The 56264-nt window shown below is 69.9% G+C and carries 54 protein-coding genes (2 of these 54 only partly in view); 25 read left to right on the top strand and 29 right to left on the bottom strand.

Annotated elements, in window-relative coordinates; all coding sequences use genetic code 11:
- Positions 1–357: the 5' end (the start) of a potassium/proton antiporter gene (locus QWY76_RS03545; protein WP_290309727.1), read on the bottom strand. It extends 1350 nt beyond the left edge of the window; only the first 357 of its 1707 coding nucleotides appear in the window; the start codon lies at positions 355–357; its stop codon lies beyond the left edge, outside the window.
- A gap of 160 nt (positions 358–517) precedes the next feature.
- On the opposite strand from QWY76_RS03545, the gene QWY76_RS03540 reads away from it, so the two are divergent.
- Positions 518–1708, top strand: a complete 1191-nt coding sequence (locus QWY76_RS03540) for an ABC transporter substrate-binding protein (RefSeq protein WP_290309726.1) — start codon at positions 518–520, stop codon at positions 1706–1708.
- Between the two features lie 3 nt (positions 1709–1711).
- Here the strand turns inward: QWY76_RS03540 and QWY76_RS03535 are convergent, their stop codons facing one another.
- The 3 genes from QWY76_RS03535 to QWY76_RS03525 form a co-directional block, all read right to left on the bottom strand.
- The gene (locus QWY76_RS03535; protein WP_290309725.1) at positions 1712–2491 is read right to left on the bottom strand and encodes an alpha/beta fold hydrolase; all 780 of its coding nucleotides are present in this window, start codon (positions 2489–2491) and stop codon (positions 1712–1714) included.
- A gap of 17 nt (positions 2492–2508) precedes the next feature.
- Complete coding sequence (locus QWY76_RS03530) at positions 2509–3192, bottom strand: 7-cyano-7-deazaguanine/7-aminomethyl-7-deazaguanine transporter (RefSeq protein WP_290309724.1); 684 nt, start codon at positions 3190–3192, stop codon at positions 2509–2511.
- A 158-nt stretch (positions 3193–3350) separates the two neighbouring features.
- Positions 3351–5267, bottom strand: a complete 1917-nt coding sequence (locus QWY76_RS03525) for a propionyl-CoA synthetase (protein ID WP_290309899.1) — start codon at positions 5265–5267, stop codon at positions 3351–3353.
- A gap of 340 nt (positions 5268–5607) precedes the next feature.
- Here QWY76_RS03525 and QWY76_RS03520 point away from each other — a divergent pair, with 340 nt between their 5' ends.
- Positions 5608–5931, top strand: a complete 324-nt coding sequence (locus tag QWY76_RS03520; protein ID WP_290309723.1) for an ArsR/SmtB family transcription factor — start codon at positions 5608–5610, stop codon at positions 5929–5931.
- A gap of 19 nt (positions 5932–5950) precedes the next feature.
- On the opposite strand, the gene sohB is transcribed toward QWY76_RS03520, so the two are convergent.
- Positions 5951–6985 carry a protease SohB gene (sohB, locus tag QWY76_RS03515; protein ID WP_290309722.1) on the bottom strand — a complete coding sequence of 345 codons (1035 nt, stop codon included), beginning with the start codon at positions 6983–6985 and terminating at the stop codon, positions 5951–5953.
- A gap of 133 nt (positions 6986–7118) precedes the next feature.
- Between sohB and QWY76_RS03510 the strand changes: the two genes are divergently transcribed.
- The gene (locus QWY76_RS03510) at positions 7119–7430 is read left to right on the top strand and encodes an SCP2 sterol-binding domain-containing protein (protein ID WP_290309721.1); all 312 of its coding nucleotides are present in this window, start codon (positions 7119–7121) and stop codon (positions 7428–7430) included.
- 8 nt (positions 7431–7438) lie between these two features.
- On the opposite strand, the gene nudC is transcribed toward QWY76_RS03510, so the two are convergent.
- The 4 genes from nudC to QWY76_RS03490 are packed head-to-tail and all read right to left on the bottom strand — an operon-like array spanning position 7439 to position 10263.
- Complete coding sequence (gene nudC, locus QWY76_RS03505; RefSeq protein ID WP_290309720.1) at positions 7439–8215, bottom strand: NAD(+) diphosphatase; 777 nt, start codon at positions 8213–8215, stop codon at positions 7439–7441.
- Entirely contained in the window at positions 8215–8979 is a 765-nt protein-coding gene (dnaQ, locus tag QWY76_RS03500) for a DNA polymerase III subunit epsilon (protein ID WP_290309719.1), read from the bottom strand. Before dnaQ ends, nudC begins: the two co-directional genes overlap by 1 nt.
- A gap of 44 nt (positions 8980–9023) precedes the next feature.
- Complete coding sequence (gene rnhA, locus QWY76_RS03495; protein ID WP_290309718.1) at positions 9024–9494, bottom strand: ribonuclease HI; 471 nt, start codon at positions 9492–9494, stop codon at positions 9024–9026.
- Positions 9487–10263, bottom strand: a complete 777-nt coding sequence (locus tag QWY76_RS03490) for a class I SAM-dependent methyltransferase (protein ID WP_290309717.1) — start codon at positions 10261–10263, stop codon at positions 9487–9489. Before QWY76_RS03490 ends, rnhA begins: the two co-directional genes overlap by 8 nt.
- A 99-nt stretch (positions 10264–10362) precedes the next feature.
- On the opposite strand from QWY76_RS03490, the gene gloB reads away from it, so the two are divergent.
- The 7 genes from gloB (at position 10363) to QWY76_RS03455 (ending at position 20196) form a co-directional block, all read left to right on the top strand.
- Complete coding sequence (gene gloB / locus QWY76_RS03485; protein ID WP_290309716.1) at positions 10363–11130, top strand: hydroxyacylglutathione hydrolase; 768 nt, start codon at positions 10363–10365, stop codon at positions 11128–11130.
- A 70-nt stretch (positions 11131–11200) separates the two neighbouring features.
- Entirely contained in the window at positions 11201–12391 is a 1191-nt protein-coding gene (locus tag QWY76_RS03480) for a transglycosylase SLT domain-containing protein (protein ID WP_290309715.1), read from the top strand.
- A gap of 41 nt (positions 12392–12432) precedes the next feature.
- Positions 12433–14250 carry an extracellular solute-binding protein gene (locus QWY76_RS03475; protein WP_290309714.1) on the top strand — a complete coding sequence of 606 codons (1818 nt, stop codon included), beginning with the start codon at positions 12433–12435 and terminating at the stop codon, positions 14248–14250.
- Between the two features lie 99 nt (positions 14251–14349).
- Positions 14350–15420, top strand: a complete 1071-nt coding sequence (locus tag QWY76_RS03470) for a microcin C ABC transporter permease YejB (protein WP_290309713.1) — start codon at positions 14350–14352, stop codon at positions 15418–15420.
- A 1-nt stretch (position 15421) separates the two neighbouring features.
- A complete protein-coding gene (locus QWY76_RS03465) occupies positions 15422–16498 on the top strand; it encodes an ABC transporter permease (RefSeq protein ID WP_290309712.1) in 1077 nt (358 codons plus the stop codon).
- Positions 16491–18083, top strand: coding sequence for an ABC transporter ATP-binding protein (locus tag QWY76_RS03460; RefSeq protein WP_290309711.1), 1593 nt, complete (start codon positions 16491–16493; stop codon positions 18081–18083). The genes QWY76_RS03465 and QWY76_RS03460 overlap by 8 nt, the downstream gene beginning before the upstream one ends.
- A gap of 364 nt (positions 18084–18447) precedes the next feature.
- On the top strand, positions 18448–20196 hold the full coding sequence (locus tag QWY76_RS03455) for a GGDEF domain-containing protein (RefSeq protein WP_290309710.1): 1749 nt from the start codon (positions 18448–18450) through the stop codon (positions 20194–20196).
- Positions 20197–20203: 7 nt separating this feature from the next.
- On the opposite strand, the gene QWY76_RS03450 is transcribed toward QWY76_RS03455, so the two are convergent.
- The 3 genes from QWY76_RS03450 to QWY76_RS03440 all read right to left on the bottom strand — a co-directional run bounded on the left by QWY76_RS03450 (position 20204) and on the right by QWY76_RS03440 (position 22675).
- Positions 20204–20905 carry a pseudouridine synthase gene (locus tag QWY76_RS03450; protein WP_290309709.1) on the bottom strand — a complete coding sequence of 234 codons (702 nt, stop codon included), beginning with the start codon at positions 20903–20905 and terminating at the stop codon, positions 20204–20206.
- Entirely contained in the window at positions 20905–21720 is an 816-nt protein-coding gene (locus tag QWY76_RS03445; protein ID WP_290309708.1) for an amidohydrolase, read from the bottom strand. Before QWY76_RS03445 ends, QWY76_RS03450 begins: the two co-directional genes overlap by 1 nt.
- A 118-nt stretch (positions 21721–21838) precedes the next feature.
- Entirely contained in the window at positions 21839–22675 is an 837-nt protein-coding gene (locus QWY76_RS03440; protein ID WP_290309707.1) for an alpha/beta hydrolase, read from the bottom strand.
- 278 nt (positions 22676–22953) lie between these two features.
- Between QWY76_RS03440 and rarD the strand changes: the two genes are divergently transcribed.
- From rarD to QWY76_RS03415, 5 genes are all read left to right on the top strand, one after another.
- Positions 22954–23862 carry an EamA family transporter RarD gene (gene rarD, locus QWY76_RS03435; protein WP_290309706.1) on the top strand — a complete coding sequence of 303 codons (909 nt, stop codon included), beginning with the start codon at positions 22954–22956 and terminating at the stop codon, positions 23860–23862.
- 96 nt (positions 23863–23958) lie between these two features.
- Positions 23959–25107: an NAD(P)/FAD-dependent oxidoreductase gene (locus QWY76_RS03430; protein ID WP_290309705.1), complete on the top strand. Its 1149-nt coding sequence runs from the start codon at positions 23959–23961 to the stop codon at positions 25105–25107.
- Positions 25108–25271: 164 nt separating this feature from the next.
- The gene (locus QWY76_RS03425) at positions 25272–26984 is read left to right on the top strand and encodes a SulP family inorganic anion transporter (RefSeq protein ID WP_290309704.1); all 1713 of its coding nucleotides are present in this window, start codon (positions 25272–25274) and stop codon (positions 26982–26984) included.
- A gap of 213 nt (positions 26985–27197) precedes the next feature.
- Positions 27198–27884: a DNA-binding transcriptional regulator CsiR gene (csiR, locus tag QWY76_RS03420; protein WP_290309703.1), complete on the top strand. Its 687-nt coding sequence runs from the start codon at positions 27198–27200 to the stop codon at positions 27882–27884.
- 85 nt (positions 27885–27969) lie between these two features.
- Complete coding sequence (locus tag QWY76_RS03415; protein ID WP_290309702.1) at positions 27970–28188, top strand: hypothetical protein; 219 nt, start codon at positions 27970–27972, stop codon at positions 28186–28188.
- Between the two features lie 44 nt (positions 28189–28232).
- Here the strand turns inward: QWY76_RS03415 and QWY76_RS03410 are convergent, their stop codons facing one another.
- From QWY76_RS03410 to QWY76_RS03395, 4 genes are all read right to left on the bottom strand, one after another.
- On the bottom strand, positions 28233–29066 hold the full coding sequence (locus tag QWY76_RS03410; protein ID WP_290309701.1) for a universal stress protein: 834 nt from the start codon (positions 29064–29066) through the stop codon (positions 28233–28235).
- Between the two features lie 120 nt (positions 29067–29186).
- Complete coding sequence (locus tag QWY76_RS03405; protein ID WP_290309700.1) at positions 29187–30122, bottom strand: 5-oxoprolinase subunit C family protein; 936 nt, start codon at positions 30120–30122, stop codon at positions 29187–29189.
- Positions 30119–30838, bottom strand: coding sequence for a 5-oxoprolinase subunit PxpB (gene pxpB, locus QWY76_RS03400; RefSeq protein ID WP_290309699.1), 720 nt, complete (start codon positions 30836–30838; stop codon positions 30119–30121). Before pxpB ends, QWY76_RS03405 begins: the two co-directional genes overlap by 4 nt.
- Positions 30835–31590, bottom strand: coding sequence for a 5-oxoprolinase subunit PxpA (locus QWY76_RS03395; protein WP_290309698.1), 756 nt, complete (start codon positions 31588–31590; stop codon positions 30835–30837). Before QWY76_RS03395 ends, pxpB begins: the two co-directional genes overlap by 4 nt.
- 209 nt (positions 31591–31799) lie before the next feature.
- On the opposite strand from QWY76_RS03395, the gene QWY76_RS03390 reads away from it, so the two are divergent.
- From QWY76_RS03390 to QWY76_RS03370, 5 genes are all read left to right on the top strand, one after another.
- Positions 31800–32804 (top strand): TRAP transporter substrate-binding protein, encoded by a 1005-nt coding sequence (locus QWY76_RS03390; RefSeq protein ID WP_290309697.1) that lies wholly within the window; start codon positions 31800–31802, stop codon positions 32802–32804.
- Between the two features lie 94 nt (positions 32805–32898).
- On the top strand, positions 32899–33450 hold the full coding sequence (locus QWY76_RS03385) for a TRAP transporter small permease (protein ID WP_290309696.1): 552 nt from the start codon (positions 32899–32901) through the stop codon (positions 33448–33450).
- Between the two features lie 13 nt (positions 33451–33463).
- Positions 33464–34762 carry a TRAP transporter large permease gene (locus QWY76_RS03380; RefSeq protein WP_290309695.1) on the top strand — a complete coding sequence of 433 codons (1299 nt, stop codon included), beginning with the start codon at positions 33464–33466 and terminating at the stop codon, positions 34760–34762.
- Entirely contained in the window at positions 34762–35295 is a 534-nt protein-coding gene (locus QWY76_RS03375; protein ID WP_290309694.1) for a winged helix DNA-binding protein, read from the top strand. The genes QWY76_RS03380 and QWY76_RS03375 overlap by 1 nt, the downstream gene beginning before the upstream one ends.
- Before the next feature lie 244 nt (positions 35296–35539).
- The gene (locus QWY76_RS03370) at positions 35540–36295 is read left to right on the top strand and encodes a 7-cyano-7-deazaguanine synthase (RefSeq protein ID WP_290309693.1); all 756 of its coding nucleotides are present in this window, start codon (positions 35540–35542) and stop codon (positions 36293–36295) included.
- Between the two features lie 125 nt (positions 36296–36420).
- Here the strand turns inward: QWY76_RS03370 and QWY76_RS03365 are convergent, their stop codons facing one another.
- The 8 genes from QWY76_RS03365 to osmF form a co-directional block, all read right to left on the bottom strand.
- Entirely contained in the window at positions 36421–38250 is a 1830-nt protein-coding gene (locus QWY76_RS03365) for a protein kinase domain-containing protein (protein ID WP_290309692.1), read from the bottom strand.
- 88 nt (positions 38251–38338) lie between these two features.
- Positions 38339–39931, bottom strand: a complete 1593-nt coding sequence (locus QWY76_RS03360) for a dihydrolipoyllysine-residue acetyltransferase (RefSeq protein ID WP_290309691.1) — start codon at positions 39929–39931, stop codon at positions 38339–38341.
- Positions 39932–39957: 26 nt separating this feature from the next.
- Positions 39958–40935, bottom strand: coding sequence for an alpha-ketoacid dehydrogenase subunit beta (locus QWY76_RS03355; protein ID WP_290309690.1), 978 nt, complete (start codon positions 40933–40935; stop codon positions 39958–39960).
- 1 nt (position 40936) lies between these two features.
- On the bottom strand, positions 40937–42160 hold the full coding sequence (locus QWY76_RS03350; RefSeq protein ID WP_290309689.1) for a thiamine pyrophosphate-dependent dehydrogenase E1 component subunit alpha: 1224 nt from the start codon (positions 42158–42160) through the stop codon (positions 40937–40939).
- A 316-nt stretch (positions 42161–42476) separates the two neighbouring features.
- Positions 42477–43235, bottom strand: a complete 759-nt coding sequence (locus QWY76_RS03345; protein WP_290309688.1) for an ABC transporter permease — start codon at positions 43233–43235, stop codon at positions 42477–42479.
- Entirely contained in the window at positions 43228–44172 is a 945-nt protein-coding gene (locus QWY76_RS03340; protein WP_290309687.1) for an ABC transporter ATP-binding protein, read from the bottom strand. Before QWY76_RS03340 ends, QWY76_RS03345 begins: the two co-directional genes overlap by 8 nt.
- Positions 44169–45335: an ABC transporter permease gene (locus QWY76_RS03335; RefSeq protein ID WP_290309686.1), complete on the bottom strand. Its 1167-nt coding sequence runs from the start codon at positions 45333–45335 to the stop codon at positions 44169–44171. The genes QWY76_RS03340 and QWY76_RS03335 overlap by 4 nt, the downstream gene beginning before the upstream one ends.
- An 8-nt stretch (positions 45336–45343) precedes the next feature.
- Positions 45344–46258 (bottom strand): glycine betaine ABC transporter substrate-binding protein OsmF, encoded by a 915-nt coding sequence (gene osmF, locus QWY76_RS03330; RefSeq protein ID WP_290309685.1) that lies wholly within the window; start codon positions 46256–46258, stop codon positions 45344–45346.
- 95 nt (positions 46259–46353) lie between these two features.
- Between osmF and QWY76_RS03325 the strand changes: the two genes are divergently transcribed.
- Entirely contained in the window at positions 46354–47343 is a 990-nt protein-coding gene (locus QWY76_RS03325) for a DUF1853 family protein (protein WP_290309684.1), read from the top strand.
- A gap of 520 nt (positions 47344–47863) precedes the next feature.
- The gene (locus QWY76_RS03320) at positions 47864–48115 is read left to right on the top strand and encodes a hypothetical protein (protein WP_290309683.1); all 252 of its coding nucleotides are present in this window, start codon (positions 47864–47866) and stop codon (positions 48113–48115) included.
- A 199-nt stretch (positions 48116–48314) separates the two neighbouring features.
- Here QWY76_RS03320 and cysS read toward each other — a convergent pair whose 3' ends face one another.
- Complete coding sequence (gene cysS, locus QWY76_RS03315) at positions 48315–49706, bottom strand: cysteine--tRNA ligase (RefSeq protein ID WP_290309682.1); 1392 nt, start codon at positions 49704–49706, stop codon at positions 48315–48317.
- A gap of 1 nt (position 49707) precedes the next feature.
- Positions 49708–51387 carry a glutamine--tRNA ligase/YqeY domain fusion protein gene (locus QWY76_RS03310; protein WP_290309681.1) on the bottom strand — a complete coding sequence of 560 codons (1680 nt, stop codon included), beginning with the start codon at positions 51385–51387 and terminating at the stop codon, positions 49708–49710.
- A gap of 324 nt (positions 51388–51711) precedes the next feature.
- On the opposite strand from QWY76_RS03310, the gene QWY76_RS03305 reads away from it, so the two are divergent.
- Both QWY76_RS03305 and QWY76_RS03300 read left to right on the top strand, forming a co-directional pair.
- Complete coding sequence (locus QWY76_RS03305; RefSeq protein WP_290309680.1) at positions 51712–52218, top strand: peptidylprolyl isomerase; 507 nt, start codon at positions 51712–51714, stop codon at positions 52216–52218.
- A gap of 76 nt (positions 52219–52294) precedes the next feature.
- Positions 52295–53074: a UDP-2,3-diacylglucosamine diphosphatase gene (locus QWY76_RS03300; protein ID WP_290309679.1), complete on the top strand. Its 780-nt coding sequence runs from the start codon at positions 52295–52297 to the stop codon at positions 53072–53074.
- Between the two features lie 195 nt (positions 53075–53269).
- Here QWY76_RS03300 and QWY76_RS03295 read toward each other — a convergent pair whose 3' ends face one another.
- Together QWY76_RS03295 and QWY76_RS03290 are read right to left on the bottom strand one after the other, a co-directional pair.
- Positions 53270–54334, bottom strand: a complete 1065-nt coding sequence (locus QWY76_RS03295) for a methylenetetrahydrofolate reductase (RefSeq protein WP_290309678.1) — start codon at positions 54332–54334, stop codon at positions 53270–53272.
- Positions 54321–54797 (bottom strand): methylenetetrahydrofolate reductase C-terminal domain-containing protein, encoded by a 477-nt coding sequence (locus tag QWY76_RS03290; protein ID WP_290309677.1) that lies wholly within the window; start codon positions 54795–54797, stop codon positions 54321–54323. Before QWY76_RS03290 ends, QWY76_RS03295 begins: the two co-directional genes overlap by 14 nt.
- Positions 54798–55311: 514 nt before the next feature.
- Between QWY76_RS03290 and folD the strand changes: the two genes are divergently transcribed.
- Positions 55312–56244, top strand: a complete 933-nt coding sequence (folD, locus tag QWY76_RS03285; protein WP_290309676.1) for a bifunctional methylenetetrahydrofolate dehydrogenase/methenyltetrahydrofolate cyclohydrolase FolD — start codon at positions 55312–55314, stop codon at positions 56242–56244.
- Positions 56245–56255: 11 nt separating this feature from the next.
- Here folD and QWY76_RS03280 read toward each other — a convergent pair whose 3' ends face one another.
- A protein-coding gene (locus QWY76_RS03280) for a CobW family GTP-binding protein (RefSeq protein ID WP_290309675.1) crosses the window boundary here: on the bottom strand, positions 56256–56264 show its 3' end. 1008 nt of this gene lie beyond the right edge of the window; only the last 9 of its 1017 coding nucleotides appear in the window; its start codon lies beyond the right edge, outside the window; its stop codon occupies positions 56256–56258.

The raw sequence follows: 56264 nt of genomic DNA, 5'->3' as shown, positions 1-56264 counted from the left end.
CTGGACCAGGGTCAGCTCGAACACCGCCATGGCGATCGCCCCGACCAGCGCACTGGTGACGAAGACCCCCAGGGTGGCCAGCGACAGCGCCGGCTTGAAGCCCACCCGGAAGGTCTTGAGCCGCGTGCGCAGCCCGCCGTCCAGCAGGATCATCGCCAGGGCCAGATGGCCGATCAGGAAGGCCAGCGCATAGTCGTCGAACTGGATGCCCAGCAGCCCCTCTTCCCCGGCCAGCATGCCGAGCCCGAGGAAGATCAGCAGCAAGGGCACGCCGACCAGGGTGGAAAGGCGGCTGGCGAGGATGCTCAGGGCAATCAGGAAGCCGCTGAGCAGGAAGAGGGTATTGATCGAATCCATGGCGTCCTGCCCCGGGAGAGGAGCGGGATTATCTCACGACCGTCGGCAGGTCGCGAAGCCCGCGGCAACGTTGAGCGGCATGCTGGCCAGCCCCCGCCCGGCGCCGATAGACTAGCGCCGGACGTCGCACGACGCACCTCACGTCGCAGGAGCCTCTGCCATGCTGTCATCTTCCCGCCGCCGGCCGGCCCGGGTCCGGGCCCTGCTGCTGTTCGTCAGCGGCCTGCTCGTCCTCGCGCCAGCGGTGGCTGCGCAGGAGACCGACGAGGGGCCCCCACGCTTCCCGCCCCTCGAGACCGAGGTGATGGTCCCCGACCTGTCACGGCCGAGCGAGCCACCGGCCACGGATCCGTTGGCCGCCTTCCGCACCCTGCCCAGCGGACCGGCGGTGGACACCCCGACACGCCTCAGCGCACCCGCCGTGGCCGTGGGGCCGGCGCAGCCCATCGAGCCGCCGCCGGAGCGCCGCCTCGAGGTGATGCTCGACTGGTATCCCAGCCCCCGCCACGCGGCCCTCTTCGTGGCCCGAGAGCGGGACCTCTTCGCCCACCGCGGCCTGGCGGTGGAGATCGCCACCCCGGCCGACCCGGATGTGCCCACCAAGCTGCTCGCCGCCTCGCGTATCGACCTCGCCGTGACCCGGCAACCGCTACTGCACCTGCTCGCCCATCGCGGCCAGCCGCTGGTGCGGGTGGCGACCCTGGTCGGCGTGCCGCTGACCGCGCTGGTGATGCGCAGCGATGCCGACCTCCCCTCGCCACCGACCCTGGCCGGGACGCGAATCGGACACGCCGACCGGGACGGCGAGGCGATCCTGCTGGCCACCCTGCTGGCCAGCCAGGATGTCGACCGCGAGGAGATCGACAGCCCCGACCTGCATTTCAGGCTGGAACAGGCCATGCGCGAGGAGCGCGTGGACGGGGTGATCGGCGCGCAGCGCCACCTGCTGCCCCGGGCGCTGGCCGACGATGGCCTGGCGACCACGATGCGCCCGGTGGAGGACTTCGGCGTGCCGCGTCACGACGGGCTCGTCCTGGTGGCTAACCGCAACCACCTGAGCCGGCAGCGGGACGCCATCCGGCGCTTCGTGGAGGCGCTCGAGGAGGCGACCGCCTGGATCCTCGAGCACCCCGAGGAGAGCTGGCCGCTGCTGGCGACGGCCGAGCCGACGCTGGACACGCCGGCCAACCGCGCCGCCTGGCCAGAGATCCGCGCCCGCCTCAGCCTGGCGCCGGCCGCCCTCTCGCGATCCCGCTACGCCGATTTCGAGCGCTTCCTTTTCGAGGCCGGGCACATCGACGAGCGCCTGCCGGTCGGGCGTCTGGCCGTCGACCCCGGCGCCCGGCCCTGAGGGTCAGTCGAGCCGCTGGTCGAGAAAGGCATTGACCGCGTCCTGGAAGGCCTCGGGCTGCTCCGCGTGCAGCCAGTGGCCGGCCTCCAGGGTCACCAGCTGCGCCCCGGGCAGCACCTCGTAAAGGGCCGGCAACATGGCATCGGTGACATAGTCGGAGCGAGAGCCGCGGATCACCAGGGTCGGCCCCCGGAAGGCGCCCTCGCCGGCCGGCGCCGCCCTGATCGCCTCGTAATCCCCCTCGATCTCGTCCAGGCCGATGCGCAGACGCAGCTGGCCCGTCTCGGCGCGCTCCAGGTTGGTCGCCAGGAAGAGGCGAACCGGGCGCTCCGCGACATGCTCGGCGAGCAACGCATCGGCCTCGCCGCGGTTGGCCGGCGCCCCACCCTCGAGCCGGCGCAGCCCGGCGAAGATGGCGTCATGGCCATGACCGTAGGCCCGCGGGGCGATATCGGCAACGATCAGCGAGGCCACCCGCTCGGGCGCCAGGCGTGCCAGGCTGATGGCTACCTTGCCGCCCATCGAATGGCCGAGCAGGTGGGCGCGCGGCACATCGAGGCGGTCGAGCAGGGCCACCAGGTCATCGGCCATCTGGGTATAGGCCATCCCCGCGGCGTGCGGCGAACGGCCGTGATTGCGCAGGTCCACGGCGATGACCCGCCGCGCGGCCTGCCACTTCTTGACATGGGCGCGCCAGTTGTCGGCGCTGCCCAGCAGGCCATGGATGACCACCAGCGGCGTACCCTCGCCGCCGGTGTCGAGATGGTTGAGCGCGATGGTCATCAGGGTCTCCTTGGGAATCAGGAACGGGCCTGGGCCTGCTCCGGCGCCAGGTCGTCGCCTCCGGTCGCGTCTACCAGCCGGCGGGTCAGCCGGGCCAGCAACACGCCGTAGAGCGGCAGGAAGAGCACCAGGCTGATGCCCAGCTTGATGCCGTAGTCCACCCAGGCGATCTCCGGCCAGTGGGCGGCCATGAAGGAATCGGGACTGCGGTGGAAGGCGATGGAGAAGAAGGCGAAGGTATCCGCCAGGTTGCCGAGCAGCGTGGACAGCGCCGGCGCCACCCACCAGGCGCTCAGCCGACGCAGGCGGTCGAAGACGGTGACGTCCAGCAGCTGGCCCAGCACATAGGCCATGAAGCTCGCCACGGCGATACGCGCCACGAAGAGGTCGAAGTCGGCCAGCGCCGAGAGGCCGGCGAAGCTGCCCAGGGGATAGATCACCGAGACGACGTAGGAGACCACCAGGGCCGGGACCATGACCCGCAGGATGATGGCCCGCGCCGGCGCCTTGCCGAACAGCCGGACGGTCAGGTCGGTGGCCAGGAAGATGAAGGGGAAGCTGAAGGCGCCCCAGGTGGTATGCAGGCCGAGCAGCGTGAACGGCAGCTGCACCAGGTAGTTGCTGGCGGCGATCACCAGGATATGGAAGCCGACCAGCAGGGCCAGGCAGCGGCGGGTCTGGGCGGCGGAGAGCACGAACATCGGGCGCACCTATGTTGCGCGAGGGCTGAGGGAGCCCTCGTGAGGCCGGAGGCCGGCGGAAGACGCGCGCATTATACGCAGCCGCCCCGCTCCGGCCAAACCGGCCTGTTTGCCGGGGCCGCGCCGCCCGCGCGCCCCCGACCGTCCCCGTTGGCGGGTTAGACCCGGCGCGCCTGGTGGGCCTCCCCCACCGCCCGGTTCTTCATGGCCTCGTGAACATCCTCGAGGCTCGCGGGGTCGTCGATGGTCGAGGGAATGCCGAACGCCTGGCCGTCGGCGATATTGCGCAGCAGCTTGCGCAGGATCTTGCCGGAGCGGGTCTTGGGCAGGCGATCCACCACCAGCACCTGCTTGAAGCAGGCGATGGGGCCGATGCACTCCCGCACCCGGGCGATGAGCTCGTTCTCGAGGGCCAGCTCGTCGCCGTCGAAGCCGTCCTTGGGGATCACCAGGCCCACCGGCACCTGGCCCTTGAGGGCATCGTGGATGCCGATCACGGCGCATTCGGCGACGGCCGGGTGGGCCCCGACCACCTCCTCCATCTCGCCGGTGGAGAGCCGGTGCCCGGCCACGTTGATGACGTCGTCGGTACGCCCCATGATGAACAGGTAGCCGTCCTCGTCGAAGTAGCCCCCGTCACCGGTCAGGTAATAGCCGGGAAAGGCCGCCATGTAGGCACTGTGGAAGCGCTGGGGATCGCGCCAGATGCCCGTCAGGCAGCCGGGCGGCATGGGCTGCTTGATCACCACGCTGCCCTGCTCCAGCGCCGCTGCCGGCTGGCCCTCGCGGTTCAGGATCTGCACGTCGAAGCCCGGCACCGGCACGGTGGCCGAACCGGCCTTGGTGGGCATCGGCTCGAGCCCCTGCAGGTTGGCGGCGATGGGCCAGCCGGTCTCGGTCTGCCACCAGTGGTCGACCACCGGCACCGGCAGCAGCTCCTCCAGCCAGTGGAAGGTCGGCGGGTCGAGGCGCTCGCCGGCCAGGAACAGCGCCTTCAGGCAGGAAGTATCGTGCTCGGCAAGCCGCTTGCCCTCGGGGTCCTCCTTCTTGATGGCGCGAAAGGCGGTGGGCGCGGTGAAGAAGCCCTTCACCCGGTACTCGGCGATGAGGCGCCAGAAGGCCCCGGCATCGGGGGTGCGCACCGGCTTGCCCTCGTAGACCACGGTGGTGCAGCCGCGCAGCAGTGGCGCATAGACGATGTAGGAATGGCCGACGACCCAGCCCACGTCGGAGGCGGAGAAGAACACCTCCCCCGGCGCCATGTCATAGACGACCTCCATGGAATAGTGCAGGGCCACGCCGTAGCCACCGGTGTCCCGCACCACGCCCTTCGGCTTGCCGGTGGTGCCGGAGGTATAGAGCACGTAGAGCGGGTCGGTGGCCTTCACCGGCACGCACTCCGCCGGCACCGCCCGCGCCACCAGATCGGCCCAGTCATGGTCGATGGCCCCGAGCTCGGCGCGATGCTGCTCGCGCTGCAGCACCACGCAGGCCTCGGGCTTGTAGGCACTCTGGGCGATGGCCGCGTCGACGATGGGCTTGTAGGGCAGCACCCGGTCGACCTCGATGCCGCAGGACGCGGCGACCACCACCCTGGGCTCGGCATCCTCGATGCGCACCGCCAGTTCGTGGGGCGCGAAGCCGCCGAAGACCACCGAGTGCACCGCGCCGAGGCGGGCACAGGCATACATGGCCACCAGGGCCTCCGGCACCATGGGCATGTAGATGATGACCCGGTCGCCCTTCTCGACGCCGAGTCCCTTCAGGGCGCCGGCGAAACGCGCCACTTCGTCGCGCATCTCGCGAAAGCTCAGGGTCCGCTTGCCACCGGTGACCGGCGAGTCCCAGTGGACGGCCGCCTGGTCACCACGCCCCTGCTCGACATGATGGTCGAGTGCCGCGTGACAGAGGTTGAGCTCGCCGTCCTCGTACCAGCGGGCATGCCCCTGGTCGTCATGACGCAGCACGGTCTGCGGCGGAGTGAACCAGGGGAGGCGCCGGGCCTGGTCGGCCCAGAAGGCCTCGGGCTGCTCGATGGAACGACGGAATTCGCTGCGATATGCGCTCATGGATATCCTGCCTGTTGCACGGGTGGCTCACTAGATTGTTGACACTCTAGAACAGCGAATCGAAAAAGACGTCAGACAAAGGGCTAATCTTCGACAAAAGAACGACAGGGCGATGAATATTGTCGACAAAAACCACCTTGACCGCACCAGGATGCCCGCCACACGGACGCCAATGGAACCGGTGGTGTGACGCCCGGTGGACTATAATTGAGTGATGGCTGAATCAGAAAACGAAAACGAAGGCAACAACCGGCCAGCAGGACGCCGAACCATCACGACATAGGGGGACCGTGCCGGCGAACAGGGAGCACTCGCAGCGGGTCCGAACACGCGGGGGTGACACAAGATGAGCGACTCGCAGCGCCGGGCCTCACACCTGCTGGAGGGGGGGGATGCGGTGATCGACCAGGCCAGCGCCCTGCTCAAGGCGATGGCCAATGACAACCGCTTACGCATCCTTTGCCTGCTGGACGGCACGGAGCTGTCGGTGACCGAGCTCAACCGTCGGCTGGCGCTCAGCCAGTCGGCGCTGTCCCAGCACCTCGCCATCCTCAGGCGCGAGGACCTGGTCGCTACCCGGCGAGCCTCCCAGACCATCTACTACTCCCTCAACGGCGAGCGGGCGCGCATCGTCCTCGAGGCCCTGGACCGGCTCGGCCTGCCGGACTGAGCGCGGCGCCCGGGCCGGCTCAGCGCTTCTGCCAGCCGCTGGCATCCAGCAGCTCCAGGCCGCGCCGGGCCCCGTGCTCCACGCCACGCGAGATCGCCAGGCCCAGGCGATCGGCGAGGCCCTGGCGACGTTCCAGGCGCAGTGACACCACCCGCGCGTCCTCCAGGCGCCGGGCCAGGTAGGCCTCGCTGGTGCCGAGCTCGTCCACCAGGCCGCGCGCCAGGGCGTCCTGCCCGTACCAGACCTCCCCGGTGGCCACCGCCTCGATGTCCAGCGCCGGACGGCGCTCGACTACATAGCGCTTGAACAGGCCATGGATGGTCTCGAGGTCCTCGAGGAACTTCTCGCGGCCCTCCTCGGTGTTCTCGCCGAGCACCGTCAGGGTGCGCTTGTAGCGCCCCGCCGTGAGCACCTCCACATCGATGTCGTGGCGCTTCAGCAGGCGGTGCAGATTGGGCAGCTGCGCCACCACCCCGATGGAGCCCAGCACCGCGAAGGGGGCAACGCGCAGCCGGTCGGCACAGCAGGCCATCAGGTAGCCGCCGCTGGCGGCCACCTTGTCCACGCACACCGTGGTCGCAAGGCCCGCCTGCCGCAGCCGATCCAACTCCGCGGCGGCATGGCCATAGGCATGCACCAGGCCGCCGGCCGACTCCAGCCGCACGACCACCTCGTCGGCCTCGCCGGCGACATCCAGCACCGCCGTGACCTCCTCGGCGAGCCGCCCGGTGGCACTGGCCTTGAGGTCGCCGTGGAAGTCGAGCACCCAGACCGTCGAGGTGGCCTGGTCGGGGGCGCGGCGCTTGCCACGGGCCTTGTCATCGCGCCGGAAGGCCTTGAGCAGCCGCTTCCGCGCCCCCGGCTCACTGGCCGCCAGCTGCAGTCGGCGGCGGCGGCGCCGACGGCTGTCGTTGAGCTCCTCGATCCGCAGGCGGACACGTTCGCCTTCGGCCCCGCGGGCACGCATCACCACCAGGACCGCCAGCAGGGTGATGCCCGCCACGGCCAGCAACTGGGCCAGGAACATGCCGTAATCCGTCAGCCATTCGTTCACCGCTCACCTCCTCCTGATGTCCGCTTCCATCCTGCCCACGGCGATCTCGGCGCACAAGCCGCCTTGATTAAAACACTTGTTTTAAATAGGCTCCCCTGAACACATGCCACGACGATCCGCGGAGACCGAACCGATGTCCGACCTCACCCTCGACAAGCTCCAAGCCCGTTTCAATGCAGCGGCCGCCCGCGACATGGACGAGATCTTCCAGTTCCATTTCAGCGATGCCGGCGATCACTACCTGGTGGTCAAGGATGGCACCCTCGAGGTCTGCAAGGGCGAACACGAGGAGCCCTCGGTGAGCCTGAGCCTGAGCACCAAGACCCTGCGCGGCGTGATGAAGGGCGAGATCAGCGGCGTCGGCGCCTTCATGAGCGGCAAGCTGAAGGCCAGCGGCAACGTCATGCTGGCCACCCGCCTGGGCAGCCTGTTCCCGGCCAACTGACCCGCCCGTCAGGATCGCCGGGCCCCGACTTCCTCCAGGTGCGTCTCGATCAGGGCCCGCGAGATGGAATACAGCGGCGGCAACTGGGGCAGCCGCGTCGGCGAGAACCAGGCGGCGTCGCTGATCTCCTCGCCATCGATGCGGATGCGGCGACTGGCCGCCTCGGCGAAGAACCCCAGCATCAGGGAATGGGGAAACGGCCAGGCCTGGCTGCGGAAGTAGCGCAGCCGGCCCACCGTCAGCCCCACCTCCTCGTGGATCTCGCGCCGGACCGCCTCCTCGGCGGACTCCCCCGGCTCGATGAAGCCGGCCAGGGTGGAATAGCGCCCCGGCGGGAAGCGCGGGCTGCGGGCCAGCAGCAGGGCATCGCCGTGGGTCACCAGGGTGATGATGCACGGCGAGATCCGCGGGTAGTTGCGATGGCCGCACTGCGCACAGTGCATGGCGAACTCGCGGTCCAGGCGCGCGGCGCGGGCGCCGCAACGACCGCAGTAGCGATGGTGGCGCAGCCAGGCGCCGACCTGCAGGGCCGTGGAGACCAGCGGGAACCAGGACTCGGGTAGCCGCGCCAGCCAGGCACGGCCTTCCGGCCAGTCGTGTCCCGCCGCCTCCTCCAGGGACAGCGCCACCGGCTCGTCCCGCCACCAGCACAGCGGTTGCATGGCGGCCGTCCACGGCTGCACCGCCTGCAGGGGGCCACCCTCCGGTCCGGGCGCGATGCGCCCCTCGGCCAGGCGGATCACCCGCCCCGCGGCCTCGGCGTGGGGCAACTCGCGACGCAGCATCAGCCCGGCGCCTCGGGGCTGGCGGGCCAGCCCGCCAGGCCGTCCCAGCGACACTCGCCGGCGGCTTCGCGGATGCGCGTCAACTTGTCGCGATGGGCCGCGAGTTCCGCCTCGTCGGGGGCCTGTACCCGCAGCTGGCCCGGTGACAGCGACAACCGGCGGATCGCCATGCCGCCGCCGTTGTCGACCTCGCCTTCGCCGCCGGCGGCGGCATCCAGCGACAGCGCCGTCTGGCCGCCGGTCATCGCCAGGTAGACGTCGGCGAGGATCTCGCTGTCCAGCAGGGCGCCGTGCAGCACCCGGTGGCCATTCTCGATCTCGTAGCGCTTGCACAGGGCATCCAGGCTGTTGCGCTGCCCGGGATGCTTGTCGCGGGCCATCCGCAGGGTGTCGAGGATGCGGCAGTGGTCGGCCACCGGTCCCAGGCGCGGCTCGCCCCGGGCGGCATTGAGCAGGCCCAGCTCGTGGTCGATGAAGCCCACGTCGAAGGGCGCGTTGTGAATCACCAGCTCGGCGCCCTCGATGAAGGCCCAGAAGGCATCGGCGACCTCGGCGAACACCGGCTCCTCGGCGACCCGCTCGTTGGTGATGCCGTGGACCGCCATCGCCTCGGCCTCGATGTCGCGCTCGGGGTTGATGTACTGATGGTAGGTGTTGCCGGTCAGGCGGCGGTTGACCATCTCCACCGCCCCGATCTCGATCAGCCGGTGGCCGTCCTTGGGGTCGATGCCGGTGGTCTCGGTATCCAGGATGATCTGGCGCATGACGTCGCGTCTCGTGCTCGGTGTTCAAAGGGACGCCGGGACCGTCAGGCCCCGGCCAGCATCTCGTCGATGGCCTCGTTGGCCAGCGCATCGGCCCGCTCGTTGCCCGGATGACCGCTGTGGCCCTTGACCCAGTGCCAGTCGATGACATGGCGGTGGGTCTCCTCGTGGAGGGCGCGCCACAGCTCGGCGTTCTTGACCGGTTGCCGCGAGGCGGTCTTCCAGCCCCGCTTGATCCAGCCATGGATCCACTCGGTGATGCCGCGGCGCAGGTACTCGGAATCGGTCCACAGCGCCACCCGGCAGGGGCGCTTGAGCTCGCGCAGGGCCATGATGGCGGCCATCAGCTCCATGCGGTTGTTGGTGGTCTCGGCCTCGGCCCCCTTGAGGGCCTTCTCGTGACGACCGCTTTGCAGCAGCGCGCCCCAGCCACCCGGCCCCGGGTTGCCTCGGCAGGCGCCATCGGTATAGATCGTCACCACGCCAAGCGCCGCGTGCGGTGGTCTGTCAGTCACCCTCGCTCACCCTCTCCGGTCGCGGCCCAAACTGCCGCGAGGCATTGCCCAGCGCCGAGCCGGCCAGGGGTGCCGGGAAGGCCACCCGATTGCGCCGGGGCAGCACCAGCTGGGAGCGGCGTCGGGCATGGATCATGTAGCAGTCGCCCAGCGGCAGGTTGTGCCGCCGGCCCAGGGTCTCGAGCATGGCATTATGGGCGGTACCGCCGGGCAGGCGAAAGCCGCAGTAGTCTACCCGCTGGGCCTCGAAATCGACAAACGCCAGCCAGTCGCTGAGCCGCCCCGGGGTGCGCCAGCGCCCACGCCAGGGCAGGTGCCGGCGACGCCCCGGCCACAGGCGGCTCACGCCGGCCACGCCGAAGGGCGCCCAGCCGAACAGGATCAGATGGCCGTCGTTGTCGATCACCCGCGCCGCCTCCTGCAGCAGGTGGTGGGGGTCCGGGGCCACCTCGAGCAGGTGATGGATCACCACCAGGCTCAGGCAGCCGTCGGGCAGGGGCAAGGCATCGGGGGGGCAGACCAGGGTCGCGTCGCTCTCCGCCAGTTCGGCGGTGGGCGACCAGCGCAGGGCGTGCCGCACCGGGCACATGTCGGCCAGGGTCGGGGCCATGCCGAGCTCGAGTCCGTGGGCCCCGAACCAGCGCTCGCACAGCGGTCCCAGGCAGGCGCGCTCGGCGCGCCAGACACTCCGGCCGCCGGGACTCGCCCAGTAACGGCGGCCTTCTCTTACCAGGCGTGCCAGGGCTATCGCATCCTGCGAATTTGACATGTTGCGCTCTTCTCTCCAAAGTACCCGATTTTGCAGAACACCGATTCAAGGCGCCAGCGGCTCCATCGAGACCGGCCGAGGCGCGAGGACTCCGAGCCCATGTTGAGCGTGACACCGATTCCCGCCTTTAGCGACAACTATATCTGGATGCTTCGGCAGGACACGAACGGCGATGTCTGCGTCGTCGACCCCGGCGATGCCGACCCCGTGATCGAGTGGCTGGAACGCGAGGGGCTCAACCTGGGCTGCGTGCTGATCACCCACCACCACCCCGACCACACCGGGGGCCTGCCGGCGCTGATCCAGCGCTACTCGCCACGGGTCATCGGCCCGCGCAACCCCGATATCCCGGGCATCGACGAGCGGGTCGGCGCCGGGGACGAGGTGCGCGTGATGGGCCGGCTGTTCGAGGTGCTCGAGGTGCCCGGCCACACCCTGGATCATATCGCCTTCTTCACCGCCGGTATCCCGCCGCTGCTGTTCTGCGGCGACACCCTGTTCAGTGCCGGCTGTGGTCGTCTGTTTGAAGGGACTCCCGAGCAGATGCACGCCTCGCTGGCACGCCTCCAGGGCCTGCCCGAGGATAGCCTGGTCTTCGCGGCCCACGAGTACACCCTGGCGAACCTGCGCTTCGCCAAGGCCGCGGACCCGGACAACCCCGACGTGGACGCCGCCGAGCAGGAATGCCGGCGGGCCCGGGAGCTCGACCGCCCTACCCTGCCCAGCACCATCGGGCGCGAGCGGCGGATCAATCCTTTCCTGCGCTGCGACGACGCCGGCGTTCGCCGGGCCGCCTCGGCCCACGGCGACACCGACAGCAGCGTCGCCACCTTCGCCACCCTGCGCGACTGGAAAGATTCCTTCTGAGACACGATACCCGATGGACGCCGCCCCCGCCGCAGGCCGGTGGGCAGGCGTGCGCCCAGGAGGCCAGCGAATGACCTTTCACACCCGCCGACGACTCCTCGGATTCGCCAGCACCCTCGCCTTGACCGGGGCCCTACTGGCCAACGGCGCCTACAGCCAGGCGTCGACCCTGCCGAAGGACCGGCTGGCCGCGGATACTCCCGCCTTCACCAGCGGTTCCCGTGGCAAGCCCGCCGGCGGTCGGCATTTCTGGAACAGTCTCGACCTGGAGCCCAGCGATGCCTGGTCACGCCTGCGCGCAAGCTTCCAGTGGCGCGATCAATGGCAGGACGGTGCCGGACATGCGCGGGTTCAGCGCTGGATCGACGAATACAGCGCCCGCCCCCACAACATCGTCGAGATCACCGAGCGGGCCCGCCCCTGGCTGGCCTGGATCCTCGAGCGGGTCGAGTCCCGCGGGCTGCCCGGCGAGATCGCCCTGATCCCCTTCGTGGAGAGTTCCTTCGACCCCCGCGCACGCAGCCACTTCGGCGCCGCCGGCCTGTGGCAGATCATGCCGCGGACCGGCGATGCCCTGGGGCTACGCCGCAACGGCGCCTGGGACGGTCGCCTCGACGTGGTACGCTCGACCCAGGCGGCGCTGGACTATATCGAAGTGCAGGCCGACCAGTGGTACGCGGGCGATATCGAGCTCTCGCTGGCCGCCTACAACGCCGGCGCGGGCACCGTGAACCGGGCGCGGCGCAGCGCGCAGTCGCGCGGCCATGAGGGCGGCTACTGGGACCTCGACCTGCCGGCGGAGACCATGGACTATGTCCCCAAGCTGCTGGCCATCGCCGCGATCATCGCCGAGCCGGAACGCTACGACGTCGCGCTGCCGGAGATCGCCGCCGAGCCGGCCTTCGCCCGCGTGCGTGTCACCCGCACGCTGCGCCTGGGCGAGGCGGCCCGCCTGGCCGGCGTGCCGACGCGCCAGCTCGCCGATCTCAACCCCGGCCTGCGCACCGAGTCGGCCCGCCCCGGCCAGGTGCGTGAGCTGCTGGTGCCGGTGGAAGGCGCCGAAAGTCTGGTGGCGGCACTGGATGCGGTCAGCCCCGCGACCGGCGGTGGCGACGATATCCATGTCGTGCAGCGGGGCGATACCCTGTCCGCCATCGCCACCCGGCATGCCGTGGCCATCTCCGACCTGGCTCGCTGGAATGGCATCCAGCGAGTCGACGCTTTACAACCCGGCCAGCAGCTGACACTTTCCGGTAGATGATGTCGGGGCTCGGCCCCTCCAGGGAACAAGGATCCTCTCCGATGCGATCGACCGTGCTGCTGATGACGGCCCTGGCGGCAGGCCCTGCCCTGGCCGCCAGTCCCGACGAGGTGCCCACTCGCCATGCCCTCGCCCTCTATGGCGAGCCGGCGCTTCCCGCGGACTTCACCCACTTCCCGCATGCCGATCCCGAGGCGCCGGTGGGCGGCACCCTGACCCGGGCGGCCACCGGCAGCTTCGACACCACCAACCCCTTCATCATCCAGGGCACCCCGGCCACGGGTCTCAACGTCATCTACGACACCCTGCTGGTCGCCAACCCGGATGAGCCGTTCACCATGTACGGGCTGCTGGCCGAGGGCATCCGGCTGGACCCGGACCGCCAGTGGATCGAGTTCGACCTGCACCCCGAGGCGCGCTTCCACGACGGCACCCCGGTGACCGCCGCCGACGTGATCTTCAGCTTCGAGACCCTCACCGAGAAGGGGCAGCCCTTCTACGGGGCCTACTACGCCGACGTCACCGAGGTCCGCGCGGTGGACGAGGACACCGTGCACTTCGACCTGGCCGCCAGCGAGTCCCGGGAACTGCCGCTGATCCTCGGCCAGATGCCGGTACTGCCCGCGCACTACTGGGAGGACCGCGACTTCGAGGCCACCACTCGGGATCCGCTGCTGGGCTCCGGCCCCTACCGCATCGCCCAGGTCGACCCGGGCCGGCGCATCGTCTACGCGCGGGTCGAGGACTACTGGGGGCAGGACCTGCCGGTGAACCGCGGCCGTCATAACATCGAGCGCCTGGTGTTCGACTACTACCGCGACCAGACCGTGGCCCTGGAAGCCTTCAAGGCCGGCAATCTCGACATGCGCATCGAGTCCAGCGCCCGCAACTGGGCGACCGCCTACGACTTCCCCGCCGCCGAGGCCGGCTTCGTGCAGCGCCTGGAGGTGCCCGACGGCCAGCCGGCGGGCATGCAGGCCTATGTCATCAACCTGCGCCGGGAGAAGTTCCAGGACGTGCGCGTCCGCGAGGCGCTCAACCTGGCCTTCGACTTCGAGTGGCTGAACCAGAGCCTCTTCTACGGGGCCTACGAGCGCACCCGCAGCTACTTCGAGAACTCCGAGATGGCCGCCGAAGGCTTGCCCAGCGAAGGCGAGCTGGCGCTGCTCGAGCCGCACCGCGAGGCGCTGCCCGAGCGGGTCTTCGAGGCGCCCCTGCCCATGCAGCACCCCGACGAGTTGCGTCCCCGGCTGAGAAAGGCCTTCGCGCTACTGCGCGAGGCCGGTTACGTCTCTCGTGACGGCACGCTGGTCGACGCGCAGACCGGCGCCCCGCTGACCCTCGAGGTGCTGCTGTTCGACACCCAGTTCGAACGCGTCGTCCAGCCCCTGCTGAGAAACCTCGCGCGGCTCGGGGTGCAGGGCGACATCCGCATCGTCGATGTCAACCAGTACCTCAACCGCCTGCGCCGTTTCGATTTCGACATCATCGTCGGCAGCTTTCCGCAGTCCGCCAACCCGGGCAACGAACAGCGCGAGTTCTGGGGCAGCGAGTATGCCGACGCCCCCCAGAGCCGCAACCTGATCGGCCTCCAGGACCCGGTGATCGACGACCTGGTGGACCGGCTGATCGCCGCCGACTCCCGGGAAGCCCTCGACACCGCCGCCCAGGCCCTGGACCGGGTGCTGCGCTGGGGCTTCTACGTGATCCCCCAGTGGCACCTGGATACGACCCGCATCGCGCAATGGGACAAGTTCGGCTGGCAGGAGCCCTTCCCCCGCTACAACCTGGATCTGGATGCCTGGTGGGTCGATCCCGACCGCGCCGCCGAGATCGAGAACCGACAGCGCAATCGGTAACGGCAGGTCGATAAGCCGCAGGCGCCTCGGGCACCAAGGGAATGAGGTTGACTTCGCTCTTCTCACACGACGTCTGGAAATGAACGCTAAGGACACGCCGTGGCCGCCTATGTACTGCGCCGATTGCTGCTGATGATCCCCACCCTGCTGGGGATCATGCTGCTCAACTTCATCATCGTCCAGGCCGCCCCGGGCGGTCCCATCGACCAGATGCTGGCCCGCTTCGAGGGACTCTCCAGCCAGGCCAGTACGCGCCTGGAGGGCGGCGGCGGCGACGTCGCCAGCGGCGAGTCGCGCGGCGCCCGGGGCGTACCCCAGGCCTTCATCGACCGCCTGGAGACCCAGTTCGGCTTCGACCAGCCGGCCCACGAGCGCTTCTTCGGCATGCTCGTCGACTATGCCACCTTCGACCTGGGCGAGAGCTTCTTCCTCGGCCAGAAGGTCACCACCCTGATGCTCGAGCGGTTGCCGGTGTCGATCTCGCTGGGGCTGTGGACCACCCTGCTGGTCTACCTGGTGTCCATCCCGCTGGGCATCCGCAAGGCCCTGGCCCACGGCTCGCGGTTCGATGTCTGGACCTCGGGCCTGGTCATCGTCGGCTACGCGATCCCCGGCTTCCTGTTCGCCATCCTGCTGATCGTGCTGTTCGCCGGAGGCAGCTACTGGGACGTCTTTCCGTTACGCGGCCTGACCTCGCCGGACTTCGCCGACCTCGGCCTGTGGGGCAAGCTCAAGGACTACTTCTGGCATATCACCCTGCCCGTGGTGGCCTCGGCGATCGGCAGCTTCGCCACCCTGACCATGCTGACCAAGAACAGCTTTCTCGACGAGGTGCACAAGCAATACGTGCTGACCGCCCGCGCCAAGGGCGCCAGCGATCGCCGGGTGCTCTACGGCCACGTGTTCCGCAACGGCATGCTGATCATCATCGCCGGCCTGCCCTCGGCGCTGGTCGGCATCTTCTTCACCGGCTCGCTGCTGATCGAGGTGATCTTCTCCCTCAACGGCCTCGGCCTTCTCGGCTTCGAGGCGGTGATGCAACGCGACTACCCGGTGATCTTCGGCACCCTCTACCTGTACACCCTGATCGGGCTGGTCCTGAAGCTGATCTCGGACCTGACCTATGTGTGGGTCGACCCGCGCATCGACTTCGAGACCCGGGAGTCCTGACATGACACGCCTCACCGCCCGGCTGTCGCCGATCGCCCGCCGCCGCCTCGCCACCTTCCACGGCAATCGCCGCGCGCGGTGGTCGCTGTGGGTCTTCCTCGTGCTGTTCGTGGTCAGCCTCGGCGCCGAGCTGGTCGCCAACGACCGGCCCCTGCTGATGCAGTACCAGGGGCAGTGGTATCTCCCGCTGCTCGTCGACTACCCCGATACCGAGTTCGGCGGCTTCCTGCCCACCCCGGCGGACTACCGGGACCCCTATGTCCGGGAGACCATCGAGGCCGACGGCTGGATCCTCTGGCCGCCCATCCCCTTTGCCTACGACACCCTCGACATGGGCCTGTCGCACCCGGCGCCGTCCCCGCCGGACGCCCGGCACTGGCTGGGCACCGACGACCAGGGCCGGGACGTGCTGGCCCGGGTGATCTACGGCTTTCGCCTGTCGGTGGTGTTCGCCCTGGTGCTGACCATCGGCTCGATGGTCCTCGGCGTGCTGATCGGCGGCCTCCAGGGTTACTTCGGCGGCAAGGTCGACCTGATCGGCCAGCGGCTGATCGAGATCTGGTCCGGCCTGCCGATGCTGTTCCTGCTGATCATCCTGGCCAGCCTGGTCGAGCCCAACCTCTGGTGGCTGCTCGGCATCATGCTGCTGTTCTCCTGGCTGGGCCTGGTCGACGTGGTGCGCGCCGAGTTCCTGCGCGCGCGCAACCTGGAGTACGTGCGCGCCGCACGGGCCATGGGCCTGCCCTCGCGGCTGATCATGTGGCGCCATGTGCTGCCCAACGCCATGGTCGCCACCCTGACCTTCATTCCCTTCCTGTTCACCGGCGCCATCACCACCCTGACCGCCCTGGACTTCCTGGGCTTCGGCCTGCCGCCGGGCTCGCCCTCGCTCGGCGAGCTGGTGGCCCAAGGCAAGAACAACCTCCAGGCGCCCTGGCTCGGCATTACCGCCTTCCTGACCCTGGCGGTGATGCTGTCGTTGCTGGTGTTCATCGGCGAGGGCCTGCGCGATGCCTTCGATCCGCGCCATATCCCGCAGGCCGGCGACGCACGCCCAAGGACGCCCCGCAATGCCTGACACCCCGCTGTTCCGCCTCGATGCCCTGACCATCGCCTTCGACGGCGCGGCGGTGGTCGAGGATCTGTCCCTGGCGGTGCATCCCGGCGAGACCCTGGCGCTGGTCGGCGAATCCGGCTCCGGCAAGTCGGTCTCGGCCCTCGGCGCCCTGGGATTGCTGCCCCGCAACGCCGAGGTGCGCGGCGGCCGTCACCTCGGCGACACCGACCTCGCCCGCCTGACGCCACGCCAGTGGCAGGCGCTGCGCGGCGGCCAGGTGGGCTTCATCTTCCAGGAGCCGATGACCTCGCTGAACCCGTTGCAGACCGTGGCCCAGCAGATCGGCGAGACCCTGCGCCTGCACCAGGGGCTCTCGGGCCCGGCGGCCCGGCGACGCTGCCGCGAGCTGCTCGAGCAGGTCAGGCTTCCCCGCGCCGAGGAACTCCTCGACGCCTGGCCCCACCAGCTCTCCGGCGGCCAGCGCCAGCGGGTGATGATCGCCATGGCCATCGCCAACCGCCCCCGGCTGCTGATCGCCGACGAGCCCACCACGGCGCTGGACGTCACCGTCCAGCGCGAGATCCTGGCACTACTCGCCGACCTGCGCGATGCCCACGAGATGGGCATGCTGTTCATCACCCATGACCTCAACCTGGTCCGCCGCCATGCCGATCGGATCTGCGTCATGCATCACGGCCGGCTCCAGGAGAGCGGCGAGGTGGCCAGCGTCTTCGCCGCGCCCCAGAGCCCCTACACCCGGGACCTGCTGGAGGCCGAGCCCGCGGGCCGTCCCGAGCCGGTCAACGCCCAGGCGCCGCTGCTCAGCGCCCGCGGCCTCGGGGTACGCTTCGAGCGACCCAGGCGGCTGTTCCGTCGCCGCCCGCCCGCCTTCGAGGCCGTGAAGCCCCTCGACCTGACGGTGGCCCCCGGCGAGACCCTGGGCATCGTCGGCGAGTCCGGCTCCGGCAAGACCACCCTGGCGCTGGCCCTGCTGCGGCTCACCGGCAGCCAGGGCGAGATCGACTTCGACGGCGAACGCCTGGACCGGCTGCATGGCAACGCCCTGCGCCGGCGCCGGCGCCGCCTCCAGGTGGTCTTCCAGGATCCCTATGGCTCGCTGTCGCCACGCCTGCCCGTCGCCGACATCGTCAGCGAGGGCCTGCGCTTCCACCACCCGGAGCTGTCCCGGGTGGAGGTCGACCGACGGGTCCGCGACACCCTGCGCGAGGTCGGCCTGCCGGAACAGTGCGCCGCCCGTTACCCCCACGAGTTCTCCGGGGGGCAGCGCCAGCGCATCGCCGTGGCCCGGGCCATCATCCTCGAGCCCGAGCTGCTGGTCCTCGACGAGCCCACCTCGGCCCTGGACCGCACCGTGCAGAAGCAACTGGTCGCGCTGCTGCGCGAACTCCAGCGGCGCCGTGGCCTGAGCTACCTGTTCATCAGCCACGACCTGGCGGTGGTCCGCGCCATGGCCCATCGCATCCTGGTGCTCAAGGACGGCGAGGTGATGGAGAGCGGCGACTGCCTGGAGGTCCTGGAACACCCCACTACCGACTATACCCGTGCCCTGGTAGAGGCCGCCGGCTTGACGCTCACCAGGGCCTGAGGAGCCCCGCTCACCTTCGCCTGCGGCGCTTCCTCGTCGGCGCCCCCGGGTACCGCAAGGCCGCCGCGCACGGCGGAGTCATGCGCCGGGGACGCCGAGACTCCCAGGCTTGGCTCGGCCAGGCCTGACAACCCGGCAGGATGGTCCCGCCCCGCCCGCTGGTTGCCACGGCAGCCGGCCAGGACGACGCATCACGCCGAAAAGATAACGGTATAATACATGCCGGCTGGTCAACCCGGCTCGTCCCTATCGCGCGATCGCCTCACGAGGCGGCGCCAGCGCCGTCCCTGCCCTGGCCGGCCGGGGCGCCTACCGCCGCCCTGGCCTATACTTGGCTCCTGTCGCCGCCGGCCAGGAGGGACCCATGCGCCACCCCCCGCTCGCATTCTGCTGGGCCCTGCTATGGCTGCTGTCGCTCGGGCTGGTGCCACCGGCCCAGGCGGCCTCGGTAACGCCCCTCGAGTCGGGCTGGGAGTATCGCTGGGGCGATTCGCCCCGGCTCGCCGACGACACCCCGGCCTGGACGCGGCCCGAGGCAGGCGAGTCGACGGCCTGGCGACCCATCGCCTTTCCCTCCAATCCACCGGATCGCCGGGACCGGCAGCATGTCTGGTTCCGCGTCTCCCTGCCCGAGGGCGCCTGGCGCGACCCGGTGGTCTATATCTACAGCGTCGACCTGATCGTCGAGGCCTACCTCGACGGCGAGCGCCTCTACCGCCACGGCAGCTTCGATGCCGAGGGCCGGGGCCGCTTCGCCGGCTGGCCCTGGCACATGATCGAGCTGCCCGAGGACTTCGCCGGCCAGCCCCTGTACTTCCGGGTCTTCTCCGACTACACCGACATCGGCCTGTGGGGCGAGGTCAAGCTGATGGAACGCGCCGCGCTGCTGGGCTATATCATCGAGCACTCGGCGGTCGACCTGGCGATCAGCGGGGCCTGCCTGCTGCTCGCCCTGCTGGCCGCTACCTTCGCACTGATCCAGGCCAACCGGCGCAGCTTCGCCGCCACCGCCCTGTTCTCGCTGGCCGCGGGCACCATGATCCTCGCCGAGACCCAGGCCAGCCAGCTGCTGCTGGCCGCCCCGCTGCTGTGGGACGCCCTGGCCGCGACCGGCTATTTCACCCTGCCGATCGCCATCGGCCTGCTGCTGGAACACTGGTTCGTCGACACCCGGCGCCAGCTGATCCGACGCATCTGGCAGTTCCACCTCGGCTACCTGGTGATGGCCATCGGCGCCACCGGACTCGGCTGGATCAACCTGTCCAGCACCTTCCCGGTCTTCGACGCCCTGCTGGTGGTCAACCTGACGTTGCTGCTGGCGATCATCGCCCCGCGCCTGCCCCAGCTCGGCCGAGGCCAGAAGGCCATCCTCGCCACCTATGCCCTATTCGGCCTGCTGCTGCTGCTGGACATGGCGGTCGCCCATGGCCTGCTGCCCTGGACCCGGGTGCCCGTCAGCACCGGCGCCCTGGCCTTCACCCTGGCCATCGCCGGCATCTCGCTGGTCGACTATGCGCGCACCCAGCGGGCCCTGAAGCGGCTCAACCAGCGGCTCGAGCTGGAGGTCGCCGAGCGCACCGACCAGCTGCAGCGACTGGTCACGCGCCTCGAGGTCTTCTCCTACACCGACACCCTCACCGGCCTGCATAACCGCCGCTTCTTCGATGAGCTGCTGGAGCACGAGGCCGCCCAGGCCAAGCGCCACGGCCAGGCCCTGTCGCTGGTCATGATCGACATCGATCACTTCAAGCACTTCAACGATGACTTCGGCCACGAGGCTGGCGACACGGTGCTGGCCGGGGTCGGGAGCTGCCTGGCCCATCACTTCCGTGAGGCCGACGTGGTCTGCCGGCTGGGGGGCGAGGAGTTCGTGGTGCTGCTGAGCGGCGCCGATGCCCACGCGGCCCAAACCCGGGTCGAGGCGCTCATGGCCCGGCTGGCCGGCACCGTCTATCACTACCGGGAGGCGACCCTGGGCCCGATCAGCGTCTCCTGCGGCATCGCCTCCTACCCCTCCCATGCCGACGAGCCCAGGGCGCTGGTCGCGCTCGCCGACAAGGCCCTCTACGCCGCCAAGCACGGGGGCCGGGCGCGGACCCACGTCTACGCCTGAGGGCCGTTCAGAACAGGGCCACCTCCGGCTCGGTGAGCTCGCGCCACTCGCCGGGCGCCAGCGCCGGGTCGAGGCGCAGCGCCCCCACCGACTCGCGATGCAGGGCCTCCACGTGGTTGCCGATGGCCGCGAACATCCGCCGCACCTGGTGGTAACGCCCTTCGGTGATGGTCAGGCGGGCCTGATGGGCATCGATCAGGGTGAGCTCGGCCGGGCGGGTCGCCGCCTCCTCGCCCTCCAGCAGGATGCCCTCGGCGAAGGCGGCCACCGCCCGCTCGGCCTCCTCGCCCGCCAGCGGACGCGCCAGGCTCGCCCGGTAGACCTTGGCGCAGGCCCGCTTCGGCGAGGTGACCCGGTGCGACCACTGGCCGTCGTCGGTGAGCAGCAGCAGGCCGGTGGTCTCGACATCCAGTCGCCCCACCGGCTGCAGCCGCTCCACCTTGGGCACCTCGACCAGGTCCACCGCCCGGGGATAGAGACCGCGACGGGCGGTGCATTCCACGCCTGCCGGCTTGTGCAGCATGATATGGCGCCGTCCCACCAGGGCCAGCGGCATGCCGTTCCAGCTGACGCGGTCGTCGTCGCCGACATGCCGGGCGCCCTTCTTCTCGGGCTCGCCGTTGACGGTCACCTCGCCCCGGGACAGGGCCCGCTTGGCCAGGCCACGGGTGAGTTCGGTGCTCTCCGACAGGAAACGATCCAGGCGCATCAGACCCCCACCCCGTCGGCCAGGGCGAAGTGATCGGCATCGCGCCAGGCCGGGAACTTCTCGCGGAAGGCGGCGAGCTCGTCCAGCGACAGGCGGCCGGTCCTGACGAAGGGGGTGTCGCGCGGCTCGTCGATCAGCGGCTCGCCCCTGGCATCCACCAGCATGGAGTCGCCGGCATAGGGCATGCCCTTGGCATCCTCGCCCACCCGGTTGACGCCGATCACCGGACACAGGTTCTCGACGGCCCGGGCCTGCAGCAGCACCCGCCACGGATGGCGCCGCGGGGCCGGCCAGTTGGCCACGCACAGCAGCGCATCGTACTCGAAGTGCTCGCCGGGGGCCGGCTGCTGGCGCAGCCACACCGGGAAGCGCAGGTCGTAGCAGACGCTGAGCAGCAGCCGGAAGCCCTTGAGCTCGACGATCACCCGCTCATGGCCCATGGCGTAGCGTTCATGCTCGCCGGCCATGCGGAACAGGTGGCGCTTGTCGTAGTGCACCAGGCTGCCATCGGGGCGCGCCCAGACCAGCCGGTTGAAGTAGTCACCGTCCTCCACCACGGCCAGGCTGCCGGTCATCACGCAGCCGCGCCGCCGTGCCTGATCCCGCAACCAGGCCAGGGTGGCGCTGTCGGCCATCGGTTCGGCCATCTCCCGGGAATTCATGGTGAAGCCGGTGGCGAACATCTCCGGCAGCACGATCAGGTCCGTCTCGTCACCGCCGAGATCGCCCAGGCTCTCCTCGAGCATGCGGCAGTTGGCCTCGGGGTCTTCCCAGCGCAGGTCGGCCTGCACCAGGGTGGTTCGAAGTTCGCTCATCATGGACTCCATCGCGCTCGGGGAATGTCTCCAGCCTAACCGAGACGCCGGTGGCACGCAGCCACCGCCGGCAGGAGGCGATCGCCGCGACACGCCACTCGCCGGGTTCGTCTTGGGATCAGCGACGCCGCGTCTGGAGGTGCTCGTCCAGAAACGCGGCAATGCCGGCGGAATACTCCGGCTCGCTGTCGAGGAAACCGGTGTTGTGGCCGCCGTGGATGACCAGCAGTGCCTTGGGCTCGCGGGCGGCCTCGAAGACGGCCTCGCCCTCGCTGAAGGGGATGATCTCGTCAGCCCGGCTGTGGATCACCAGCAGCGGGGCCGAACGCCGGGTCACGTACCTCTCGACATCGTAATCGAAACGCGACAGCCAGCGAACCGGCAGGAAGGGGTAGAGCCGCTGGCCGAGCTTGGGCACCGAGCGAAACGCCGATTCCAGGATCAGCGCCGCCGGGCCCTCGTCCGGAGGCAGCGCCGCGGTCAGCTGCGCGGCCACGCCCGCCCCGAGGGAACGGCCGAAGAGCACGATCTCCTCGGCGGCGAGGCCACGCCGCTCGATCAGCCACTGCCAGGCCGCCCGCGCATCGCGCGCGGTCCCCGCCTCTGAAGGGCGCCCTTCGCTCTCCCCGTAACCGCGGTAGTCGACGATCAGCATCGACAGCCCCAGCCGGTGGAACTGGCGGATCGACGCCAGGCGGTGGGAGATATTGCCGGCATTGCCGTGGAAGAAGAGCAGCGTGGCGCGCGCCGGCTCGGCCGGCACCCACCACCCCGCCAGGGTGAGGTCGTCGCTGGTACGAAGCCGCACCGGCTCCCAGTCGAGGCCGATGTCGGTCGGCGTGCCCATGACCTCGCGCCCCACATGGGGCAGGTAGAGCAGGCGTGCCTGGCAGCCCCAGAGCAGCAACAGCACCAGGCAATATACGGCCAGGAGGCCGGCGACTACCCTCAACATCCCCCCTCCCTTCTGTTCACCGCTCGCGATGACGAACGCTGCGGCACCGGTCCAATCGATCGGGCCGCCCCACGGCGCCACGTCTACCGGCCACAATTCCAATGTAGAATGCCGCGCAGGCGTTTCCTGCCTAGGAGGGCCCGGCGCGGCGATAGGCGCCCCGCCATCGGGACGATCGCCGTTGGTTGTCGCTCGGGGCTGATCCGTCGACAAGCTGACCGCATCCGCACATCGCGGTCGGTGTGTGCTAGCCTGGGCATTTTGTTAGGACGTTAACAATGGCCCGCACCCTCCCCCTGGACCCGGACGCCGCCAAGGGCGTCGGCTTCGGTCTCGCCGCCTACCTGATGTGGGGCTGCTTCCCGCTGTTCTTCGCCCTCTTCGAGGGCGTGCCGGCCTACGAGATCCTGATCCACCGGGTCCTCTGGTCCTGCCTCTTCCTGGCGGCACTGATCGTGCTGCTGCGCCGCTGGTCGCCGGTCCGCCAGGCGCTGCGCCAACCGCGGCGGCTCGGCCGGGTGCTCGGCTGCGCGGTGCTGATCGCCCTCAACTGGGGCCTGTATATCTATGCGGTCGAGAGCCGTCAGGTGCTCCAGGCCAGCCTCGGCTACTTCCTCACGCCGCTGGTCAACGTGGCCCTGGGGATGCTCGTGCTGCGCGAGCGCATGGCGCGCCTGCAGGCCCTGGCGGTGGCGCTGGCCGGCGTGGCCATCGCCCTGCAACTGGCGATGCTCGGCGAGCTGCCCTGGATCAGCCTGGCCCTGGCCCTGTCCTTCGGCACCTATGGGCTGCTGCGCAAGCAGGTCCCCCTGGATGGCCTCTCGGGCCTGTTCGTCGAGACCCTGCTGCTGCTGCCCTTCGGCCTGCTGGCGCTGGCCTGGCTCGGCCAGGCCGGCCAGTCCCACTTCCTCGGCGATGGCCGCACCACCGCGTTGCTGGTGACCAGCGGGGTGCTCACCGCCCTGCCGCTGCTGGCCTTCGCGGGGGCGGCGCGGCGGCTACGGCTGGCGACCCTGGGCTTCCTGATGTACCTGAACCCGAGCCTGCAGTTCTTCATCGCCCTGCTGGTGTTCCGCGAGCCATTGAGTTCGGTCCAGCTGGCGACCTTCGGTCTGATCTGGATCGGCCTGGCCCTGTACTCCTGGTCGGCCTGGCAGGGTCGCCCGCGTCAGGCCGCCGGGGCCTGAGCGCCCGGCGCCGGGATCGCCGCCCGCGTAGCGGACCGGGAAGGCGTCGAGCCGAGAGGACTCGCCTGACCGGGAGCACTCCGCTACTATCGCGCCATGACCCACCATGTCCCGCCCGTCGACCGGGGGCCGGTGCTGCTGGTCGGCGCCGGTCATGCCCATCTCCACCTGATCCAGAGGCGCCGGCATCTGCCGGCCACGGAGATCATGCTGGTCGATCCGGGCGGCTTCTGGTATTCGGGCATGGCATGTGGAGTCCTCGGCGGCCAGTACTCGCCCGGGGAGGACCGCCTGGACCCCGCCCGGCTCGCCAGGCGCCATGGGGTCCGGTCACTGCGCGGTCGCCTGAGCGGGCTCGACGCCCGGCGCCGCGAGGCGCTGCTCGCCGATGGCCGCCGCCTGCCCTTCTCGGTGCTCTCGCTCAATCTCGGCTCGCGCACGCCCTGCCCCGCCCCCCATCCCCACGGGCCCGGCGTCTGGGCGGTGAAGCCGATTCCCTGCCTGGTGGCCCTGCGCCGGCGCCTGGTCGGCGAGTTCGCCGCCGGCCGTCGCCCCCGCATCGTGGTGGTCGGCGGCGGCGCCAGCGGGGTGGAGGTGGCCTGCAATCTGTGGAGCCTGGCGCGGCAGCAGCGGGGGCGGCTCGATATCCAGCTGGTGACCCGCGGCCGTCGCCTGCTGGAAGGGGCCCCGGGACGCGCCGTGGCCTGGCTCGGTCGCCTGCTCAAGCACCGCGGGATCCGCGTGTCCACGGGCCTCGAGGTGCGGGGCCATGCCGCCGGCGGCCTGATGGTCGCCTCCTTCGACCAACCCTGGGGCGAGGACAGCTTCCGCCACCTGGAGGCCGACCACGTGGTGCATGCCGCCGGGCTGGCCGCTCCCGAGGTCATCGACGAGCTGGGGCTGCCGACCGTGGCCGGTCGTGGCCTGGCCATCGCCGACACCCTGCAGAGCCCCCAGGCCCCCTGGGCCTTCGCCGCGGGCGACTGTGCGGCGATGCTCCAGCACCGCCTGCCCCGCCTGGGCGTCTACGGGGTACGCCAGGCACCGGTGCTGCTGGCCAATATCGCCGCCCAGCTGACGGGCGGCTCGCTGAGGTCCTATCGCCCCCAGCCCCACGCCCTGGCGATTCTCAACCTCGGCCAGGGACAGGCGCTGGCCATTCGCGGCCGGCGCTGGTGGGGAGGCCGACTCGCCATGGTCTGGAAGCAGTGGCTGGATGCCCGCTTCCTGGCCGGCTATCGCTGAGCCGGCGCAATGGCCAGGCGACGCGCGTCTTCCCCCCAACCCTTGCCTATCCACCTGGCCCCCGCCCATCTAGCCACGCCGGCCCACTTCATCCCACCGGGGCTGATGGTCGGCACGATATCGTTTAGTCTGGACCCCGCCCACCCCTACCGCGATAGGCCCGGATGCTCAAACGCTACCTGCCGATCCTGACCTGGCTGCCCCACTACAACCGCCGCCTGTGCGGGGCCGACCTGCTGGCCGGCGCCATCGTCACCATCATGGTGATTCCCCAGTCGCTGGCCTACGCCATCCTCGCCGGCCTGCCGGCGGTGGTCGGGCTCTATGCCAGCATCCTGCCGCTGTTCGCCTACACCCTGCTCGGCACCAGCCGCACCCTGGCGGTGGGGCCGGTGGCCATCATCGCCCTGATGACCGGCGCGGCGCTGGCCGGCGTGGCGCCGCCGGGCTCGCCGGCCTACCTGCAGGCCGCCCTGGTGCTGTCGCTGCTGTCCGGGGCGATGCTGGTGATCATGGGCCTGCTGCGCATGGGCTTCTTCGCCAACTTCCTTAGCCACCCGGTGATCGGCGGCTTCCTGTCGGCCTCGGGCCTGCTCATCGCCACCAGCCAGCTCTCCCACCTGCTGGGCATCGATGCCGGCGGCTACGACGCCCTGACCCTGGCGACCAGCCTGGTGCGCCACTTCGCCGAGGTGCATGGCCCGACCCTGGCCATGGGCACCGGCACCCTGGCCTTCCTGGTCGCCGTGCGACACCTGGGGCAGCCGGCACTGACGCGCCTGGGCCTGCCGGCGGGCCTCGCCGGCCTGCTTACCCGGGCCGGGCCGGTCTTCGCGGTGGTCGCCACCGCCCTGATCAGCTGGTGGCTGGGGCTCGCCGAGCGGGGCGTGGCGGTGGTCGGCAGCGTGCCGGCCGGCCTCCCGCCGCTGACCCTGCCGCGCTTCGAGGCGTCGCTGTGGCGGGAGCTGCTGGTGCCGGCGCTGCTGATCAGCGTGGTGGGCTTCGTCGAGTCGATCTCCATGGCCCAGATGCTCGCCGCCAAGCGCCGCGAGCGCATCTCGCCCAACCAGGAACTGATCGGGCTGGGCGGCGCCAACCTCGCGGCGGCCTTCTCCGCCGGCATGCCGGTCACCGGGGGGCTCTCGCGCACCGTCATCAACTACGAATCCGGCGCGCGCACGCCCATGGCCGGGCTCTTCGCGGCCATCGGCATCGGCCTGGTCACGCTGGCCCTGACGCCGCTGCTCTACCACCTGCCCGTGGCGACCCTGGCCGCCACCATCACCGTGGCCGTCCTGACCCTGGTGGACATCCCGCTGATCCGCCAGACCTGGCGCTATTCGCGCAGCGACTTCTCGGCCATGGCGGTGACCATGCTGCTGACGCTGGTGGAGGGGGTCGAGGCCGGCATCATCAGCGGCGTGCTGCTGTCGATCATGCTCTTCCTGTATCGCACCAGCCGGCCGCATAGCGCCCTGGTGGGGCGCATCCCCGGCACCGAGCACTTCCGCAGCGTGGTGCGCCACGACACCGAAACGGTCAGCCACCTGGCCCTGCTGCGCATCGACGAGAGCCTCTACTTCGCCAATGCCCGCTACCTGGAGGACACCCTCTACGCCCTGGTGGCGAGCCGCCCCGAACTGGAGCATGTCGTGCTGATCTGCTCCGCGGTGAACCTGATCGATGCCTCGGCCCTCGAGAGCCTGGATGCGATCAATGCCCGCTTGAAGGACTCCCGGGTCACCCTGCACCTGGCCGAGGTGAAGGGCCCGGTGATGGACCAGCTCAAGAAGAGCCAGTTCCTCGATGCGCTCGCCGGACGGGTGTTCCTCAGCACCTATTCGGCGTGGACCGAACTGAGCCGCCCGACGCCATGAGGACGATACTGGCCCTTCCTCATGCCCTCGGACAGCCGCACGCCATCGGCATCCCCCGGGCAAAGATGCTGCTGGGCCATCGCCCGGCCGGCCGTGCCCCGGACAATGTCCATCATCGGCCGGGATGCGGTGTATCCTCAGGAAGTGACGACGATTATCGGGCCTGACGATGATCGGGTATCATGAGCGTCTACTTCAGGGAACGGCAGTACCATGGACACGACCCCGAAACAGAACCTCGGCATCCGCGCCTACACCTGGCTCAAGCACGACATCATCCGCGGCATCTTCCAGCCGGGCGAGAAGCTGCTGATGAGTCGGTTGAAGGAGCGCTACGAGCTGGGCGTCGGGCCGCTGCGCGAGGCGCTCTCGCAGCTGGTCGCCGAACGGCTGGTGGTGGCCATCAGCCAGCGGGGCTACCGGGTCGCGCCCATGTCCCGGGAGGAGCTTGCCGATCTCTACGACGCCCGGGCACAACTCGAGGGACTGGTGCTGGAACTGGCCATCGAGCGCGGCGACGACAGCTGGGAGGCGGATATCCTGGCCAAGGCCCATACGCTGGCCAAGGTCATGGAGGTGAGGAGCCCGGACGAGATGCTCGATGTCTGGGATGCCCGCCACAAGGCGTTCCATACCGCCATCGCCGCCGGCTGCAACTCGCCGCACCTGATGCAGCTGCGCGTGAGCCTGTTCGACCAGGTCGAGCGCTACCGCCACCTCTGGCTGCAGGCCACGGTGTTCTCCGAGGAGGCCCTGGAACGCAAGCGCCAGGAGCACGCCGCCCTGGTCGAGGTGATCCTGGCCCGCGACGCCAGCCGGGCGCGGGCGATGATGCGGGAACACCTGATGACGCCGGTGCCGATCATCCTCGACGCCATGCAAGAGCGCGGCCTGGCCTAGTCGCCTGTCGGCAGGCCCAGGCGGTCATCGGCCTGTCACAGCACGACGCCATACTGCCCCTATCCCTCACAGAGGAGTGACCGCCATGCAACTGCCCCACCTGCTTCGCCTGACCCGAGAACAGGACATTCGCCTCGAGCGCCTCGTCGAGCGCTGCGGGGTATCGAAGACCGAGCTGCTCGAGCGCCTGGTGGCCCAGGGGCTCGCCGACCTCGAAACCGAGCTGATGATCGAGGGCGCGGGCGTCCGCCGCGCCGAGCGCTCCATCGACCAGTTGCTGCGCGAGAGCGGCCTGGGCGCCTGACCCCGCCTCGTGGGCACACCCCTCGACTCGGCAGTGGGGCCTGTTCAGTGATGCAACAGCACGGCCCTTGAGGTGCGCGCCAGCAGGTTAGCGGTGGTCGAGCCGCTCAGCCATTCATGGAGGGCCCCTGCGCCGAACGCGCCGATGGCGAGGAGGTCGCCTTCCTCGGCCAGCGACGCCAGCGTCTCGGCCGGATGTCCGGCCGTGACATGGGTCTCGATGTTGACGCCGTGGGTCTCCCCGAACCGCGCCACCGCATCGAGCTGATGCCTGGCCCGCCCGGTGTCGCGATCGATGGCCCAGGCCTGCACCGGCAATGACAGGGCGCTTGCCAGGGCAACGCCGCTGGCCATGACGCGACGCATCGCCGCCCCGCCGTCCACGCCGATCACCACACGCTGCAATGGTTCATCGACCACGCCCGCCACCAGCACGGGCAGCTCCGCGCGGTGCAGCAGGCCACTTATCACCTCCCCCGCCTCCGGATGCCAGCGCTTCTCGGCGGAAACGCCGTGCCGTCCCAGCACGACCAGGTCGCACTCCCGCGCCGCCACGAGGAGCGTCTCGAGCAGGGGGCCGCGCAGCTCTCGGGTCTCGCAATCGAGTCCCGCAACCCGCGCCGACCGCCTGATCCCCTCGAGTCGATCCCGTCCCCGACGAAGTGCCTCGGGATCCAGGTCCTGCCTGCGGGGTTCACCCAGCGCCAGGAAGTCTCCCTGTCCTCCGTCCCGACTCGGCAAGTGCGCGCGGCCATCACGCCCGTCGACATGAACGGCAAGCAGCCTTGCCCGCAACAGGCCGGCGAGGTCCAGCGCCAGCGATGCCGCCACGCCTCCCGCGGCAGAGCCGTCAATGCCCAACAGCAATGACTTGAACATCCTGGACTCCCTTCACGGCGGACCGCGTCGATGGGTGTCCCTTGGGTATATGCCACCGACACGCCGGCCGCCAGGGGAATCCCCCGAGGCGTGGGTCAGCCGACGGCCGCCGCCGAGGGCTCAGCGGAAGGTCATGCGGAAGCGGCGATGCTCGGCCAGCGCCTGCTCGGCGGCGACGGCCGCCAGCCGAACCTCCTGGCCCGGCAGGCACTGCGCCAGCCGCGCGCAGGCCAGCGGCGTCAGCGCCCCCAGCCGCGGATAGCCGCCGATGGTCTGACGGTCGTTGAGCAGGGCGATGGGTTGGCCATCCGGCGGCACCTGGACCGCCCCCAGCCCGAGCCCCTCGGAGATCAGCGTCTCCAGCCGGCAGTGCAGCCGGGGACCGGTCAAGCGCACCCCCATGCGATCGGCCCGGTCATCGACCCGCCAGGCGGCGTTGAAGGCCCGGTACAGGCTCGTGCCGTCGAACTCGCCGATCTGGGCCCCCGGCACCAGGGCCAGGCGCGGCATCCCGGCGTAGTCGGGGCGGACGCCGGCCGGCGCCTCCTCGCCGCGCACGCCCCGGGCCGCGCCGCCGACCGCCAGGCGGTCGCCCTCCGCCAGCGGCCGCCCGTGGCCGTCGTGGCCGCCCAGCCCCTCGCGGACCACACAGGCCGTGCTGCCGAGCACCGGGTCGGCGCGAAAGCCACCGGCCACCGCCAGGTAGGCCCGCAGTCCGGCGACCGGCTGGCGGAAGGCCACCACCTGCCCCGCCCGCAGCCGCAGGCCACGCCACAGCGGCAGCGGCGCCTCGTCCAGGGTCGCCCCCAGGTCGCCCCCGCAGACCGCCAGCGTCAGGTCGCGCTCGGCCTCGAGCGCCAGGCCGCCGAAGGTGACCTCCAGCGCCGTCGTGCCCCATTCGTTGCCCACCAGGCGGTTGGCCCAGGCCCAGCCATGCAGGTCCGCGGGGCCGCCCTGGGTCACGCCCAGCCGTCGCACGCCGAAACGCCCGGCATCCTGCAACAGCGCCAGCGGGCCCGCCCGGCGCACGCGCAATCCCGGCAGCGCATCCGTCATCGCTTGTCCTCCATGGCCGTATCATCGCCGCCCAGGCGGGCGAACTCGTCCCGCGTCACGGGCACGAAGCGCACCCGGTCGCCCACCTGCAACAGGCTGAAGCCCTCGCGGTCGCGGTCGAAGAGCACCGCGGCGGTGCGCCCGATCAGGTTCCAGCCCCCCGGGGAGACCAGTGGATAGGCCGCCGTCTGGCGCCCGGCGATCCCCACGCTGCCCGCGGGGACGCGCTTGCGCGGCGTCTCGAGCCGGGGGCACGCCAGGCGCTCCTCGACACTGCCCATGAAGGCGAATCCCGGGGCGAAGCCCAGCGCGAAGACCCGGTAGGTGGCTGCACTGTGGCACTCGACGACCTGCTCCACGCTCAGCCCGCTGCGCTCGGCGAGCCAGGCGAGCTCCGGCCCCACCGCGGGGTCGTACCAGGTGGGCAGCTCCCGCAGCGGTGCCCCCTCGGCCGCCTCGTCGGGCCGCAGGGACGCCAGCACGTCCGCCAGCCGCCGGCGTGCCTCGCCGGGCGACAGCGCCAGCGGGTCGAAGACCACCAGCAGGGTGGTATAGGACGGCACCAGGTCGACGAGCGCCGCGCCGAAGGCCGCCTCGCAGTCCCGGATCAGGGCGGTGAGCCAGGGCATGTTGGCCTCGTCGATCTCGGCGAACAGGCGCACCAGCCAGCCGTCGAGACCGGCGGACTCGAGCCGTGGCAATCGCATGGCCGTCATCCGGCCCTCCCCGCGTCGCGCAAGGCCGCGCGGATGGCCTTGATGGCGGCGATCGACTCGGCGTTGTCACCGTGCACGCAGAGGGTGTCGGCCGCCAGCACCAGCTCGCTGCCGTCGCTGGCGACCAGCGGCTCCCCTCGGGCGATGCGCCGGGCCTGGTCGACGATCACCTCGGTGTCGTGATGCACGGCGCCCGGCTCGCGCCGCGACACCAGCCGCCCCTCGCCATCGTAGGCGCGATCCGCGAAGGCCTCGAACCACAGGGTCACGCCCTGCTCGTCGGCCAGCTTCCGTGCTTCGGAGGGGTCCCGCGTGGCCATGACCATCAGCGGCAGCTCGGGATCATAGGCCACCAGCGCCCGCATCACGGCGGCGAGGATCTCGGGGTCGCGCATCATGTCGTTGTAGAGCGCCCCGTGCGGCTTGATGTAGCCAATGGAGACGCCCTCCGCCCGACACAGGCCCGCCAGGGCCCCGACCTGATAGAGCACCAGGTTCTCGATCTCCTCGGGGCTGCAGGCCAGCGAACGACGCCCGAAGCCCACCAGGTCCGGATAGGCCGGGTGGGCACCCACCGTCACGCCATGCTGGCGGGCCAGGCGCACGGTCATGCGGATCACGTCGGGGTCGGAGGCATGAAAGCCGCAGGCCACGTTGGCCAGGTCGACGTGGGGCATGACCTCATGGTCCAGCCCCATTACCCAGGGCCCGAAGCTTTCGCCCATGTCGGCATTGAGGAGCAGTGATTTCATGGCGACCTCTCAAAGAACATTTCATCGACAAATTATCAATATTTTATCTCTACAACATCGTCAATTGGTCTACATATCGTTGACGGATCACTCGGCGGCTGCATAACCTTCCCTTCGTCGACCCGCTATGCTCTAGCGAGAGCCGTGGAATCGCGCGGCCATCACGCCGCGCCCCATAACAATAGACCGACCCACGAGAGGAACCGCTCATGACCGTCCGTCAACCGCCGCTGCCCCGGCTCGCCTCTGCCATCGCGCTGGGCGCGGGCCTGGCCATCCTGGGCCTCGACGCCCAGGCCGCCACCGAGTGGGACATGCCGACGCCCTACGGCGACCGCACCTTCCATACCGTCAATATCCGCGAGTTCGCCGACGACGTCCGCGAGGCCACCGATGGCGAGCTGGACATCACGGTGCATTCCAATGGCTCGCTGATCGGCCATGCCGAGATCAAGAACTCGGTACGGCGCGGCATCGTGCCCATCGGCGAGCTGATCATGTCCCGGCTGGCCAACGAGAACGCCATCTTCGAGGTGGACTCGGTGCCCTACCTGGCGGCCAGCTACGCGGACGCCCGGACCCTGTGGGAGGCCTCCCGGGAGGTCATCGCCGAGGAGCTCGCCGAGCAGCAGCTGCGCCTGCTGTTCGCCGTGCCCTGGCCACCCCAGGGCATCTACACCAACCAGCTCGTCGAGGCGCCGGAGGACCTGCAGAACCTGAGCATGCGCGCCTACAACTCGGCCAGCGAGCGGCTGGCCCAGCTGGCCGGCGCCGTGCCCACCCAGGTCGAGGTGCCGGATATTCCCACCGCCTTCAGCACCGGTCGCGTGGACGCCATGATCACCTCGCCGGCCACCGGTGCCGACACCAAGGCGTGGGACTACCTGAGCCACTTCAACCATGCCCAGCTGTGGCTGCCCAAGAACATGGTGATCGTCAGCGAGCGGGCCTTCTCGCGGCTCGACGAGGCCACCCGGCAGGCGGTGCTGGACGCCGCCGCCCGCGCCGAGGAGCGCGGCTGGGAGATGAGCCGCGAGGAGACCGACGAGGCCCTGGCGGTGCTCGAGGAGAACGGCATCACGGTGACCACGCCGACGCCGGAACTCGCCGCCAGGCTCGAGGAGATCGGCGCCACCATGACCGACGAGTGGGCCGAGCGCGCCGGCGAGCAGGGCGCCACCATCCTCGAGGCCTACCGGGCCGCCAAGCAGTGACCGGACGCGATCGGCGGGGCTACCCGCCGATCGCCGGCGTTCCTTACCACCACCAGCCAGCCGGGCCTCGCCCCGGCAGCCTCGGGTACCCCACATGTCCTATCGACTCAGGCCCCTCTACAACCTCGGCGGCTACCTGTCCGCCACCTGCCTGGTACTGATCTGCACCCTGATCACCGCCCAGATCGTCGGCCGCCTCATCGACCTGCTGACCACCGCCCTCGGCGTGGGCCGCATCGGCCTGGCCATTCCCGGGCTCGCCGAGATGTCTGGCTTCCTGCTGGTGGGCGCGACCTTCCTGGGGCTGGCCTACACCTTCATTCACGGGGCGCACATCCGCGTGACCCTGGTGATCGGCCGGCTGCCGGCCCGCTACCGCGTCTTCGTCGAGGTGGCCTGCCTGAGCCTGGCCCTGGCCCTGTGCCTCTACCTGGCCTTCTACCTGTATCGCCTGCTGGCCGACAGCATCGCCTTCGGCGAGACCTCCTACGGCCTGCTCAGCATCCCCCTGTGGCTGCCACAATCGGCCATGCTCGCCGGCATCGGGTTGTTCTGCCTGGCGCTGGGCGAGGCCTGGTGGCAGACCCTGGCCACCGCCCTGCGCCGCCCCGGGGACTTCATCATCGACGACGCCAACCAGGAATGAGCGAGACACGACCATGCTGACACTGACCACGACGCTGTTCGTGACGCTGCTGGTGCTGCTCGGCAGCGGCGTCTGGGTGGCCTTCTCGCTGCTCGGGCTGGGCTGGATCGCGCTGAGCCAGTTCACCACCATCCCCACCGGGGACGTGATGGCCTCCGACATCTGGGGCGCCAGCTACAGCTGGGAGCTCACCGCCCTGCCGATGTTCATCTGGATGGGCGAGATCCTGTTCCGCTCGCGGCTGGCCGACGACATGTTCACCGGCCTCTCGCCCTGGATGCAGCGCATCCCCGGCCGATTGCTGCATACCAACGTGGTCGGCTGCGGGCTGTTCGCCGCGGTCTCCGGCTCATCGGCCGCCACCTGCGCCACCATGGGCCGGATGACCATCCCCGAGCTGACCCGCCGCGGCTACGACGAGCAGCTGGTGATCGGCACTCTGGCCGGCTCGGCGACCCTGGGCCTGCTGATCCCGCCCTCGATCATCCTGATCGTCTACGGCGTGGCCACCGACCAGTCCATCGCCCGGCTGTTCATCGCCGGCATCTTCCCCGGCCTGCTGCTGATCGGCCTGTTCGCCGGCTACCTGATGCTCTGGGCCTGGCGCCACCCCGACAAGGTGCCCGCCGCCGATGCCCGGGTGGCCTGGGGGGAGCGGCTGCGCCGCTCGCGGCGACTGATTCCCCTGCTGGGCCTGATCATCGGCGTGATCGGCTCGATCTATGCCGGGCTGGCCTCGCCCACCGAGGCCGCCGCCGTGGGCGTGGTGCTCTCGCTGCTGCTGGCCAAGGTCCAGGGCAGCATGGACCGGCTGGTGTTCCGCGATGCGCTGCTCGGTGCCGTGCGCACCTCCTGCATGATCGCCTTCATCCTCGCCGGCGCCTCCTTCCTGACCGCCGCCATGGGCTTCACTGGGCTGCCCAGCGACCTGGCCGCCTGGATCGGCACCCTGGGGCTGTCGCCGGTGATGCTGCTGGCGGCCCTCACGGTGCTGTTCGTCCTGCTCGGCTGCTTCCTGGACGGCATCTCGGTGGTGGTGCTGACCACCTCGATCCTGCTGCCGATGGTCGAGGCGGCGGGCATCGACCTGATCTGGTTCGGCATCTACCTGGTGATCGTGGTCGAGATGTCGCAGATCACCCCGCCGATCGGCTTCAACCTCTTCGTGCTCCAGGGCATGACCGGCCGCAACATCCTGAGCATCGCCTGGGCGGCCCTGCCGTTCTTCTTCCTGATGATGCTCGGCGTGGTGCTGATCGGCCTCTTCCCGGAGATCGTCACCTACCTGCCCACCGCCATGGGGAACCGCTGATGCGTCAGGACGATACCCGGACGGCCGCCTCGCCGCGCGGCCCGATCGTCTCCTCGGAGCACCTGTCCCGCAACGCCGAGGAACTCTCGGAGTTCGAGTTCGGCATGATCATCGCCAGTCACGCCTTCCAGCGCTGGATGGTGCGCTGCATGACCGCCGCCGGCCTGCCGGAGCTGGGATCGCTGGACGTGCTGGTGCTGCACAGCATCAACCACCGGGAGCGCGCCAAGCGTCAGGCCGACATCTGCCTGGTGCTCAACGTGGAAGACACCCATACCGTGACCTATGCCCTGAAGAAGCTGGGCAAGCTGGGCCTGGTGGCGGGCGAGAAGCACGGCAAGGAGACCTTCTTTCGCACCACCGACCAGGGGCGCGAGACCTGCCAACGCTATGCCGAGATCCGCGAGGCCTGCCTGGTGGAGTCGCTGTCGACGCTCGGCATCGAGCGCGAGGACCTGCATCGCATCGCCGCGAGCCTGCGGGCCATGTCGGGACTCTACGACCAGGCGGCACGGGCCGCCGCCTCGCTCTAGGCCTCGAGCGTTGTCTGAAACGTCGACGAGCGAAGGCGAGACAAGGCAACACTCGGGATCATCGCGGATCGGCGTGAAACCATCGCTGCCCTGGCAGCGCGATGGGCTTAGCCGGAGCAGGAGCGAGCGTTGGCGCAAGACGCGAAGCCGCTTTGTAGCGGCCCGGGAAGCTGTCTAGCTTTAAGAAGGCACCACCATCGCGTGACCAGCCCCTCCATCGAACGAGACCCGATGGGAGATCGCCATGCGCCAAGCCATCGATGCATTCTGGACAGGAGGCTGGGACTCCAGCTACCGCGTGATTCAGGCGGCCCTGGTCGAGCAGCGGGACGTCAGACCGCATTACATCATCGATCCGGTCAGGCGCTCGAGCCTGCATGAGTTGCAGGCAATCTCCACGATACGCTCGGCACTGCGCCGACTGGACCCAGCGGCAGCCGACAGGATCCAGGAACTGCGGATCACACCGATCATGGAGATTCCCGAGGACACCCGGATCATGGCCGCCTACCGGGGGATGCGGGCCTCGGCCTACCTGGGTGGTCAGTACGTCTGGTTGGCGAACTATGCGCAATCGCGTGGGCTCGAGCGACTCGAGCTCAGCGTTCATGTGGATGACAAGGCCTATCACTTCCTGCGCGGCAAGGTAGAAGAGACCGACGAGGGCATCTGGCAGCTCAGCGACGATGTCGTGGGCCATGAGCGGGAGCTCTTCTCCCGCTTCACCTTTCCGCTACTGACCCTCTCCAAGCTGCAGATGCGGGAACAGGCCAGTCGCCACGGTTTCCTTGAGGTGCTGGAAAACGCCTGGTTCTGCTATCACCCCCTCGGCGGTCGGCCCTGCGGCGTTTGCAACCCCTGCCAATTCACCATGGAAGAAGGCTTGAGCTACCGGCTCCCCTGGCAGGGTCGGCTGCGCTACCGGCTGCGGTTCCTGCGCCAGGTCTTGCAGGCACAGCGCGCTCTGGTCAGGAAGGGGCGGCGGGTGCTGGCCCGGTGAGCCTGTCCGGCTTGACCGATCGTCGCGAGACGCTCGGATGTCGAGACAAGGGTATCGAACCGATGAGGCGAATCGCCCGCCATTTAGCCTGCCATTAACGTCGGATGGGCGAGCGCAGGCAGTGTTCAGACAAAGCGCAGCGCCGCGCGGGGATCCCGGGGGTAGAAGCGCTCCGGCTGGCGCGCGACGTGGGCGAAGAAGCGGGTGTCCTTGTAGGGCATCTTCATGAAGCCCGAGACGCCGAGACCCTCGATCAGCCCCACGGCGTCGAGGATGTCGTCCAGGCGCCGGCGGAACTCGTCCTCCCGGGACGGGTCGAGCAGGCGATAGTGGCTGTGGATCTTGAGGTGCTCGGGCAGCGCCTCGAAGATGATCATGCCGGTATGGTGGATCTCGTTGAGGGCCTCGAGGGAGCCGATGATCGCCTCCGGCAGCACCAGGAACTCCTCCGGGTCGGGCCCGTCCTCGAAATAGCTGTGCAGCCGCGAGCGATCCTCCAGCTCGGGCACGGCGCTGACCTCGTAGGCCAGGCGCAGGTCCGGCGAGGCCACGAAGGGCCGCTCGGGCCCCTCCCGCTCCAGGTGCAGGGTGTCCCGGGCATTGAACAGGCAGCTCTTGAAGATGCCACGCCGATGGATGGCCCGCGCCAGGGTCACCATGTTGTTGACCGCCGCGACGAAGGCCGGCTTGAGCGCCGGGTCGTGGAGGTTCAGGGAAGTGTCGATGTAGACGCCATCGACCTCCCAGTGCACCGCCAGCCCCCCCACCACCGGGTACTTGCCGAGCCGGCTCACCGCGGCCAGGAAGGCCTTCTCGGTCTCGCCCATGCCCTGCATGAAGTTCTTGTAGTAGCGATCCAGCTGGACGTCATTGACGTCATTCAGGGTCTCGCGCCCACCCTCCTCGCGCAGAAAGGACTTCCGCGAGCTGTAGACCACGGTATCGATCTCGCGGTCCGGCGGCCGGCTCCAGACCGGCACCAGCGGGACCTCCGGGGGCGCCGGCAGGTCGAGCATCACCAGCCGGCCCAGGCGCGGCATCTCGCGGATGAAATGCTCCCCGGCCTTGAGGCGCACCCGAGGATCGGGGTCGAGCATGCCGTCGAGCATGCGGGCGAACTCCATCGGCAGGCCCAGCGAGGTCGCGGGAATGGCGCGGTGGCCGAAGCGGCACGACTGGGCCGAGGCCAGCGCATAGAGGGTGCCGGCGGCGCCCTGCTCGTCGAAGCGCGGCGATGACAGCGCGCCGTTCAGCTGCTCCTCGCCGATGAAGTAGACATCGCCGAGCCGGGCATTGGTCTGCTGCAGGTTATCCGACATCAGCTCCATGACGTTGGCGGCCACGAACTGCTGGTTGGCGTCCAGCTGGGCGAACACCGAGGAGCCCCAGTCGATCAGCGCGATGGTCTCTTGGCGGTCGTCGTAGACCAGGTTGGAGGGCTTGATATCGCCGTGGACGATCGGCTTGCCGGAGGGCCCCGCTTCGCGTCGCAGGGCGCTCAGGATACCGGCGAGCTGCTCGGCGATGCGCACGACCAGCCGCGGCGACAACCGCCCTTCGCGCAGCGAGACCTCCTCGAGGTTGACCCCGGGCGCGCGCTGCATCACCAGGATCGACTGGTTGCGCACCCGCTGGAAGACGATCAGCCGCGGCACCCGGGGATGGGCGACCTGCTCCAGCATGAAGGCCTCCTCCTCGAGGCGGTCCTGCAGGTGCTGGGGCAGGTTGACCCGGGTGAACTTGAAGACGTATTCCTCGCCCGTGGCGGTGAGGCCGGCGAAGACGAAGCCGTAGGCCCCCTTGCCGATCAGCTCGATATGCCGGTAGCCCAGCTGCTCGAGCTGGGCCTGGCAGAGGGCCACCCACTCCTTGAGCTTGCGGGCGTCATGGTGACTGAGCAGGTAGACCGACTGGTCTTCCGGGATATAGAACTGCTGCAGCGGGGCCTGGGTCATGGTCGTCCCCGGATGGTGAGTGGGAGGCCCGCCGCGGGCCTGTCAGCCGCCGGAGGCGCGGGATCCCCCGGCGGCCGGCCCGGCGCGCCTAGCGCAGCGCCAGCAGCATGGTCTCCGGCGCCTCGAGGTAGCCCTTCCAGGCGTTGCAGAACCGCGCGATGGTGCCGCCATCGATCAGCCGGTGGTCGCCGGCCCAGGTCACGGTCATGATCGCCCGGCGGGTCACCTCGCCGGCCGCGTCGAAGCGCGGCAGCCACTGGGTCTTGCCGATGGCCACGATCGCCACCTCCGGGGCGTTGATGATGGGCGCGGCATAGGTGCCGCCCAGGGCGCCGATGTTGGAGATGCTGATGGTGCCGCCCTGCAGGTCGGCCTGGGTCACCCGCCCCTCCCGGGCCTCGCCGGTGAGGCGCTGGATCTCCTGGGCCACCTCCAGCAGGCTGAGGGTCTCCACGCCCTTGACGTTGGGCACCATCAGGCCCGCCTTGCCGTCCACCGCCATGCCGATATTGCAGCTCGGCAGGTAGTGGATCTCGTCGGCGGCCTCGTTGAGCCGGCTATTGAGGATCGGGAACTCCTGGATCGCCAGCGCCATGGCCTTCATGAAGAAGGGCATCAGGGTGAGCCGGGTCTCGCTGGCCTCGGCCTCGGGCTTGAGTCGCTCGCGCAGCGCCAGCAGCGCGGTGGCGTCGATCTCCTCGCCGTACTGGAAGTGCGGGATGCTCGTGGCCGAGGCCACCATGCGCTTGGCCATCGCCGCGCGGACCCCGCGCATCGGCTCGACCCGCACCTCGCCCTCACCCCGACCGGCCCCCCGGGCGGGAGCCATCGCCGCCTGAGAAGCCGCCTGAGGCACCTCGCCTTCCGCCACGAAGGCCAGCACGTCCTCCTTGAGCACGCGACCGTCCTTGCCGGAACCGGGAATGTCCTCGAGGCGCAGCGCGTGCTCGCGGACCAGGCGGCGCACCGCCGGGCTCGCCGGGGTGCGCCCATGGGCACCGCGGCCGCCACGGCTCGCGGCAGGGGCACCCGCGGCGGTGGGCTCGGCCGGCCCCTGGCGCGATGGGGCGGCCGCCGGCGCCGGGGACGCCTCGCCGGCGGCGCCGGTCTGGTCGCCCCCCTCGGGCACATAGGCATACAGCGGCGCATGGACCCTGGCGATCTCGCCCCTGGCGACGTGCAGCCGGCTGACCCGACCCGCCTCGGGGGCGGTGATCTCGACCATCGCCTTGTCGGTCATCACGTCGACCACCGGCTGGTCCTCGGCGATCGCCTCGCCCTCGGCCACGCGCCACTCGACCACCTCGCACTCGACGATGCCCTCGCCGATATCAGGCAGGATAAAGTCCTTGGCCTGGCCGTCATGCGCCGCCTCGGGCGCCGGCGTCTCGCTCGGGGTCGCCTCGGCGGCGGCGCTGCCGGACGCGTCGGCACTCGCCGCCTGGCCCTCGGCCTCGTAGGCGAACAGCGGGGCATGGACCTTGGCGATCTCGCCCTTGCCCACATGCAGCTTGGTGACTCGGCCGGCCTCGGGGGCGGTGATCTCGACCAGCGCCTTGTCGGTCATCACCTCGACCACCGGCTGGTCCTCCTCGATGGCATCGCCCTCGTTGACGCGCCATTCCACGACTTCGCACTCCACGATACCTTCACCGATATCGGGCAGCTTGAACTCGGTCATGATGTCTCTCCTGTCCTGATATCGGCTCAATAGTTCACGCTCTCGCGAATGGCCTCGAAGATCTTGAGGTGGTCCGGCAGGTACTCCTTCTCCAGCGTCAGCGGGAAGGGGGTATCCAGACCGGTCACGCGCATGATGGGCGATTCCAGGTACAGGAAGCAGCGATCCTGGATGGCGGCGGCGATCTCGCCGGCGAAGCCGCCGGTGCGCGGCGCCTCGTGGGTGACCACCAGGCGGCCGGTCTTGAGCACCGACTCGGCCACGCTGTCCTCGTCCCAGGGCAGGATGCTGCGCAGGTCGATCACCTCGCAGGAGATGCCCTCCTTCTCGGCCAGCTCCACGGCGCGCTCGATGACCTCCATCTGGGCGCCCCAGCCCACCAGGGTGACGTCGGTGCCCTCCTTGGTGACCTCGGCCTCGCCGATGGGCAGCTGGTAGTCCTCCTCGGGCACCTCGCCGGTCGCGGCGCGGTAGAGGCGCTTGGGCTCGAAGAACAGCACCGGGTCCGGGTCGCGGATGGCGGCCAGCAGCAACCCCTTGGCCTCGTAGGGATTGCGCGGCACCACGACCTTGAGACCGGGGGTATGGGCGAAATAGGCTTCCGGGGACTGGGAGTGATAGTGGCCGCCGGAGATCCCGCCGCCGTAGGGGGCGCGGATGGTCAGCCCGCCGACGTTGAAGAGATCCCCCGAGCGGTAGCGGAACTTGGCGGTCTCGTTGACGATCTGGTCGAAGGCCGGAAAGATGTAGTCGGCAAACTGGATCTCGGCCACCGGCACCGAGCCCTGGGCGGCCAGGCCATTGGCGAAGCCGATGATGCCCTGCTCCACCAGCGGGGTGTTGAAGCAGCGCGCCCGCCCGTACTTCTCCTGCAGGTGGCTGGTGGCGCGGAAGACGCCGCCGAAGCCGCCCACGTCCTCGCCGAAGCACAGCACCTTCTCGTCCTCGGCCATGGCGATGTCCAGGGCGTTGTTGATGGCCTGCAGCATGTTCATGGTCGGCATCTCAGGCCCCTCCCTTGTCGGATGCCGCGTCGTCGCCCTGGCTCAGTCCGGGATCCAGGGAGCGGGCGCCCCGGGGATAGGCATCCGGGTAGCGGCGGATATGCGCCTTGAGGGCGTCGAGCTGGTGCTGCAGGGCCGGCGTGACGTCGGCGTAGACGTCGGTGACCAGGCTGTCCAGGGGCGGCGGCGGGCGCTTCTCGGCGCGCTTCATGGTCTCCAGGACCTCGCGGCGCAGGCTCTCCTGGAGGGCCTTCTCCTCCTCGTCGTCCCACCAGCCCTGGCCGTCCATCCAGCGCCGCATGCGCAGGATGGGGTCCTTCTCGCGCCAGGCCTCCTCTTCCTTGCGGGAGCGATAGCCGGAGGGGTCGTCCGAGGACGAGTGGGCCGCCAGGCGATAGGTCATCGCCTCGATCAGCACCGGCTTGTTGTGCTCCACGGCGATGCGCCGGGCCTCCTGGGTGGCCCGGTAGACCGCCAGGATGTCATTGCCGTCGACGCGGATCACGTGCATGCGGTAGCCGAAGGCCCGCGGCGCCACGCCATCGGCGGCGAACTGTTCGATGGAGGGCGTGGAGATGGCATAGCCGTTGTTGCGACAGAAGAAGATCACCGGCACCTCGTGCACCGCCGCCATGTTCAGGGCGGCATGGAAGTCGCCCTCGGAGGCGGCCCCCTCGCCGAAGAAGACGATGGTGCACTGGCCGCCCCCGGCCAGCTTCTGGCCATAGGCGTAGCCCGTGGCCTGGGGAATCTGGGTGGCGAGCGGCGAGGAGATGGTCATGTAGTGCAGCTTGCGCGAGCCGTAGTGGATCGGCATCTGGCGGCCCTTGCCGTAGTCGAGTTCGTTGCCGAACAGCTGGTTCATGAACTCGTCGAAGCTGAAGCCGCGATAGACCAGGGCGCCCTGCTCGCGGTACTGGGCCATGATCATGTCGGCGTCGTCCAGGGCGGCGGTGGCCCCGATCACCGAGGCTTCCTCCCCGGTGCACTGCATGTAGAAGGACAGGCGCCCCTGGCGCTGGGCCGCCATCATGCGCTCGTCGAGCACCCGGGTGGCGATCATCGCGTGATAGATGCGCCGTGCCTGGTCGCGGTCGAGCTCCGGCGCCTCGGCGCCCTCGAAGAGGCGGCCCTCCTGGGAGAGGACCCGGTAGGTGGGGATGCTGAACTCGTCCCCGGCCAGGAAATCCGGCGCGTGGGTATCTCGCGTTGTGGTCATCGTCATGATCCTTACCCCTTTTGAGGGCAGTGTTGTCTCTATTCTTTCGGATCGCCAGGGGATGGCCCCGGCGCCGATCAACGCAGCATCATTGACGTTAACGTAAACTTCCCCTCCTGAACAGTCCCCACGGACGTCTTCCCTGCCCCTGCCGTGGCCCGCCAGCGGCGAGGGTAGGAGCAGTGAGCCGGCGAGCGCCTCCGACGACTCCGGCCAGCGTGCCTCCGCCTTGGCGGAGGCGCCTGCGGCGTAGACGACCCACGACAGCGACTCCCCGCGTTTGCCCGGGATCCCGGAAGATAACGGTATAACCCCGACCGGGTCAGCGAACGGCGCGAGGTTGCAGGCATGCGAAGAGGCTGTCGACGGCGAGCGCCAGCAGGCCGATCAGCACCGCGCCCTGGAGGACATAGGCGGTATTGCCGTTGACGATGCCCGAGATGATCGGGTCGCCGAGGTTGCTGGCGCCCACCGTGGCGCCGATGGCCGCGGTGGCGATATTGATGGTCACCGAGGTGCGAATGCCGGCGAGGATCACCGGCGCCGCCAGGGGCAGCTCGACCTGGCGCAGCCGTTGCCCCCCGGTCATGCCCATGCCCCTGGCCGCCTCGCGCACGCCGGGGTCGATGCCCTCGATCCCGGCCAGGGTATTGCGCACGATGGGCAGCAGGCCGTAGAGCACCAGCGCCACGATGATCGGCAGGGTGCCGAAGCCGAGCACCGGCACGGCCAGCGCCAGCACCGCCACCGGCGGGAAGGTCTGGCCGATCGAGGCCAGCTGGGCCACCAGCGGCAGGAAGTCGCGTCCGGCACGGCGGGTCACGGCCACCGCGGCCCCGACGCCCACCAGGATCGCCAGCAGCGCCGCCACGCCGACCACCAGCAGGTGGCGCCCGAGCAGCACGAGGAAGTCGGCGCGCGCATAGATGACGGCTCGACTGTCGGGCTCGACCAGGCGGAACAGCCCCTCGAGCCGCGCCATGCCCAGGCAGGCCCCCAGCAACAGCGCCAGCCAGAGGGCGGGCGCCAGCCAGCGGCGCCCCGCTCTCGCACCGCCGCGCCTCGCCAGCCCCCTAGTCATGGCCCCGAGCCCCCACCAGCCGTCGCAGTGACAGCTCGCCGATGGGCCTATCGTCGTCGTCGACCACGGTCAGCCGCTCGGCATGGCGCCATAGCATGATCGACAGCGCCTCGCGCAGGGTGGCGTGCTGGCCCACCCGCTCCCGGGCCAGGTGCCGGGGATCCAGCGGCAGCATCCGCTCGCTCACCGGCAGCAGGGCCGCCTCCTTGAGGCCCCGGTCCTCGCCGCCGAGCAGCGAGGCGACGAAATCATCGGCGGGCTCGCGGAGCAGTTCCAGCGCGTGACCCTGCTGGCGGATGCGCCCCTGGTGCATGACCACCAGGCGGTCGGCCAGGCGCAGGGCCTCGTCCATGTCGTGGGTGACGAAGACGATGGTCTTGTGCAGCCGGGCCTGCAGGGCCCGCAGCTCTTCCTGCAGGGTTTCCCGGGTGATCGGGTCCAGGGCGCCGAAGGGCTCGTCCATCAGCAGGATATCGGGATCCGCGGCCAGCGCCCGGGCCACCCCGACCCGCTGGGCCTGGCCGCCGGAGAGCTGACTCGGGTACTTGTCGGCGAACTCGTCCACGGCGAGGCCCAGCAGGGTCAGCAGTTCCTCCACCCGCTCGCGCACCCGCCCCGCCGGCCACTTGAGCAGCCGCGGCACCAGGCCGATGTTGCGCTCCACCGTCCAGTGCGGGAACAGGCCGGTACTCTGGATCGCGTAGCCCATGCGCCGGCGCAGGGCCTCCTCGCGGAAGGCGCGGATCTGCTGGCCATCGATATGGATCTCGCCCTCGCTGTGCTCGATCAGGCGATTGATCATGCGCAGGGTCGTCGACTTGCCGCAGCCGGAGGTGCCCACCAGCACGCACAACTCGCCCCGGGCCACGGACAACGAGATGTCCTCCACCGCGGTCTCGGCCCCGAAGCGCTTGGTCACGTGGATCAGCTCGATCATCTGGCCCCTCCCGGGCGCAGCAGGTCGGTCAGGGCGCCGAGCAGGGCATCGGCGAGCAGGGCCATCACCAGGATCGGCAAGGCGCCCAGCAGCACCAGGTCCATCGCCGCCTGGCCCAGCCCCTGGAAGATGAAGGTGCCGAGGCCACCGGCACCGATCAGTGCGGCCACCGCGGTCAGCCCGATGGCCTGCACCGAGGTGATGCGGATGCCCTCGAGGATCACCGGCAGCGCCAGCGGCAGGCGCACCTGGCGGAACACCTGGCCACGGCTCATGCCCATGCCGCGGGCCGCCTCGATCACCCCGGGATCGACCTCGTCCAGGGCGACGAAGGTGTTGCGCACCATCGGCAACAGGCTGTAGCCCACCAGCGCCAGCAGCGCCGGCGCCCAGCCGATGCCGCTGACGCCCATGGCCGCCAGCCACTCGACGTTGGCGGCCAGCCAGGCGAGCGGCGCCAGCAGCAGGCCGAACAGCGCCAGGCTGGGGATCGTCTGCAGAAAGTTGAGCACGCCGAAGCCGACCCTCTGGACGCCGGGCCAGTGACGCATGGCCAGGGCCAGCGCGACGCCCAGCATCAGGCTCACCGTCACCGCCACGCCGACCAGCAGCAGGTGCTCGCCGATGGCACCGAGGAACTGGTCGCTGCGCCCGAGGTATTCCTGGCGCAGGGCCAGGGGCTCGAGCCACAGCGCCAGGCAGGTCGCCAGGCTCGCCAGCGGCACCAGCAACAGCGCCCAGCCCTGCGGCCGCGACAGCACCAGCCGGCTGCGCAGCTCGATCACCGCCAGCAGCAGCAGGAACAGCGTGACCCAGACCCCGGCGCCGATGCCCATGCGGGCCTGGGGCAGCTCGGGGTCGACCCGGTTAACCGCGGCCAGCGCCAGCCAGGCGGGCAAGGCGGCCAGCATCGCCACCACCAGCCCCAGCGACAGCCGCAGCCTACCCGGCGTGGGCCGACCGGCCAGCCAGAGTCCGACCAGCAGGGGCAGCAGGCTCACCACCAGGCCGGCAGGACCGGCGACCTCCCAGGCGGCGACTCCACTGCCGGGCACGATGCGATTGGGCGCGACGCTCACGGCATCCAGGCCGCTCCAGGCGACCAGGGTGGCCAGCAACAGGCTGGCGAGGACGAGGTTGGGGCGTGTCGGTTCCCGGCGCACCCCGGGCCTCACTCGTCCAGGGTGGCGAGGAAGTCGGCGGCGACCCGGGCCGGATCGCGCCCGTTGACGGCGACGTCACCGTTGAGGCGCTGCAGGGTCTCGCGATCCAGGGCCGCGAAGACCGGGGCCAGCAGGGTCTCGATCGCCGGATGGGCCTCGAGCACGGCCTGCCTGACCACCGGGGCCGGCTGGTAGACCGGCTGCACGCCCAGGGTGTCGTCCATCACCACCAGGTCCAGGGCCTTGAGGCCGCCGTCGGTGCCGTAGGTCATGGCGGCGTTGACGCCGCTGGTCTGCTGGGCGGCGGCGCGCATGGTGGCGGCGGTGTTGCCGCCGGAGAGCACCAGCAGCTGCGGCTCGGACAGCGCGAAGCCATAGGCCTCCTGGAAGGCCGGCAGGGCCTGGGGCGACTCCACGAACTCGGCGCTGGCGGCAAGCTTGAATTCGCCCCCGTCGCCGAGGTAGCTGGCGAGGTCCTCGAGGCTCTGCAGGTCGTGCTCCCGGGCCAGCTCGCCGCGCACGCTGATCGCCCAGGTGTTGTTGGCATCCGCCGGGGTCAGCCACACCAGGCCGTTCTGCTCCCGGTCCTTCTGGCTGACGGTCTCGTAGGCCTGCTCGGCGTCCTTCCACACCGGGCTGTCGGCCATGTCGAAGAAGAAGGCGCCGTTGCCGGTGTACTCGGGGTAGAGGTCGATCTCACCGGCGGTGAGCGCGCCGCGCACGATGCTGGTGCCGCCGAGCTGCAGGCGGTTCTCGACCTCGATCCCGCCGGCTTCCAGGCGCTGCAGGATCAGCTGCCCCAGCACCGAGCCCTCGGTATCGATCTTCGAGGCGACCACCACCGGCTCCTGGGCCTGGGCCGCGGCAAGGGTCATCAGGGTGCCGGCCGCGACGGCGGCGAGACGCGTCAGTACAGGCTTCATGATTACCACCCACTTCCGTATCGAATGTATCCTGAGTGTAAGGCCTGCACAGCTTGGCTGTCAGAACAACATCTCAACGCCAGGAACCAGAGCGCATGCCGCCTGACGGGCTTCACGATATCATCGACCGCTGGCATCACCCGCTGGTACGCGACCTGGCCTGGCTACTGCGGACGCCGGACCTGCTCGCCCTGGACCGGCCCGGCCGCCCCGAACCGGCCCAGCTGGGCCTGGGCGGCGACGACGCCCAGAGCGACTACCTGGCCCACCTGGAGGCCCGGCCCGACGCACTCGAACGCTTCATCGGCGACACCCTGAAGGGCCGCATGGGCCATTACCACGAACGACTGTGGCAGTTCCTGCTCGACACGGCACCGGGTACCCGCCTGTTGGCCCATAACCTGCCGGTGATCCGCGAGCGCCGCACCCTGGGGGAGCTCGACCTGGTCTATGCCGAGGCACAGGCCCCCACCCCGGTGCACCTGGAGGTGGCCATCAAGTTCTACCTGGGCCTGCCCGAGGGGCCCGGCGACGACACCGACCAGGCCCGCTGGATCGGCCCCGGGGGCCTCGACAGCCTGGCCATCAAGCGCGCCCACCTGGAGCGCCACCAGCTGCCGCTGGCCCACTCCCCGGCGGCCCGCCAGGCGCTGGCCGAGCGGCTGGGCGGGCCGGTTCCCCAGCTCAGGCAGCGCCTGGCGATGCCCGGGGTACTCTTCTACCCCTTGCATGCCTCCCTGCCCCCGCCGCGGGCCGCCACCCCCGACCATCACCGCGGGGAATGGCTGTACTGGCGGGACTGGCCGCGGCTCCACGAGGCGCTCCCCGCGGGCACTCGCGGGGCCTGGCTGTGCAAGCCCCATTGGCTCGCCCTGCCGCTGCCGGAACACCTCACCTCGCTGTCGGTGCTGGAGCACTGCCTGCGCCTGCACTTCGCCGGCGGCGGGGCGCCGGTGCATCTCGTCCTGCGCCTGCCCGGGAAGGGCGCGCCGGCGGAGTGGTGGCGGATCTTCGTGGTCGATCACGGCTGGCCCCGCCAGATGCCCCTGCCCCCGGCACCCGAGGCATCCGCTGACCCGCCGTGAAGGACGATGGCGGCCCATCGCGCCGCCGATCGACCAAAGGCCCGCGGCAAGGTTAAAGAACAGTGTTTACAAACAGCGTTTTTCTACTACTCTGGAAGACAAGGGCCGAGGGCGGTGCCGGCGCGGTAGCGAAGGAGGGCCGGCCCGCTCGCTCCGAGGACCGGCGACCGCGAGTCGCTCTTCATGGCCACCAAGCCGTTCGGAGGGATGCAATATGCACCAGGTATTGCCATTGCCCCAGCACCCTTTGAGAGACGCCCCCTCCCCGGGGCGCGCCCGATACGCCGCGCCACTCACACCGGGCAACTCTTCCGGACACGCCCCCGCCCTCATCACGGCGTGGACGTCGGCGGCCTCTGCCATGCCCCCCACGAGGATCCGGGACCTGTGGCTCTGGCCAGCGCCAGGCGCAGGCTCGATGCCTAGTCACGCTGGCACGGGCTGGAAGCACCCCCCTTGCGGATCTGGAAACCACCCTGAGCTATCGCCCTGCGCGGGTAGTCAATGGAGGGACGTCCTCATGAACATCGGAACTTCGCTCGCCCCTCGCTGGCAGCATGTCCATGCCGACTGGTGGCAGGACAATCGGGGCAATGACATCCATCGCGTCGAAATCGACGACGATGCACTCTACCACTGCCACCTCGCCGGATCGCCGCTACCCTGGAATGCGGTCGCCAGGAGCCTGGACGAGGCCATGGCCGTCGTCGACGAAGGGCCGCCCCCCTCTTCGCCGGAAGCCCGTCGAGCCCCGGAAGCGTCACGTCACTGAGCCAGGGGCAGCCGCTGCAACGCTATCCGGGAACCCGGCCGGCTCCCGCCCTCAGCGTCGGCCTCGCGGCCGACACCAAAACGCCCGGCAGTCGCCGGGCGTTTCGTCTTCGCGGCGGGACCTGCCAACGCATCGGTCGCGCTCGATGGCGACCGTCTGGTCGAGCGGCCCCTCCCCCTCGCGCCTTCGCGACATGGGCTCAGTCGCCCGGCGCCTCGAGGACCCAGGAGGTGCCTTCGCGGCTGTCCTTGAGCACGATGCCGAGCGCGGCCAGCTCGTTCCGGATGCCATCGGCCCGGGCGAAGTCGCGGGCCTTCTTGGCCTCGGCCCGGGCGGCGATGCGCGCCTCGATCTCGTCCTCGGGCAGCGGCAGCTCCCCGGCTCCGCCCTTGAGGAAGCTCGCCGGGGCCTGCTGCAGCAGGCCCAGCACCTCGCCCAGCCGGCTGAGCTCGGCGGCCAGCGCCGGCGCCTGATCCGGCGCCTCCTTCTTGGCCCGATTGAGCTCCCGGGCCAGGTCGAACAGCACCGACACCGCCTCGGCGGTGTTGAAGTCGTCGTCCATGGCCGCGGTAAAGCGCGCGTCGTAGCCCTCGTCGACGTCGCCTGCCTGAACCTCCACGCCATCCAGGGCATTGTAGAAGCGTTCCAGCGACCGGCGGGCGTCGGCCAGCGACTCCGGTGCGTAGTTGATCGGGCTGCGGTAGTGGCTCGCGACCAGCAGGTAGCGCACCACCTCCGGGTCATGGTGCGCCAGCACCTCGCGGATGGTGAAGAAGTTGCCCAGCGACTTGGACATCTTCTCCTGGTCCACCCGCACCGCGCCGGCATGCATCCAGGTGTTGACGTAGGGCTTGCCGGTGGCGGCCTCGCTCTGGGCGATCTCGTTCTCGTGGTGGGGGAAGGTCAGGTCCGGCCCGCCGCCATGGATGTCGAAGGTCTCGCCCAGGCAGCAGGTGGACATCGCCGAGCACTCGATATGCCAGCCGGGGCGTCCGGCGCCCCATGGCGACGGCCAGTTGGCCTCGCCGGGCTTGGCCGCCTTCCACAGCACGAAGTCCAGCGGGTCTTCCTTGTGCTCGTCGACGTCGACCCGGGCGCCGGAGCGCATCTCGTCGGGGTCGCGGTTGTTGAGCTTGCCGTAGCCCTCGAACCGGCGCACCCGATAGTAGACGTCGCCGTTGGCCGCGGCGTAGGCGTAGCCCTTGTCGATCAGCGTATCGATCATGCGCACGATCTCGTCGAGATGCCGGGTGGCGCGGGGCTCGCTGTCAGGGCGCAGCACGCCGAGACGGCCCTCGTCCTCATGCATGGCATCGATCATGCGATCGGTGAGCGCCTCGATGGCCTCGCCGTTCTCGTCGGCCCGCTTGAGGATCTTGTCATCGATATCGGTGATGTTGCGCACATAGGTGACGGCATAGCCGCGCGAGCGCAGGTAGCGGGTGATGACGTCGAAGGCCACCATCACCCGGGCATGGCCCAGGTGGCAGTAGTCGTAGACGGTCATGCCGCAGACGTACATGCGCACCTTGCCCGAGTCGATGGGCGTGAAGGTTTCCTTGCGCCGGGTGAGCGTGTTGTAGATCTGCATGTCAGCCCTTCTTCTTGATCTTCGCCCAGGTGTCCTTGAGCCCCACGGTACGGTTGAACACCAGCTTGTCGGACGTGGAGGCATGGCGGTCGGTACAGAAGTAGCCCACCCGCTCGAACTGGAAGCGACGCTCCGGCGGCGTGCCGGCCAGGCTCGGCTCGGCGACCCCCTGCACGGTGACCAGCGACTCGGGATTCAGGTGCTCGAGGAAGTCGGCATCCCTGTCCTTGTCCGGCTGCTCGACCTGGAAGAGGTTGTCGTAGAGCCGCACCTCCACCGGCACGCCATGGGTGGCGCTGACCCAGTGGATCACCCCCTTGACCTTGCGACCCTCGGGGTTCTTGCCCAGGGTGTCGAAATCCACCGCGCAGCGCAGCTCCTCGACCTCGCCGTCGGCGCCCTTGACCACCTCGTCGCAGCGGATCACGTAGGCATTGCGCAGGCGCACCTCCTTGCCCGGGGCCAGGCGGAAGAACTTCTTCGGCGGCTCCTCCATGAAGTCGTCCTGGTCGATGTAGAGCTCCCGGGTCAGGGGGATCCTGCGAGTGCCCATGTCCTCGCGGGCCGGGTGGCCGGCCACCTCGTAGACCTCCTCATGATCCTCGGCCACGTTGGTCAGCACCACCTTGAGCGGCTTGAGCACGCACATGGCGCGCGGCGCATTGTCCTCGAGGTCGGAGCGCAGGGCGTGGGTCAGCATGGCGATGTCCACCAGGCCGCCGTCGGCCCGGGTCACGCCGATCATCTCGCAGAACTTGCGGATCGAGGCCGGGGTGTAGCCACGGCGGCGCATTCCCGAGATGGTCGGCATGCGCGGGTCGTCCCAGCCGTCGACGATGCCCTCGTCCACCAGCAGCTTGAGCTTGCGCTTGGAGGTCAGGGTGTAGTTGAGGTTGAGCCGGGCGAACTCGATCTGCCGCGGGCGGGCCGGCACCGGCAGGTTGTCCAGGAACCACTCGTAGAGCGGCCGGTGATCCTCGAACTCCAGGGTACAGATGGAGTGGGTCACGCCCTCGATGGCATCCGACTGGCCATGGGTGAAGTCATAGGAGGGGTAGATCTTCCACTTGTCCCCGGTCTGGTGGTGATGGGCATGGCGGATACGGTAGAGGATCGGATCGCGCAGGTTGATGTTGGGGGCGGCCATGTCGATCCTGGCCCGCAGCACCTTCTCGCCCTCGGCGAACTCGCCGACGCGCATGCGCTCCAGCAGGTCGAGGTTCTCCTCGACGCCACGCTCGCGGTACGGGCTCGGCCGGCCCGGCTCGGTCAGGGTACCGCGGTACTCGCGCATCTCCTCGGGCGAGAGGTCGTCGACATAGGCCTTGCCCTCGCGCACCAGGTGCTGCGCCCAGGCGTACAACTGGTCGAAGTAGTCGGAGGCGAAGCGCACCGGCCCCGCCCACGCGAAGCCCAGCCAGCTGACATCCTCCTTGATGGCGTCGATATAGGCCTGCTCTTCCTTCGCCGGGTTGGTGTCGTCGAAGCGCAGATGACAGTCGCCACCGAACTGCTCGGCGAGCCCGAAATTCAGACAGATCGACTTGGCGTGGCCGATGTGCAGGAAGCCATTGGGCTCCGGCGGGAAGCGGGTGACGATCTTCCCCTGGCGGCCGGCCTCGACCTCCTCGCGAATCTGGTTGCGAATGAAGTTCGGCGCGCTGGTGGTCTCGCTGGTCATGTTGATAGGGCAACCTCTGGTTGAACGCGGGCCTGTCGCCGCGACGCCGGCGCCTCGGGCCCCGGCTTCGCGCATCGACGCAAAAGGGCTATTATAGCGCCACGTGCCCATACGGCGCCAAGGCATCCCGCTTTACGACAAGGGCTGTTGTAGTGAAGATCCGGCCGGGGCTGACCCGTCGACAGGTCTACGAGGGGCGCTGCTGCCCCCCTCCATGGGCGCTACTCTTGCCTTGCCTGGCAACAGCCCCCTCTACGGCCTGTTCCCGGCGCCCCGGCTCCTCTCCCACTGCGATGGCCCTGGCGACAACGAAAGGAAACCGTGATGATCATCTTGCAGACCAACTTCGGCGATATCACCATCGCGCTCAACCACGAGAAGGCGCCGAAGACGGCGGCCAACTTCGAGCAATATGTCCGCGAGGGCTTCTACGACAACACCCTCTTCCACCGGGTGATCGACGGTTTCATGGTGCAGGGCGGCGGCTTCGACCACGACTTCAACCAGAAGCCGACCCGCGAGTCGATCGAGAACGAGGCTGACAACGGCCTGGCCAACGCCACCGGCACCCTGGCCATGGCTCGCACCCAGGACCCGCACTCCGCCAGTGCCCAGTTCTTCATCAACGTCGCCGACAACGACTTCCTCAACCATCGCGGCAAGAACATCCAGGGCTGGGGCTACTGCGTGTTCGGCGAGGTGGTCGAGGGCATGGAGGTGGTCGAGCGCATCAAGGCCGTGCCGACGACCCGCCGCGGCATGCACGCCGACGTGCCCGCCGATGACGTGATCATCCAGCGCGCCTACGTCAAGGACGACGCCGAGGCCTGAGCCCTCGTCGCCCACGCATCTCACGCACCCGCCCCGGCGGGTGCGTTGGCTTTCCCCCGACGCCGCAAGAGCCGCCATGTCCACCCTGCTGATTTCCGACCTGCACCTCCATCCCGGCGCCCCCGCCATCACCGAGGGCTTCCTGGCCTGGCTCGCCCGCCGCGCCAGGGGCGCCGAGGCCCTGTACATCCTCGGCGACTTCTTCGAGGCCTGGATCGGCGACGACCTGCTGGACCTCGGCGAGGCCGACCCGACCGGCAGCGCCGCCCTGGCACGGCGCGTCGCCGACGCCCTGAAGGCCCGCGCCGACGACGGCACCGCCATCTACCTGATGCACGGCAACCGCGACTTCCTGCTCGGGGAACGCTTCGCCGACGAGGCCGGGGCACGCCTGCTGCCCGACCCCAGCGTGGTGACCCTCGGCGACGAGCGGGTGCTGCTGATGCACGGCGACAGCCTGTGCACCCGCGACGAGGCCTACATGGCCTTCCGGGCCCGAGCCCGGGACCCGCAGTGGCAGGCGCAGATCCTCGCCCTGCCGATCCCCGAGCGACTGGCCCTGGCACGCCAGCTGCGCGACCAGTCCTTTGATTCCAACTCCAACAAGGCCGAGGACATCATGGACGTCACCCCGCACGAGGTGCTCACCGCGCTGCGCCAGCACGGCGTGTCGACCCTGATCCATGGCCACACCCATCGCCCCGCCGTCCATCCGCTGGAGCTCGACGGCGGCCCGGCGCGGCGCCTCGTGCTCGGCGACTGGCAGCCGGACCGGGGCTGGGAGATCGAGGTCGCGCCGGGGCAGGCGCCGGTGCTGCGCGACTTCCCGCTGGAAGGCCGAGAAGCAGGGGGATAAGCGTCGACGCATCCCCCGATGACGGCCCGCCGCCACCGGATCGATACGCCGGAGGCGCGGGCATATCCGCCCTGCGCCTGTCGCTGTGGGCACGCACGGTATGGCGCGATCCGCCGCGCAGCGGCGGTGGGGGATGCCTCAGGACCTCGGGCCCCTCTAGCGCCTGACGGCGCCGTCGCGCTCGGTGCCGACTGGCTAGCCGGTACCGGAGGCGGCCACGTCCAGGTCCGCCTCCGGCGCCTCGGGGTTGAGCTCGGCGGGGTTGTCGCGCCCCGGGTACCAGGGCACGCGCCCCTCGAGCACCCCGGTCTCCTCGATGATCCGTGCCACCGTGTGCTCCTGGCGGTAGGCCATGATGTGGGCGCCGCTCACCCCCTCGATCTCGCGCACCTCGGCGAGGATGTCGCAGCACAACCGCTCGCCCTCGGCCCGCTGGTCCCGGGCGCCCTCGAGCCGCCGGATCACCGCATCGGGGATATGCACCCCGGGGACGTGCTCCCGGATCCAGCGCGCGCTGCGCGCGGAGGCCAGCGGGCCCATGCCCACTACCACGAAGGCGCGGTCGGGACCCTCGAGCAGGCCCAGGTCCGCGACCTCGGCCATGAAGTCGCGCAGCCGCGGCGGATCGAAGCAGTACTGGGTCTGGATGAAGCGGGCGCCGGCGGCCACCTTCTTGGCCAGCCGACGCGCCCGCCAGGCCTGCGGGGGCACGAAGGGGTTCTCCGCCGCCCCGAGGAAGATCCGCGGCGGGTCGGTGATCGCCCTGCCGCTCTCGAAGCGCCCCTCGTCGCGCATGCGTCGGGCGATCTCCAGCAGCGACATGGCGTCCAGGTCGAAGACCGGCCGGGCCTGGGGATGGTCCCCGGCCTGGACGCCGTCCCCGGTCAGGCACAGCAGGTTGCAGGCGCCCATGGCCGCGGCCCCCAGGATCTCGCCCTGCATGGCGATGCGGTTGCGGTCGCGACAGGACATCTGGAGGATGGTGGCGTAGCCCACCCGGGTCAGCAGCGAGCAGACCCCGACACTGGACATGTGACAGTTGGCCCCGGAACCATCGGTGGCGTTGATCGCGTCGACATAGCCGTCGAAGATCGCCGCCCGGCGCAGCACCTCCGCCGGGTCGGCGGAGTCCGGCGGGTCGATCTCCGTGGTCACCGCGAAGCGCCCGGCGCGCAGCACGCGTTCCAGGCGCCCCGGCGAGACGTGTCCCGGCAGGATCGGCAGCGAATAGCCGGGAACCGGCTCGTCATCGAACTTCATGAACCCCCGCCACCTCTCTGGCATGTTCGCCGCGGACCACCTTGAGCCAGGAGGAGCGGCCCTGCTCGGCGTCATCCACCGGCAGCTGCACCACCTGGATGCGATCGCCGTGGCGCATGCGTCGACTGCCCTCCCAGGCCTCGACCCAGACGCAGCGCATCTCGGGCATCACCTCGCAGCCCCCGTCGGAACGCACCCCGCCGCAGGGGCCATTGCGCAGCCGCTTGGGGCAGTTCATGGGACAGGCCATGCCGGTGGCGCTGAGCACGCAGTGCCCGCACATCCGGCAATCGAACAGGAAACCCTTGACGGTGCGCTCGACCGCGGCGACCGGCCGTTCCAGCCGCTCCGGACCCAGTCGGGCCACCAGCGGCGCGAACACCTTGAGGACGGGCTCGAAGCCGTCGTAGAGGATCTCGAAGGCCCGGGCATGACGGACCACCCAGCGACGCACGCGGTACATGGGCTGCCCTCGCCGTTGCGCTATGCTTATGCCCCATCGGGGCTATCTCTTAGGCTAGGAAGCCTGAGGCCTCGCCACATCCATCAGGGCGACAATGACATAGCGCAGGACGACCGTCGCCGAGGCGATAGCCGGCGTCGCCGGGGGAACGCCGCCACGACGCGCCTGCCCTAAGCTTTGTCTGACAAGTCGGTGAGCGCTGGCCAGGGCCAGGCCCGCTCGCGGCGGGCCAACGCCTTTCCCACCTCCCTGTGGGGCACCAGGCAGACATCGGCGACACATCGGCGAGGACTGCCGATTAGAGCAGCGACGCTGCTCGAAGCGCGAGCGACATGGATGTCGCGAGTCACAAGACGGACCGGGCTCGCTGGCGAGTTTCCGCGGTGCAAACGGGTCCTTTGACCGGGCTCACGCACGCGCCGACGTTAACGCCGGATGGGCGAGCGCGGACAGTTCTCAGCCTGAACGTGGACTCGGCTCACGACTCAGGGCAATCACGACGCACGGGAGCACAATGGCGATTTGGATTGATGGCAAGGCCCAGGCCAGGGCACTGCGCGAGACGGTGGCCGACGAGATTCGGCGACTCGCGGATCAGCGGGGTCCCGTCCCCGGCCTGGCGGTGGTCCTGGTCGGCGACGATCCGGCCAGCCAGGTGTACGTGCGGCGCAAGGGCCAGCATGCCCGGGAGGTCGGCATGCGCTCCTTCGAGCACGCCCTGCCGGCCGACACCTCCCAGGCGGCGCTGCTCGAGCGGATCGCGCGCCTCAACCGCGACCCCGAGGTGCACGGCATCCTGGTCCAGCTACCGCTGCCGGCGCCTATCGACCCCGAGGCAGTGATCCACGCCATCGACCCGGCCAAGGACGTGGACGGCTTCCACCCCATGAACGTCGGCGCGCTGGCCGCGGGGGGCGAGGGGCTAGCGCCCTGCACCCCGCTGGGCTGCGTCAGGCTGCTCAAGTCGCATCTCGGCGAGCTTGCCGGCAAGCATGCGGTGGTGCTGGGCCGCTCGCGGATCGTCGGGCGCCCCCTGGCGAGCCTGCTGCTGAGGGAAGACTGCACCGTCACCGTGGCCCACTCGCGGACCCTCGATCCCGCCAAGGTCTGCCGCCAGGGCGATATCCTGGTGGCGGCGGTCGGCCAGCCCGGGCTGGTCCAGGGGGACTGGGTCAAGGCCGGCGCCACCGTGATCGACGTCGGCATCACGCGCCTCGGCGATGACGACAGCAAGCGCCTGGTGGGCGACGTGGACGCCGTCAGCGTCTCCCGGGTCGCCGGCGCGCTCACCCCGGTCCCGGGCGGCGTCGGCCCCATGACCATCGCCTGCCTGCTGTACAACACGCTGACGGCCGCCTGTCGCCAGCACGGCCTGCCCGACCCGGCCCCGACGACCGACACCCTCGCGCCTCGCGACGGACTGCCCCTGACGCACCCCCATGGTTAACGCCGCGATCCTCACACGCG

This window comes from Halomonas maura, from assembly GCF_030409305.1.
Lineage (GTDB): Bacteria > Pseudomonadota > Gammaproteobacteria > Pseudomonadales > Halomonadaceae > Halomonas > Halomonas maura.
This window is presented reverse-complemented; position numbering and strand designations above follow the sequence as displayed.

Bases quoted from the DNA above. Each gene is read 5' to 3' on its own strand.
- QWY76_RS03540 (WP_290309726.1), top strand. From the start codon at position 518: ATGCTGTCATCTTCCCGCCGCCGGCCGGCCCGGGTCCGGGCCCTGCTG.
- QWY76_RS03535 (WP_290309725.1), bottom strand. From the start codon at position 2,491: ATGACCATCGCGCTCAACCATCTCGACACCGGCGGCGAGGGTACGCCG.
- QWY76_RS03530 (WP_290309724.1), bottom strand. From the start codon at position 3,192: ATGTTCGTGCTCTCCGCCGCCCAGACCCGCCGCTGCCTGGCCCTGCTG.
- QWY76_RS03520 (WP_290309723.1), top strand. From the start codon at position 5,608: ATGAGCGACTCGCAGCGCCGGGCCTCACACCTGCTGGAGGGGGGGGAT.
- QWY76_RS03510 (WP_290309721.1), top strand. From the start codon at position 7,119: ATGTCCGACCTCACCCTCGACAAGCTCCAAGCCCGTTTCAATGCAGCG.
- nudC (WP_290309720.1), bottom strand. From the start codon at position 8,215: ATGCTGCGTCGCGAGTTGCCCCACGCCGAGGCCGCGGGGCGGGTGATC.
- dnaQ (WP_290309719.1), bottom strand. From the start codon at position 8,979: ATGCGCCAGATCATCCTGGATACCGAGACCACCGGCATCGACCCCAAG.
- QWY76_RS03490 (WP_290309717.1), bottom strand. From the start codon at position 10,263: ATGTCAAATTCGCAGGATGCGATAGCCCTGGCACGCCTGGTAAGAGAA.
- gloB (WP_290309716.1), top strand. From the start codon at position 10,363: ATGTTGAGCGTGACACCGATTCCCGCCTTTAGCGACAACTATATCTGG.
- QWY76_RS03480 (WP_290309715.1), top strand. From the start codon at position 11,201: ATGACCTTTCACACCCGCCGACGACTCCTCGGATTCGCCAGCACCCTC.
- QWY76_RS03475 (WP_290309714.1), top strand. From the start codon at position 12,433: ATGCGATCGACCGTGCTGCTGATGACGGCCCTGGCGGCAGGCCCTGCC.
- QWY76_RS03465 (WP_290309712.1), top strand. From the start codon at position 15,422: ATGACACGCCTCACCGCCCGGCTGTCGCCGATCGCCCGCCGCCGCCTC.
- QWY76_RS03460 (WP_290309711.1), top strand. From the start codon at position 16,491: ATGCCTGACACCCCGCTGTTCCGCCTCGATGCCCTGACCATCGCCTTC.
- QWY76_RS03455 (WP_290309710.1), top strand. From the start codon at position 18,448: ATGCGCCACCCCCCGCTCGCATTCTGCTGGGCCCTGCTATGGCTGCTG.
- QWY76_RS03450 (WP_290309709.1), bottom strand. From the start codon at position 20,905: ATGCGCCTGGATCGTTTCCTGTCGGAGAGCACCGAACTCACCCGTGGC.
- QWY76_RS03445 (WP_290309708.1), bottom strand. From the start codon at position 21,720: ATGAGCGAACTTCGAACCACCCTGGTGCAGGCCGACCTGCGCTGGGAA.
- QWY76_RS03440 (WP_290309707.1), bottom strand. From the start codon at position 22,675: ATGTTGAGGGTAGTCGCCGGCCTCCTGGCCGTATATTGCCTGGTGCTG.
- rarD (WP_290309706.1), top strand. From the start codon at position 22,954: ATGGCCCGCACCCTCCCCCTGGACCCGGACGCCGCCAAGGGCGTCGGC.
- QWY76_RS03430 (WP_290309705.1), top strand. From the start codon at position 23,959: ATGACCCACCATGTCCCGCCCGTCGACCGGGGGCCGGTGCTGCTGGTC.
- QWY76_RS03425 (WP_290309704.1), top strand. From the start codon at position 25,272: ATGCTCAAACGCTACCTGCCGATCCTGACCTGGCTGCCCCACTACAAC.
- csiR (WP_290309703.1), top strand. From the start codon at position 27,198: ATGGACACGACCCCGAAACAGAACCTCGGCATCCGCGCCTACACCTGG.
- QWY76_RS03415 (WP_290309702.1), top strand. From the start codon at position 27,970: ATGCAACTGCCCCACCTGCTTCGCCTGACCCGAGAACAGGACATTCGC.
- QWY76_RS03410 (WP_290309701.1), bottom strand. From the start codon at position 29,066: ATGTTCAAGTCATTGCTGTTGGGCATTGACGGCTCTGCCGCGGGAGGC.
- QWY76_RS03405 (WP_290309700.1), bottom strand. From the start codon at position 30,122: ATGACGGATGCGCTGCCGGGATTGCGCGTGCGCCGGGCGGGCCCGCTG.
- pxpB (WP_290309699.1), bottom strand. From the start codon at position 30,838: ATGACGGCCATGCGATTGCCACGGCTCGAGTCCGCCGGTCTCGACGGC.
- QWY76_RS03395 (WP_290309698.1), bottom strand. From the start codon at position 31,590: ATGAAATCACTGCTCCTCAATGCCGACATGGGCGAAAGCTTCGGGCCC.
- QWY76_RS03390 (WP_290309697.1), top strand. From the start codon at position 31,800: ATGACCGTCCGTCAACCGCCGCTGCCCCGGCTCGCCTCTGCCATCGCG.
- QWY76_RS03385 (WP_290309696.1), top strand. From the start codon at position 32,899: ATGTCCTATCGACTCAGGCCCCTCTACAACCTCGGCGGCTACCTGTCC.
- QWY76_RS03380 (WP_290309695.1), top strand. From the start codon at position 33,464: ATGCTGACACTGACCACGACGCTGTTCGTGACGCTGCTGGTGCTGCTC.
- QWY76_RS03375 (WP_290309694.1), top strand. From the start codon at position 34,762: ATGCGTCAGGACGATACCCGGACGGCCGCCTCGCCGCGCGGCCCGATC.
- QWY76_RS03370 (WP_290309693.1), top strand. From the start codon at position 35,540: ATGCGCCAAGCCATCGATGCATTCTGGACAGGAGGCTGGGACTCCAGC.
- QWY76_RS03365 (WP_290309692.1), bottom strand. From the start codon at position 38,250: ATGACCCAGGCCCCGCTGCAGCAGTTCTATATCCCGGAAGACCAGTCG.
- QWY76_RS03360 (WP_290309691.1), bottom strand. From the start codon at position 39,931: ATGACCGAGTTCAAGCTGCCCGATATCGGTGAAGGTATCGTGGAGTGC.
- QWY76_RS03355 (WP_290309690.1), bottom strand. From the start codon at position 40,935: ATGCCGACCATGAACATGCTGCAGGCCATCAACAACGCCCTGGACATC.
- QWY76_RS03350 (WP_290309689.1), bottom strand. From the start codon at position 42,160: ATGACGATGACCACAACGCGAGATACCCACGCGCCGGATTTCCTGGCC.
- QWY76_RS03345 (WP_290309688.1), bottom strand. From the start codon at position 43,235: ATGACTAGGGGGCTGGCGAGGCGCGGCGGTGCGAGAGCGGGGCGCCGC.
- QWY76_RS03340 (WP_290309687.1), bottom strand. From the start codon at position 44,172: ATGATCGAGCTGATCCACGTGACCAAGCGCTTCGGGGCCGAGACCGCG.
- osmF (WP_290309685.1), bottom strand. From the start codon at position 46,258: ATGAAGCCTGTACTGACGCGTCTCGCCGCCGTCGCGGCCGGCACCCTG.
- QWY76_RS03325 (WP_290309684.1), top strand. From the start codon at position 46,354: ATGCCGCCTGACGGGCTTCACGATATCATCGACCGCTGGCATCACCCG.
- QWY76_RS03320 (WP_290309683.1), top strand. From the start codon at position 47,864: ATGAACATCGGAACTTCGCTCGCCCCTCGCTGGCAGCATGTCCATGCC.
- cysS (WP_290309682.1), bottom strand. From the start codon at position 49,706: ATGCAGATCTACAACACGCTCACCCGGCGCAAGGAAACCTTCACGCCC.
- QWY76_RS03310 (WP_290309681.1), bottom strand. From the start codon at position 51,387: ATGACCAGCGAGACCACCAGCGCGCCGAACTTCATTCGCAACCAGATT.
- QWY76_RS03305 (WP_290309680.1), top strand. From the start codon at position 51,712: ATGATCATCTTGCAGACCAACTTCGGCGATATCACCATCGCGCTCAAC.
- QWY76_RS03300 (WP_290309679.1), top strand. From the start codon at position 52,295: ATGTCCACCCTGCTGATTTCCGACCTGCACCTCCATCCCGGCGCCCCC.
- QWY76_RS03295 (WP_290309678.1), bottom strand. From the start codon at position 54,334: ATGAAGTTCGATGACGAGCCGGTTCCCGGCTATTCGCTGCCGATCCTG.
- QWY76_RS03290 (WP_290309677.1), bottom strand. From the start codon at position 54,797: ATGTACCGCGTGCGTCGCTGGGTGGTCCGTCATGCCCGGGCCTTCGAG.
- folD (WP_290309676.1), top strand. From the start codon at position 55,312: ATGGCGATTTGGATTGATGGCAAGGCCCAGGCCAGGGCACTGCGCGAG.